Annotated in this window: 52 protein-coding genes and 4 pseudogenes (1 of these 56 only partly in view); 39 read left to right on the top strand and 17 right to left on the bottom strand. The window is 52.6% G+C overall.

The window, feature by feature from the left end:
• Together ACJY2L_RS13655 and ACJY2L_RS13650 are read right to left on the bottom strand one after the other, a co-directional pair.
• Positions 1 to 1,071 carry the 5' portion of an efflux RND transporter permease subunit gene (locus ACJY2L_RS13655; protein ID WP_439214206.1) on the bottom strand. Its footprint begins 1,983 nt before the window's first position, so only the first 1,071 of its 3,054 coding nucleotides appear in the window; it begins with the start codon at positions 1,069 to 1,071; its stop codon lies off the left edge, out of view.
• On the bottom strand, positions 1,072 to 2,190 hold the full coding sequence (locus ACJY2L_RS13650; protein ID WP_439214205.1) for an efflux RND transporter periplasmic adaptor subunit: 1,119 nt from the start codon (positions 2,188 to 2,190) through the stop codon (positions 1,072 to 1,074).
• A 251-nt stretch (positions 2,191 to 2,441) separates the two neighbouring features.
• Between ACJY2L_RS13650 and ACJY2L_RS13645 the strand changes: the two genes are divergently transcribed.
• Both ACJY2L_RS13645 and ACJY2L_RS13640 read left to right on the top strand, forming a co-directional pair.
• A complete protein-coding gene (locus tag ACJY2L_RS13645; RefSeq protein WP_439214204.1) occupies positions 2,442 to 3,854 on the top strand; it encodes an efflux transporter outer membrane subunit in 1,413 nt (470 codons plus the stop codon).
• Between the two features lie 54 nt (positions 3,855 to 3,908).
• On the top strand, positions 3,909 to 4,799 hold the full coding sequence (locus tag ACJY2L_RS13640) for a hypothetical protein (RefSeq protein ID WP_439214203.1): 891 nt from the start codon (positions 3,909 to 3,911) through the stop codon (positions 4,797 to 4,799).
• 241 nt (positions 4,800 to 5,040) lie between these two features.
• On the opposite strand, the gene ACJY2L_RS13635 is transcribed toward ACJY2L_RS13640, so the two are convergent.
• Both ACJY2L_RS13635 and ACJY2L_RS13630 read right to left on the bottom strand, forming a co-directional pair.
• Positions 5,041 to 6,252, bottom strand: a complete 1,212-nt coding sequence (locus ACJY2L_RS13635) for a sensor histidine kinase (protein ID WP_439214202.1) — start codon at positions 6,250 to 6,252, stop codon at positions 5,041 to 5,043.
• Positions 6,249 to 6,932 (bottom strand): response regulator, encoded by a 684-nt coding sequence (locus ACJY2L_RS13630; RefSeq protein ID WP_439214201.1) that lies wholly within the window; start codon positions 6,930 to 6,932, stop codon positions 6,249 to 6,251. The genes ACJY2L_RS13635 and ACJY2L_RS13630 overlap by 4 nt, the downstream gene beginning before the upstream one ends.
• Before the next feature lie 99 nt (positions 6,933 to 7,031).
• Here ACJY2L_RS13630 and ACJY2L_RS13625 point away from each other — a divergent pair, with 99 nt between their 5' ends.
• Positions 7,032 to 7,817, top strand: a complete 786-nt coding sequence (locus ACJY2L_RS13625; protein ID WP_439214200.1) for a MipA/OmpV family protein — start codon at positions 7,032 to 7,034, stop codon at positions 7,815 to 7,817.
• A gap of 172 nt (positions 7,818 to 7,989) precedes the next feature.
• Here ACJY2L_RS13625 and ACJY2L_RS13620 read toward each other — a convergent pair whose 3' ends face one another.
• Together ACJY2L_RS13620 and ACJY2L_RS13615 are read right to left on the bottom strand one after the other, a co-directional pair.
• Positions 7,990 to 10,494: a S8 family peptidase gene (locus ACJY2L_RS13620; protein WP_439214199.1), complete on the bottom strand. Its 2,505-nt coding sequence runs from the start codon at positions 10,492 to 10,494 to the stop codon at positions 7,990 to 7,992.
• Positions 10,475 to 11,512, bottom strand: a complete 1,038-nt coding sequence (locus tag ACJY2L_RS13615) for an AAA family ATPase (protein ID WP_439214198.1) — start codon at positions 11,510 to 11,512, stop codon at positions 10,475 to 10,477. The genes ACJY2L_RS13620 and ACJY2L_RS13615 overlap by 20 nt, the downstream gene beginning before the upstream one ends.
• A 521-nt stretch (positions 11,513 to 12,033) precedes the next feature.
• Here ACJY2L_RS13615 and ACJY2L_RS13610 point away from each other — a divergent pair.
• The 10 genes from ACJY2L_RS13610 to ACJY2L_RS13565 are packed head-to-tail and all read left to right on the top strand — an operon-like array spanning position 12,034 to position 20,179.
• A complete protein-coding gene (locus ACJY2L_RS13610) occupies positions 12,034 to 12,369 on the top strand; it encodes an RAQPRD family integrative conjugative element protein (RefSeq protein ID WP_439214197.1) in 336 nt (111 codons plus the stop codon).
• Entirely contained in the window at positions 12,369 to 12,611 is a 243-nt protein-coding gene (locus ACJY2L_RS13605) for a TIGR03758 family integrating conjugative element protein (RefSeq protein ID WP_067437306.1), read from the top strand. The genes ACJY2L_RS13610 and ACJY2L_RS13605 overlap by 1 nt, the downstream gene beginning before the upstream one ends.
• 29 nt (positions 12,612 to 12,640) lie before the next feature.
• Positions 12,641 to 13,030: a TIGR03745 family integrating conjugative element membrane protein gene (locus ACJY2L_RS13600; RefSeq protein ID WP_439214196.1), complete on the top strand. Its 390-nt coding sequence runs from the start codon at positions 12,641 to 12,643 to the stop codon at positions 13,028 to 13,030.
• Between the two features lie 13 nt (positions 13,031 to 13,043).
• Positions 13,044 to 13,409 carry a TIGR03750 family conjugal transfer protein gene (locus ACJY2L_RS13595; RefSeq protein ID WP_439214195.1) on the top strand — a complete coding sequence of 122 codons (366 nt, stop codon included), beginning with the start codon at positions 13,044 to 13,046 and terminating at the stop codon, positions 13,407 to 13,409.
• The gene (locus ACJY2L_RS13590; protein WP_110412169.1) at positions 13,406 to 14,062 is read left to right on the top strand and encodes a PFL_4703 family integrating conjugative element protein; all 657 of its coding nucleotides are present in this window, start codon (positions 13,406 to 13,408) and stop codon (positions 14,060 to 14,062) included. The genes ACJY2L_RS13595 and ACJY2L_RS13590 overlap by 4 nt, the downstream gene beginning before the upstream one ends.
• A complete protein-coding gene (locus tag ACJY2L_RS13585; protein ID WP_439214194.1) occupies positions 14,062 to 14,979 on the top strand; it encodes a TIGR03749 family integrating conjugative element protein in 918 nt (305 codons plus the stop codon). Before ACJY2L_RS13590 ends, ACJY2L_RS13585 begins: the two co-directional genes overlap by 1 nt.
• Positions 14,969 to 16,510: a TIGR03752 family integrating conjugative element protein gene (locus tag ACJY2L_RS13580; protein ID WP_439214193.1), complete on the top strand. Its 1,542-nt coding sequence runs from the start codon at positions 14,969 to 14,971 to the stop codon at positions 16,508 to 16,510. The genes ACJY2L_RS13585 and ACJY2L_RS13580 overlap by 11 nt, the downstream gene beginning before the upstream one ends.
• Before the next feature lie 11 nt (positions 16,511 to 16,521).
• Positions 16,522 to 16,938: a TIGR03751 family conjugal transfer lipoprotein gene (locus tag ACJY2L_RS13575; protein WP_067437293.1), complete on the top strand. Its 417-nt coding sequence runs from the start codon at positions 16,522 to 16,524 to the stop codon at positions 16,936 to 16,938.
• Entirely contained in the window at positions 16,938 to 19,787 is a 2,850-nt protein-coding gene (locus ACJY2L_RS13570; protein ID WP_439214292.1) for a conjugative transfer ATPase, read from the top strand. Before ACJY2L_RS13575 ends, ACJY2L_RS13570 begins: the two co-directional genes overlap by 1 nt.
• A complete protein-coding gene (locus tag ACJY2L_RS13565; protein WP_439214192.1) occupies positions 19,784 to 20,179 on the top strand; it encodes a hypothetical protein in 396 nt (131 codons plus the stop codon). The genes ACJY2L_RS13570 and ACJY2L_RS13565 overlap by 4 nt, the downstream gene beginning before the upstream one ends.
• Before the next feature lie 240 nt (positions 20,180 to 20,419).
• On the opposite strand, the gene ACJY2L_RS13560 is transcribed toward ACJY2L_RS13565, so the two are convergent.
• Positions 20,420 to 21,805, bottom strand: a complete 1,386-nt coding sequence (locus ACJY2L_RS13560) for a hypothetical protein (RefSeq protein ID WP_439214191.1) — start codon at positions 21,803 to 21,805, stop codon at positions 20,420 to 20,422.
• Here ACJY2L_RS13560 and ACJY2L_RS13555 point away from each other — a divergent pair.
• The 6 genes from ACJY2L_RS13555 (at position 21,792) to ACJY2L_RS13530 (ending at position 26,874) form a co-directional block, all read left to right on the top strand.
• Positions 21,792 to 22,007 carry a DUF2180 family protein gene (locus ACJY2L_RS13555; RefSeq protein WP_439214291.1) on the top strand — a complete coding sequence of 72 codons (216 nt, stop codon included), beginning with the start codon at positions 21,792 to 21,794 and terminating at the stop codon, positions 22,005 to 22,007. The genes ACJY2L_RS13560 and ACJY2L_RS13555 overlap by 14 nt on opposite strands.
• Before the next feature lie 145 nt (positions 22,008 to 22,152).
• A complete protein-coding gene (locus tag ACJY2L_RS13550) occupies positions 22,153 to 22,548 on the top strand; it encodes a TIGR03757 family integrating conjugative element protein (protein ID WP_439214190.1) in 396 nt (131 codons plus the stop codon).
• Positions 22,548 to 23,522: a TIGR03756 family integrating conjugative element protein gene (locus tag ACJY2L_RS13545; protein WP_439214189.1), complete on the top strand. Its 975-nt coding sequence runs from the start codon at positions 22,548 to 22,550 to the stop codon at positions 23,520 to 23,522. The genes ACJY2L_RS13550 and ACJY2L_RS13545 overlap by 1 nt, the downstream gene beginning before the upstream one ends.
• Positions 23,523 to 23,531: 9 nt before the next feature.
• On the top strand, positions 23,532 to 24,986 hold the full coding sequence (locus ACJY2L_RS13540; protein WP_439214188.1) for an integrating conjugative element protein: 1,455 nt from the start codon (positions 23,532 to 23,534) through the stop codon (positions 24,984 to 24,986).
• A gap of 14 nt (positions 24,987 to 25,000) precedes the next feature.
• Positions 25,001 to 25,366 carry a hypothetical protein gene (locus tag ACJY2L_RS13535; RefSeq protein WP_187493926.1) on the top strand — a complete coding sequence of 122 codons (366 nt, stop codon included), beginning with the start codon at positions 25,001 to 25,003 and terminating at the stop codon, positions 25,364 to 25,366.
• Positions 25,366 to 26,874, top strand: coding sequence for a conjugal transfer protein TraG N-terminal domain-containing protein (locus ACJY2L_RS13530; protein WP_187493925.1), 1,509 nt, complete (start codon positions 25,366 to 25,368; stop codon positions 26,872 to 26,874). The genes ACJY2L_RS13535 and ACJY2L_RS13530 overlap by 1 nt, the downstream gene beginning before the upstream one ends.
• A 27-nt stretch (positions 26,875 to 26,901) precedes the next feature.
• Here ACJY2L_RS13530 and ACJY2L_RS13525 read toward each other — a convergent pair whose 3' ends face one another.
• Positions 26,902 to 27,315, bottom strand: a complete 414-nt coding sequence (locus tag ACJY2L_RS13525) for a hypothetical protein (protein ID WP_187493924.1) — start codon at positions 27,313 to 27,315, stop codon at positions 26,902 to 26,904.
• Positions 27,293 to 27,961: a recombinase family protein gene (locus tag ACJY2L_RS13520; RefSeq protein ID WP_187493923.1), complete on the bottom strand. Its 669-nt coding sequence runs from the start codon at positions 27,959 to 27,961 to the stop codon at positions 27,293 to 27,295. The genes ACJY2L_RS13525 and ACJY2L_RS13520 overlap by 23 nt, the downstream gene beginning before the upstream one ends.
• Before the next feature lie 335 nt (positions 27,962 to 28,296).
• Here ACJY2L_RS13520 and ACJY2L_RS13515 point away from each other — a divergent pair.
• Positions 28,297 to 28,607, top strand: a pseudogene (locus tag ACJY2L_RS13515) (hypothetical protein).
• Between the two features lie 118 nt (positions 28,608 to 28,725).
• Here ACJY2L_RS13515 and ACJY2L_RS13510 read toward each other — a convergent pair.
• Positions 28,726 to 29,130, bottom strand: coding sequence for a DUF2251 domain-containing protein (locus ACJY2L_RS13510; RefSeq protein ID WP_439214187.1), 405 nt, complete (start codon positions 29,128 to 29,130; stop codon positions 28,726 to 28,728).
• A gap of 183 nt (positions 29,131 to 29,313) precedes the next feature.
• Here ACJY2L_RS13510 and ACJY2L_RS13505 point away from each other — a divergent pair, with 183 nt between their 5' ends.
• From ACJY2L_RS13505 to ACJY2L_RS13490, 4 genes are all read left to right on the top strand, one after another.
• Complete coding sequence (locus ACJY2L_RS13505; RefSeq protein WP_439214186.1) at positions 29,314 to 29,475, top strand: hypothetical protein; 162 nt, start codon at positions 29,314 to 29,316, stop codon at positions 29,473 to 29,475.
• 1,097 nt (positions 29,476 to 30,572) lie between these two features.
• On the top strand, positions 30,573 to 31,574 hold the full coding sequence (locus ACJY2L_RS13500; RefSeq protein WP_439214290.1) for an ABC transporter substrate-binding protein: 1,002 nt from the start codon (positions 30,573 to 30,575) through the stop codon (positions 31,572 to 31,574).
• Positions 31,574 to 32,611 (top strand): FecCD family ABC transporter permease, encoded by a 1,038-nt coding sequence (locus ACJY2L_RS13495; RefSeq protein ID WP_439214185.1) that lies wholly within the window; start codon positions 31,574 to 31,576, stop codon positions 32,609 to 32,611. Before ACJY2L_RS13500 ends, ACJY2L_RS13495 begins: the two co-directional genes overlap by 1 nt.
• Positions 32,608 to 33,366 carry an ABC transporter ATP-binding protein gene (locus ACJY2L_RS13490; protein WP_439214184.1) on the top strand — a complete coding sequence of 253 codons (759 nt, stop codon included), beginning with the start codon at positions 32,608 to 32,610 and terminating at the stop codon, positions 33,364 to 33,366. Before ACJY2L_RS13495 ends, ACJY2L_RS13490 begins: the two co-directional genes overlap by 4 nt.
• Positions 33,367 to 33,450: 84 nt before the next feature.
• On the opposite strand, the gene ACJY2L_RS13485 is transcribed toward ACJY2L_RS13490, so the two are convergent.
• Positions 33,451 to 34,980 (bottom strand): recombinase family protein, encoded by a 1,530-nt coding sequence (locus tag ACJY2L_RS13485; protein ID WP_439351298.1) that lies wholly within the window; start codon positions 34,978 to 34,980, stop codon positions 33,451 to 33,453.
• Between the two features lie 343 nt (positions 34,981 to 35,323).
• On the opposite strand from ACJY2L_RS13485, the gene ACJY2L_RS13480 reads away from it, so the two are divergent.
• Both ACJY2L_RS13480 and ACJY2L_RS13475 read left to right on the top strand, forming a co-directional pair.
• Positions 35,324 to 35,881 (top strand): histidine phosphatase family protein, encoded by a 558-nt coding sequence (locus tag ACJY2L_RS13480; protein WP_439214611.1) that lies wholly within the window; start codon positions 35,324 to 35,326, stop codon positions 35,879 to 35,881.
• A 240-nt stretch (positions 35,882 to 36,121) separates the two neighbouring features.
• Entirely contained in the window at positions 36,122 to 37,357 is a 1,236-nt protein-coding gene (locus ACJY2L_RS13475; RefSeq protein ID WP_439214613.1) for a sugar efflux transporter, read from the top strand.
• 359 nt (positions 37,358 to 37,716) lie between these two features.
• Here the strand turns inward: ACJY2L_RS13475 and ACJY2L_RS13470 are convergent, their stop codons facing one another.
• Positions 37,717 to 38,496, bottom strand: coding sequence for a helix-turn-helix transcriptional regulator (locus ACJY2L_RS13470; protein ID WP_439214615.1), 780 nt, complete (start codon positions 38,494 to 38,496; stop codon positions 37,717 to 37,719).
• A 119-nt stretch (positions 38,497 to 38,615) separates the two neighbouring features.
• On the opposite strand from ACJY2L_RS13470, the gene ACJY2L_RS13465 reads away from it, so the two are divergent.
• The 4 genes from ACJY2L_RS13465 (at position 38,616) to ACJY2L_RS13450 (ending at position 42,043) form a co-directional block, all read left to right on the top strand.
• Complete coding sequence (locus tag ACJY2L_RS13465) at positions 38,616 to 39,806, top strand: YbfB/YjiJ family MFS transporter (protein ID WP_439214617.1); 1,191 nt, start codon at positions 38,616 to 38,618, stop codon at positions 39,804 to 39,806.
• A 291-nt stretch (positions 39,807 to 40,097) separates the two neighbouring features.
• A complete protein-coding gene (locus tag ACJY2L_RS13460; protein WP_439214619.1) occupies positions 40,098 to 40,340 on the top strand; it encodes a hypothetical protein in 243 nt (80 codons plus the stop codon).
• 292 nt (positions 40,341 to 40,632) lie between these two features.
• Entirely contained in the window at positions 40,633 to 40,929 is a 297-nt protein-coding gene (locus tag ACJY2L_RS13455; RefSeq protein ID WP_439214620.1) for a chorismate mutase, read from the top strand.
• Between the two features lie 202 nt (positions 40,930 to 41,131).
• Positions 41,132 to 42,043 carry an alpha/beta fold hydrolase gene (locus tag ACJY2L_RS13450; RefSeq protein ID WP_439214622.1) on the top strand — a complete coding sequence of 304 codons (912 nt, stop codon included), beginning with the start codon at positions 41,132 to 41,134 and terminating at the stop codon, positions 42,041 to 42,043.
• A gap of 111 nt (positions 42,044 to 42,154) precedes the next feature.
• Here ACJY2L_RS13450 and ACJY2L_RS13445 read toward each other — a convergent pair whose 3' ends face one another.
• Positions 42,155 to 42,772, bottom strand: a complete 618-nt coding sequence (locus ACJY2L_RS13445) for a LysE family translocator (protein ID WP_439214624.1) — start codon at positions 42,770 to 42,772, stop codon at positions 42,155 to 42,157.
• Between the two features lie 134 nt (positions 42,773 to 42,906).
• The gene (locus ACJY2L_RS13440; protein ID WP_439214626.1) at positions 42,907 to 43,806 is read right to left on the bottom strand and encodes a LysR substrate-binding domain-containing protein; all 900 of its coding nucleotides are present in this window, start codon (positions 43,804 to 43,806) and stop codon (positions 42,907 to 42,909) included.
• 163 nt (positions 43,807 to 43,969) lie between these two features.
• Between ACJY2L_RS13440 and ACJY2L_RS13435 the strand changes: the two are divergent.
• Both ACJY2L_RS13435 and ACJY2L_RS13430 read left to right on the top strand, forming a co-directional pair.
• A pseudogene (locus ACJY2L_RS13435) lies at positions 43,970 to 44,479 on the top strand (sugar ABC transporter); the annotation flags it as partial.
• Positions 44,480 to 44,503: 24 nt separating this feature from the next.
• Positions 44,504 to 45,373 (top strand): MBL fold metallo-hydrolase, encoded by an 870-nt coding sequence (locus ACJY2L_RS13430; RefSeq protein ID WP_439214644.1) that lies wholly within the window; start codon positions 44,504 to 44,506, stop codon positions 45,371 to 45,373.
• A 142-nt stretch (positions 45,374 to 45,515) separates the two neighbouring features.
• Here the strand turns inward: ACJY2L_RS13430 and ACJY2L_RS13425 are convergent, their stop codons facing one another.
• A complete protein-coding gene (locus ACJY2L_RS13425) occupies positions 45,516 to 46,286 on the bottom strand; it encodes an arylamine N-acetyltransferase family protein (RefSeq protein ID WP_439214628.1) in 771 nt (256 codons plus the stop codon).
• A gap of 96 nt (positions 46,287 to 46,382) precedes the next feature.
• On the opposite strand from ACJY2L_RS13425, the pseudogene ACJY2L_RS13420 reads away from it, so the two are divergent.
• Together ACJY2L_RS13420 and ACJY2L_RS13415 are read left to right on the top strand one after the other, a co-directional pair.
• Positions 46,383 to 47,820 (top strand): annotated as a pseudogene (locus ACJY2L_RS13420) (PLP-dependent aminotransferase family protein).
• Between the two features lie 441 nt (positions 47,821 to 48,261).
• Positions 48,262 to 48,996, top strand: coding sequence for a metallophosphoesterase family protein (locus tag ACJY2L_RS13415; protein WP_439214630.1), 735 nt, complete (start codon positions 48,262 to 48,264; stop codon positions 48,994 to 48,996).
• Positions 48,997 to 49,092: 96 nt separating this feature from the next.
• Here ACJY2L_RS13415 and ACJY2L_RS13410 read toward each other — a convergent pair whose 3' ends face one another.
• A complete protein-coding gene (locus tag ACJY2L_RS13410; protein ID WP_439214631.1) occupies positions 49,093 to 49,689 on the bottom strand; it encodes a recombinase family protein in 597 nt (198 codons plus the stop codon).
• Between the two features lie 531 nt (positions 49,690 to 50,220).
• On the opposite strand from ACJY2L_RS13410, the gene ACJY2L_RS13405 reads away from it, so the two are divergent.
• Together ACJY2L_RS13405 and ACJY2L_RS13400 are read left to right on the top strand one after the other, a co-directional pair.
• Positions 50,221 to 50,427, top strand: a complete 207-nt coding sequence (locus ACJY2L_RS13405) for a hypothetical protein (protein ID WP_439214632.1) — start codon at positions 50,221 to 50,223, stop codon at positions 50,425 to 50,427.
• Between the two features lie 98 nt (positions 50,428 to 50,525).
• Positions 50,526 to 50,819, top strand: coding sequence for a hypothetical protein (locus ACJY2L_RS13400; protein ID WP_439214634.1), 294 nt, complete (start codon positions 50,526 to 50,528; stop codon positions 50,817 to 50,819).
• 799 nt (positions 50,820 to 51,618) lie between these two features.
• Here the strand turns inward: ACJY2L_RS13400 and ACJY2L_RS13395 are convergent.
• On the bottom strand, positions 51,619 to 52,149 hold the full coding sequence (locus tag ACJY2L_RS13395; RefSeq protein WP_439214635.1) for a hypothetical protein: 531 nt from the start codon (positions 52,147 to 52,149) through the stop codon (positions 51,619 to 51,621).
• Positions 52,150 to 52,916: 767 nt separating this feature from the next.
• Between ACJY2L_RS13395 and ACJY2L_RS13390 the strand changes: the two genes are divergently transcribed.
• The 3 genes and pseudogenes from ACJY2L_RS13390 to ACJY2L_RS13380 form a co-directional block, all read left to right on the top strand.
• Entirely contained in the window at positions 52,917 to 54,050 is a 1,134-nt protein-coding gene (locus tag ACJY2L_RS13390; protein ID WP_439214637.1) for an EpsG family protein, read from the top strand.
• A gap of 245 nt (positions 54,051 to 54,295) precedes the next feature.
• Positions 54,296 to 55,336, top strand: a complete 1,041-nt coding sequence (locus ACJY2L_RS13385) for an acyltransferase family protein (RefSeq protein WP_439214639.1) — start codon at positions 54,296 to 54,298, stop codon at positions 55,334 to 55,336.
• Positions 55,337 to 55,518: 182 nt separating this feature from the next.
• A pseudogene (locus tag ACJY2L_RS13380) lies at positions 55,519 to 56,641 on the top strand (IS3 family transposase); the annotation flags it as partial.
• Positions 56,642 to 56,937 lie beyond the last annotated feature (296 nt).

Genomic DNA, 56,937 nt, shown 5'->3' with positions numbered 1-56,937 from the left:
AGAAATGAATGAAACTGCCAGCACGATAACGATAGCTTCGGCCAGCACATGGATAAAGCCAGAAACGGCGTCCTCTACCACTACAGATTGATCGGCAACACTGCTTATCGTAACGCCAAGGGGCAACCGGCTGCGAACCTGCTCAATCTTTTCATCCAGCGCCCTGCCGAACTCAAGCATGTTACCGCCAGCGGCCATTGCAATGCCGATCCCAACAGCAGGCTTTCCGTTGACGTGAAAGACAGGCCGGGGCTGATGCGAGGGTTCAACATCAATATCTGCCACGGATGTCAGGGGAAACGTATTTCCTCCGATCGTCAGGACTTCACCGCGAAGACTTTCAGCGGACGTCAGCGCACCGTCGAGCGCAATATCGATGATGTCTTTATCTGTACGCAGAACGCCTGCCTCGGCTACTGCGTTCTGCGCGCGCAGCGCTTCGATCAATGATTCAGGCGTAATACCCATCTGAGCGAGACGACGCGGGGAGTAGCGAAGAACAATCTGGTCATCCTGAGTACCCAGTAACTGAGTCAGTCCAATTCCGGGCACGCTTAGCAGCGCTTTCTGAATCTCCTCTGCCTTGTTTGTGAGCTGCCTGTTGCTGTATCCCTCAGCGACAATGCCGAGTACGGTGCCATAGGTCGCGTCATATTCATCGTTGACCATTGGCTCACCGACCCCATCGGGCAACTGAACGGACAGATCGTGCATCTTTTTACGCAGGAGCGCCCAGGTTGGCTTTACCTGATCAGGTGGCGTTTCGTCCCTGAGGTTTACAGTAATTTCTGCGCTTCCACGCCGCGTCTGGCTTTCAATGCTGTCGATGTAAGGCAGCTCCTGAACCGTCTTTTCAATTTTATCCGTGACGTGACTGACCATGTCATCAGGTGACGCACCAGACCACCCGGCGCTGATGATTGCCGTTTTGATAGTAAATGCCGGATCCTCTTCTCTCGGTACGGCCTGATAACAGATGTAGCCAATTGACATAATAAGGAGCAGCAGGAAGCTGACGATTTGCTGATGTTCTATCGCCCAGGTGGAAAGGTTAAATTTTCCCGATTTCATTTACTGGACTCCATCCTGCACGGTAATTTTCATGCCCGGAGTCAGCCTGCTCACGCCAGCTGTTACGATCTGCTCACCTTCAGTAAGTCCGGCGGAAACCGCAGCGGTGTCGCCGCTGTAATATCTGACCGAAACCGGGCGAAGCTCGAGAGTTTTCGCCTCAGGTGAAACCACATAGACAGCCGGTCGATCGCTTTTACGTGTCAGTGAAGCCGCAGGGATAACGTAGACGCGGTCGCTATCCTGAATGACCTCTCCGGTAAGCACTGAGCCGAGCGGGACGGTAACGTCTTTTTCATCAAGCTTCGCTTTCACCGCTATCAACAGCGTCTGAGGATCGCTCTGTGGGCTCACCGTCAGCACGGTCGCACGGGCGGTGCCGCCATTTTCAAATTTGACGCGCAGCTTATCTCCCGGATGAAGAGACTCACTGAATGCCGGAGGAAAATTCATAATAAGTTGTTTATCTTCATCGCTGGCGAACTGCATAATTTGCTGATCCTGTGACAGGATTTGCCCTGGCGCAGCGGAAACAGCGGTGATAACACCACTGAAAGGCGCTCTGAGAAGGTTAAAGTCTGAATCATTCGTTGCCTCAGCCAGTTGCGCAGCAGCCCGCGTACGCTGCGCCTTAGCGGCAGCCAGCGTGGACGCCGACTCCTGAAGCCTGGCGCGTGGTGCGGTACCTATCTCAACCAGCTTCAGCATTCTCGCCGAGTCCTGCTGTGCCTTGCTCAGCTGAGCATCGGCTTCGCTGAGTGCGGCACGTGCAGAAAGAACCTGCTCTCTGCTTTGCGTGGAATCCAGCCTGGCAAGTACAGCTCCACGACTCACGCGCGTGCCGACGTCAACGCGTCGCTCGGCGAGGCGGCCACCGGTACGAAAACTCAACGAGACCTCTCTGGCCGGTAGAAGCTTTCCTGACCAGTTCACCTGTTTTGCGGGCACAGATGCGGCCACGGTGTTTGCTCTGACAAGGGGGGGCGCGGGTGAATCCGCACGTCGGGGTTCATCACAGCCACTCATCAGCAGAGTCATGAATAACCCGGCAATCACTAAATGAGTTCGGCGTGATACAAAATCACGGGGGAGAAACGTTAGTCCGGTTTTTATTTTCATCTGAATTATCTGAAGAGGGATCCGCAATAGGAAAATTAACGGGCTCAGTTTAATTCCGGCAGTTCAAGGAACGCTGAAGGCAGAGTCAAGAATTGGTCAAGAATGAACACTCAACTGAATAAATAATGCCATTGTTTAATTCTTGATATTTCCTTGGTCGCCCGTTGATAAAGAAGTTGCACAATACCCGGACTTAACGTCAAACCAGACATTTTATTCTGACATTATTCAACCGGAAAACGATTCGTACAATGACAACCAGCGCGTTTAACCGTCACGCCGCTTTACTTATGGCATGCAGCTTTCTGGCAGGCTGCCAGCTACAGCCTGACTATAAAAAACCAGACGTGAGACTGCCCGAACAGTGGAATCAGCAGTACAGCGCGCAGAGGTATATTGATACGGGAAAAAGGGGTGATTTTTACAGGGATGCAAACCTTCAGGTGATAATCAGTCTCGCGCTCAGAAATAATATGGATTTAAAAGGAGCCGCCCTTAACCTCAGAAAAGCGCAGGAGTTATACGGAATTGAGCGTCTGTCGCTTTTGCCCTCGATAAACGCATCTTTTTCACAGACATCGGCACATGAGCCTGCTGGTCTGCTGGATACCGTTGATACGGGGGCACTGACTTATCACCAGTTTGACGCAAAGCTGGTTTCCGCCTCATGGGAGCTGGATTTCTGGGGCCGTCTGCGCAGTATGAAGGACGCCGCACTTAACGACTTTCTGGCTACAGATGCCACCGCGCGCGCGCTGAGGCTCTCCATTGCCGCTCAGGCTGCGTCGTCATACCTGACATTTCTTGCTGACAAAGAGAGCCTGAAACTGGCTGAAGAAAAAGCGGCCAATCTTCATCAGATGCAGAGCATGCAGTCGTCCGCCTGGAAGCTGGGTGACATCAGTCAGGAGACGCTGGTCAGCCATGATACTGCGCTTCGCCGCCAGCGGCAGGAGGTTGCGAAGCTGCAGGCTTCGATTCAGAAAGAATACAACACCCTGCAACTGCTACTGGGCAGTAATCTTCCGGGCAGTCAGGTGAATAATGTTGCTTTTGCGGATATTGGTGATTTCCCACTCCCGCAGCCGGCTTTGCCATCTGCTGTTCTTCAGAAGCGACCTGACGTTGTTGCAGCCGAGTTCAGGATGAAACAGGCAAATGCAGATATTGGCGCGGCCCGGGCTGCCTTCTTCCCTTCAATATCGCTCACCGCCTCAGGTGGCAGCTCCTCTGCTGAGCTGAGCGATTTGTTCTCGGCCGGTACCGCCGCATGGAGCTTTTCCCCGAATATTAATCTTCCCATATTCAATAACGGAAGGAACATGGCAAACCTTCGTGCGGCCGAAGTTTCCCAGCAGGCTGCCGCAGTTGACTATGAAAAAGTTATTAAACAGTCGTTCCGGGACGTATCCGACGCCATAGCAGGGCGTCAGGCGGGACGATCGCGGTATGAAGAATCTGTGAGCCTTGCTGAAAATAGCGCGGAGTTGCTGAAAATGACAAAACTGAGCGCCCAGGCAGGTGATCGCTCCCGATTTGAATGCCTGGAAGCTGAAAACAGCCTTCTGGATGCAAAGCGGGAAATTAATGAAGAGCGCCTTCAACTTTTTCTGCAGGAAATACAGCTTTACCAGGCGCTTGGCGGTAACGTCAGTTCAGGCTGAATGGCTCAGCGTCTGTTCAGTCAATCATAAAGTAATCAGTTTTGAGTGAAAAAAATGAGTCAGTTTAAAAGAACGTTGTACGGCTGGAAAACGTCTGACGCCAGTATTTATGAATACTGTTACAAGCGCTATGGTGGAAGCGTTAACATGCATCCGGATGTTATTCGATTTTTCTCAACACATAACCGTCAGCCCGTTGCGTATTACCATAAAGAGAAAAATGGCGAATATATTGCTGCCTATGCTCTGCTGACACCAAAGAAAATTGGTGTGGAACAATGGAAAGAATTTCCGCTTTCTTATGACGAAATCATGATACCAGTAGCGAAAGGAGAAACACTTCTTTTTCCTGAGAAAGCCAACAAAATATCTCATTTCAATAAGGATAATTTCAGAAACGTTAATTTTTCTGTGGCAAGGAAAACGAAAGTCTGTTTTGCGAAGAACAGCTATTCGTCCAAAACAGAAAAAAACCGCCGCAACGAGTACAACCGGTTTCTTCGGGCAGGTGGGCGTTGTTGCGATATGAATCAGTACAGTGCGGAGGAGCTGGCGGACTTTTACATTTTCCTTTTTAAGTCGCGATTTACCGACAAACTGGAGTGCTATTCCCGGGAAAACCTCATCACCATTATGCGCAGTATGGTGCGGATGATTTTTGGCCATATACTTTTCATCGATAATGAGCCCTGCGCCATGGATCTTATCTTCATGGCTGAAAGTGATAGCATAATCTATTTCGATGTACCTAATGGTGGCGTTAATATGAAATACACCGATCTGAGTCCGGGAAGCTTGCTGATGTGGAAAAATATAAGTTCGGCGAAGGAATACTGTGCACTTAATAGAAAAGAGATGAGATTTTCAATGGGTTCAGTCGGTAAAGACTGGGCGTATAAACTGCGATGGTCCGAGGCACTGACTACAGGAAAGGTAATATTTTAGGGCAACGATAACAAAAATTTAATGACTGATTAATACTGACATCAAAAACATAACTATAAAAATCACTCCCGACAAAAGGAGGAGGAGAGGATTTTTGTCTATCAGATAACCCATTAATCGCAGTAGAGAAATAAAATCATCGTAATGCATGCATGCCCCCGGAGCTGCATGCATTACAGACTATTTAAATCCAGATATGGTCAAGATTCTTTCAAGATTTACTTTAAAAGCACAAATTGCTTTAAGATTCATGCATAGGGATTTTTACTATAAAAGTCATTCCTCCATGCTGGTTACGGTGTGCGTCCAGCACGCCTCCGTGCGCCTGACATATGGTCGCTGCGATAGAGAGTCCAAGACCGGAACCACCGGAATGACGGGCGCGAGAGGCATCTGCACGTGAAAAGCGTACAAAGATATTCTTCATAAACTCATCGCTCACGCCCGGTCCGTGATCGCTGCAGGAAATGTAGAGGTGTTCTTTTTTCAGCCCGTATTCAACTTCGATCACTTTTCCGTCAGCTGCGTATCTTATTGCGTTATCCAGCAGCACTAACAACACCTGACCCAGCCTGAAAGCATCTGCATGGCATTGTACTTCTGGCTGATTGAGCAACGAAACGCTGATATCATTTTCCATAAGGCGTGGCCTGACCCATGCTATTTTTTCCCGGATCAGCTCACCGACGTTGCATGCTGTCCTGTTCAGATGCAGCTGACCCGCATCAGCGAGCGATAACAGGTGCAGGTCATCAACCAGGTGATTCAGAACCTGCAGCTGGCGCATCACCATATTCAGCTGATCCTGAGAAGGTTCAAATACACCGTCCAGCATACCCTGCAGCCGGCCAATTGATGCCGTCAGCGGCGAGCGGAGTTCGTGAGCCAGCGCGACATTCGACGCCTTTAGCTCTCTTTCATAGCGGGAAAGCTGACCGGACATGACATTGATATCCTCTGACAGCCGTTTTAACTCATCCGGGAGCTCTTCCGGCACAGCCGTGCTGACCCCAAAATTACCTCGGGTGATCGCACGCGCTACGGAAGCCAGACGGCTGATATGAACCGAGATAGGTCGAACTGAGCGTAACATGATAAAAAATAAAATCGGGGCCGCGATCATCACAAGCGCGAGCAGTAAAATCCAGTCTGATGTTGCAATAGAGGGGTCGGAGTAACTGATGCCGAACCATTTATCCGTAATTTCATGATACCGGCCAGGATTGCTTTCAGGATTTTTTTGTAATAACGAAAGTTCCGCCCGGACTTCGGGAGGCATTTCGTAAGCCACCCAGGTATTCGTTATGAAATAGCGGAACCACATGCAGAACGCAATGATAACGATGCAGCCTATTACCAGTGAAAACAAGCGTCTGTAAATCCAGTTCTTTAGAGAATTAATTTTTCCGGGCCCGGACTCTTTTTTAGCCTGGTTTGCGCCGATGGGGTTCATATTGCAGCCATCCGATAGCCAATTCCGCGAACATTAATCAGCACATTGGATTGTCCTGCGGCTTCCAGCTTCTTTCTCAGGTTATAAATATGCGTATCAACCACGCGCTCCAGTGCGTTGCTGTCGGGGAGGCAAGCCTCAAGCAGGGCTTGCCGGGTAAAAGCTTTTTGAGGAGACGCCATAAAAGTTATCAGTACCGAAAGTTCAGTTGCCGTCAAATCCAGCGCAATCCTTCCTTCCGGTCCCTCAATACTGGCCTGCATCGCTTCCAGGTCAGCAAAAATCTTATCATGACGCAGAGATTTGGCCGCAGGGGTTGCACCGGAGCGGCGCAGTACAGCCTGCACCCTGGCCACCACTTCTCCCGGATTATAGGGTTTAACGACGTAATCATCAGCACCATAACGAAGCGCGCTGATTTTATCGGGCCCGTCACCGATAGCGGTCACCATGATAACGGGAACATCGGAACGCCGGCGAAGAGTAAGGAGTATGTCCGTTCCGCTCATACCCGGCAGCATAACGTCCAGCAGGATAAGATCAGGCTTTTCACTTGTAGCCAGTTCCAGCCCCTTGTGCCCGTCATGCGCCATCACGATCTGAAAGTGGTCTCTTCTCAGATACGCTTCCAGCACGTTTGCCGCATCCAGGTCGTCTTCTATGATCAGTATTTTTTTCATTTCGTGCCTTGATAGAATCTTGATTATTACTGGACTGCTAATTGATTAATGAAGGGCATAATTGCCATTCATTTAAGGATATTACAGATAATATTAACCATGAAGAAATATAATAAGTTCATTCCAGCCGTAATTATCTTCCCGTCCGCATTGATGTCTTTTAGCGTGCTTGCAGATGCTGACCCTGCCACTGACATTACTGTCGGAGTTGGCGTTCAGGAAATGGCAAAGTACAGCGGTTCGGATGAAGATACCTATAGTGTACTCCCTTATCTGAAAATTCAGCATGGCAACTTCTTCCTGGATTCAGACAAAGGCCTGGGCTATCAGTATGCATGGGATAATGGCCTCTATGCGGGAGAGACGCTGGGCTACTCTGCTGGCAGAAAAGACAGCGACGCCGACTGGCGCGACGGTTCAGACAAGCTTAAAGGGATGGGGAAGATAAAGGCGGCGATTAATTCTACATCAACGCTTGGGTGGCAGATTAATCCTTACCTGGCGCTTGAAGGAAACGTAATTGCCCCTCTGACTGACAGTCAGGGCATGCAATATAATGCAGGACTGAAATTTAAACTGCTGGAGACATCGTCGGACACGCTTGAAATATCTTCAAAAGCCAATTTTGGCGATGCAAGATTTATGAATACCTTTTACGGTGTGAATGCTGAACAGAGTGCTAACTCTGGTTACAGTGCATATAAAACGGGCAGCGGATTGTACAGTTATGATGCTGGTTTATCCTGGACTCACGCGTTCAACGATAACTGGTGGAGCTATGCTGATGTGACATATACGCAGCTGACATCTAAAGCCAAGGACAGTCCTATCGTGAAGCGCGCTGACAACACAAGCGTAACCGTTGGACTATTTTACTCTTTCTGATACTGATACCTGTGGCTGGAGATGTTCACCAGCCACTCAGTGAAGTTATTCAGCCTGCGCTCCTGACAACGACCTGCCTAAATGGCGTCAGTAACCCGATTTAAATCGAAGATGCCCGGTATGTTAAAGCCCCATCACTTCCCCATTACTGAGCGGGGAGTCGCAGGTATTATCAGGTCACTATATGGACGGCATTTTGAATGAGCGTCTCTACTTTCACTTCAACAGGTGTCAGCAGATCGACGTTAACACCCGGTACATGAATGGAAACAATTAGACTGTATCGTGCGTCTGAATTGTATCGCTCCAGGGCCTGACGCGTTCGCCACCATCCCTGTGCAGGAAAAACGGCAAGCTTGCCACAGTTCGCCAACTCAGCTGCTGAGCCCCGCCAGATATCCTGATGTAGCGAGCCGCGGTGACGCTGATTAGCGCCCAGAAGCCAATTGTTATCACTTCCTGTTCGGCGATCCCCCTCTTCTTCCGCAGCAGCATTCACGCGCACAATGAAGTCTTCATCCCTTTCATGAGGGCGCTTCATCACGAAACGCAGGCGGTGTGAAGGATAATGGAAGCGTGATTTATGCCCACGGGCGGACGGGTTAGGTTCAATGAAATAAGAAAGCGTTACGCGCATCTCAACCTCAGCGCCCTGCAGAGCCAGAAGTTCATCTACAGGCCAGGGCAGAGCATGCAGGTTCATGTCCCGGGTTTTTACACCTTTGCGTGTTTTAATATAAGGCTTGAGGCTACTCTCCTCCACCAACGTCAGGCTGTTACTGACGCTCCAACAGGCCAGCTCCATATCGGGAACTCCCCATCCGCAGTGGCGTACCAGGCTGACATAACCCGTCTGACTGTTCGATGGGAACATACGCAGCATTTCCGCTGTCCAGCGCGCAGAATGGGTAATGAGTGCGCGGATGGTCTCAGGGCGATAGCCAGGATAAAGGTCCATCAGACTGGCAGCCATTCGGGCACATAATGCAGAGGCCGCGCTGGTAGCGTTGGTTGTCCAGTAAAGACGACGATGTGGATTGTATGCAGTAGTTAAAAGTTCCAGCTCAGGGAAGTTGTCGACATCGTTACCGTTGGATGCTGCATTACCGCCCTCAAACACTACGTCTGGCTTAAGCGGCCATTCACTGCTCCAGGCTGAAGAAGTTGAGGAAAATGGGCTAATGCCGCCCTCAGCTGCGACAGGCCTGAATTCAGCGTAGTCCAGCGTGGTTTTCTCCGTAAAGGCCCCAACAGTCAGCGCATTCCACGCCTGCCCTGGATCGTGTATCTGATTGACCGACAGGCTGTCCGGATAGGTATTCCAGTGATTGCGGTCAAAAATATTGCCCGCTGAGAGCACAAACAAACGCGGGATAGGAGCCTCCGCGTCAGCATCGGCGGCCAAGCTGTCTACCATCGCCGACCAGGCAGATGGGCGGCCAAGATCACGGTAGAACGTTGACGTTACAGCAGAGCTGAAAACGCGGCGCCTGCTGCCGTTAAAGACCTCTGGCCGATTTACCGCCTCGCTGAACAGACGGGCGTGCTGTTTTGCTTCACCCACGTTTGCGCCCTGCGCAGGCGTAAGTTTCACCGACTCAAGGCGGTGCCTGATGACAAGGGATTTTCCTGAGGAGAGCGCATCATAAAGGTCACCGAATGCAGCTAAACCCGCCATGCCAGTACCATGGTCGGCACGATCGTCAGTCCCCCAATCTGGATTGACGGTATGCATATCATTTTCGCTCAGAAGTGGTTCAAGGAGAGGGTGTCCCCGGTTAACGCCCGAGTCAAGAAGGCACACAAAGGGAACATCTTCATCTTCCGCGGGAGCTTCAAGGCGAAGTAGCGTTTCCTGAGCCCACAGGCGCTGATCATCCTGTCTTAGCCCGGTGAAAAATTCTGCCGTGTCTTTAGCCCGCCGCAATTCAGCAATAGAGTTAAGTAGTATCGCGCCCTGAGCGAGCTGATGCTGAGACCCAAACATCCAGGTTACGGTGCGCTCAGGAAATGTCACAATATGCTCACTTAACTCACAGTGCGTTGCTTGTACCAGCACCCTGAAGTCGTGAAGAACGGCTGCGCGATCGCCTTTCACGGGGAGCCAGACTTCCCACCAGAATGCAAGCGCTTCGTCCGCAGGGAGCAGATCCGGAACATCAGTCCAAAGAGAGCGGAGGGTAGCAAGACGAATGTCCGCCAGGGTGTTAATCAGTGGCTTATTATCAGCGGCGACACCATCCGCGCGTGTTTTCCGGTTTACATAATCAATCAAATACTTTTCAAAGTGCTCGATTTTCCCTTGGGGAATAAACACATTTGCTGAGATAACATCCCCATCCTTCCGCACACTCAACAGCTCGATTCTTTGTGTCGGGTCACGTGGCGTTTCGTATTTCAGGCTTTCAAAAGCCAGTGGCACATCAGCACGGCCCACAAATTCCACCTGTACACCCGCACCACTGCGCAGTTCAGCCTGGTCCTGCGCTTCATGATTCTGAGCTGCAATAATACGTATATTCTCGAGTCGACTCAGGAGGAATCCAGCATGCTGTTCCCGGTTGAGTTCGGGCAGTGCAGGACGGCTACCACGCGAGGTATGAGCAGTATATCTGAGCGCTGTTGATGTTCCTGGGAGAGTCAGGTGTAGTCTTCGTTTATTTGTGGATTCCGTCATTTTTCGCTGGACTCAGTCCTTTATTCGTTAGCCTTCTACCGATAACATGCCGCTCTTCAAGCGCTTTTTTAAGTAGGCTCAGCTCCGCGCGACTGCTGTCATTCATGATGGCATCTTTGATTGATTCATCTGCCGCGCGGCAGATTTCCGCATAGCTCAGTCCTTCCAGAAGTGCGGCCACACTGGCTCTGCGGAACGGTTTAGGAGTAAAGTCACCCAAACGCGACTGCAGCAGAGCCTGCGCCTGCTTCACCGAGGGCAGATGATACTCAATTACGTCATCAAACCGGCGGAACAGTGCGTAATCGAGAACTTCAGGATGGTTAGTTGCAGCAATGATGACGCTGTTTGAATTATCCTGTTCAATCATCTGCAGAAAGCTGTTCAGTACTCGACGAATTTCACCCACATCGTTGGTGAGAGTACGCTGCGAACCAATAGCATCAAACTCATCAAAGAAATAGACGCCACGGATCTCAGCGATGGCATCAAACACCTGACGCAGCTTTGCGGCAGTTTCACCCATAAACTTAGTAATCAGTGCGTCCAGACGAACCTGAAAAAGCGGGATTCCAAGCTCGCCAGCCAGCGCAGAGGCGGTCATAGTCTTTCCGGTTCCTGGCGGTCCAACCAGCAACACTTTGCGGCGAGGTGACAGCCCGTGTTCACGAATACGATTCATCATCCGCTGCTCGCGAATAATTCGCTGAAGCTGAGATTCGGCTGATGCTTCCAGCACAACATCAGACAAACGGTAGTCTGGCTCGCTGATACTAAGCAGGTTGCCAAGATCGGTACGAGACTTTGCAGCACCGGCGAGTGGTACAAGTTTGCCGTCTTTACCGCTGGTAAGCTTTGCTTTGCCTTTATCAAGCATACCTACCAGCTCTTCAGCAAGCCGACCATGTCCCTGCCGTGCTTCGTGCGCAGCAACTTGCATGGCCACTGAGTAAAAGTGTCCATCATCGCGACTGATATGCGATTTAATAAGTGCTTTAATTTGCTCTGCGCTTGCCACGTTGTTAACCCTGCTATTCTGAGCCTGTAGAGGCATTCATTCCTTTAAGAGTGTAGCAATGAAGCAGATCCCGAGTAAATGTTATCCACCCTCTACACCACAATTAAGCCCCTATAGAAATCACGGTGTGTTGCGCTGAAAAATTACTAGCATTCAATTTCAGAATGGCCTTTAACCTTGCTGCTTTTTCAGGTTCTGAATACTACAACGACATTTAGTGATAACGATTGAATGTCCGTTGATCGCTCATAGCTGACTTTAATGCCCTAACTGCTTACCCACTGTTTTCACCAGGCTGGCCGACGTTACCTGAACTCGTTTCGGGTAATGTCGTCAGCAGGCAAGCCGCGCAGCGGTGCGACAGTAAGAATTAATAGTTACAACACTCTAAAATATTTTAACCAATTCGCCTCACCTCAACCTCTCCCAATTAATTTTCATTTTCGGGTAATGAATTAACGGCTGACCCGTTCGCCCGGATTCCGCATCCTTACCGCACCAAACAACCACTGGAGGTGCATATGAAATCTTTTCGCCCGGTAGCCCGACTTTTTCTGTGTGGCGGCGTGCTGGGCCTTTCATCTCTCACGGCGCTGTCAGCTCAGGCATCTGAAAAGGATGAGCTGACGTCCGCCCAGCGCATGATCGTTCAGGTGCAGGCGTCGCTGGAGCGTGCCCGGGTGGCCGCCGCCCAGGAGGATAACACGGAGCGTGGCCGCTACTTCTTTGACTACCAGCGCGCCAGCGCCGACCTGCGCACCATCAGCGCCGGCATCGATCGTTACCTTGAGCCGTCCCGGGCACAGCCACGCGATCTGTCGGGCGTGGCCGGTAACTACCGCCGGGAACGCCCCTGATGGCGATGACCGCCGCGCAGGAAGCGGCCTTTAAAGCCGCCTCAGGAAATCTGGAACCCGGCGGGATGCACCTGCTGTGTCTTGGCCTGCTGATTGGCTTCCTTTTTTTCTGGGCCGCCTGGGCCATCGTCGACGTCTGGTCGGGCTGGTCCGGGGATCGCGTTAAGTCAGCCGCCATGGGCAGGGCCGTGGTCCGCACGGTTTTATTGTTAGTCGTAAGTATCTGGATGTTTTGCAGTTAACCCTTAATCAACCCAATACAGGTGAAATCATGTCTACATTTTCTTCCGTTCTGTCCCGCGTTTCAGTTAAAGCCAAATCAGCCTGGGCACGCCTCTTCACCGCGGGCCTGCTGAGCGCGTTTGCCGCCGCCCCTGCCCTGGCCGATCTGCCTCAGGTTGAGGGGCCAACCTCAGGCGGCGCCGGCAACGGCCTGATGGGCACCCTGAGCGGCCACGTACAGGACGGCCTTGTGCTGGGCGGCCTGGTGCTCTGCGGCTTTGCCTTCTTCAAGGTGGCCGAGGCGAGCCTGGTGACGTTCGGCGAGGTGCGCAACGACCGCGCCTCATGGACCAAATTCGGCTCCATCGTGGTGGTGGGTATCGTTCTGCTGGTTGCCGTTATCTGGCTGCTGGGCAAATCTGCCGAAGTTATCAGCTAAGGAGCACATCCGGATGGCGACCATTCGCTTTCTGCCGGATCGCCTGAACTCTGAGCCTGTTGTTTTTCGGGGGTTTACCACCCCCGAGTTGGGAATGGCGGCGCTGGCGGGGGTGGGCATCGGTTTTGTGCTCTCCCTGCCCTTCGCCTTCATTTTTGGCTGGCTGGCGGTCCCGACGGTGGCCCTGCTGCTCCCGCTCGTGCTGATCGCCTTCGGCGGCAGATGGCTCGCCGCCAGAAAGCGCGGCAAGCCTGAGAACTACCTGTGGCAGCAGGTCGCGCTGAAAATGCGCCGCACGGGCTTCGGCGATCCTTCACTCATCATCGACTCGCGGGGCTGGTCCCTGCGTCGCAGCAAGAGCATCAGGAGTACCAAATGAGTCGTTTTCGCCACGCGGTTAAGGGCCGCGATCAGCATATTTTTACCCTGCGGGCGGCCTGCGTCGTGTTGCTGTTACTGCTGATGACTGCCCTGGGCGGCTGGATGCGCGCCCCGGAAAAGCTGACCATTCATAACCCGCCGGACCTGCGCAAGGGCAGCACCCGCCCCTGGTGGGAAATCCCGCCGCCGACGGTATACGGCTTTACCTATTACATATTTCAGCAGCTCAACGCCTGGCCCAAAAACGGCAAGGTGGACTATCCCGCCCGCATTCAGTCGCTGTCCTCCTATCTCACGCCGCAGTGTAAGGCGTTTCTTGAGGAAGACGCGAAGCAGCGCGGAGAGAAAAACGAGCTTACCGACCGCGTCCGCGTGGTTTATGAAATTCCCGGTCGCGGCTACGACACCAACAGTGTGAAGGTGGTTGACCGCGATAACTGGGTCGTGAAGCTGGACCTGGTCGCGGATGAATACTACCTCACCGAGCCGGTCAAGCGCGTGACCGTGCGCTACCCGATCAGGGTCGTCCGCTGGGACGGCGACTCCGAGACTAACCCGTTCGGCATGGCCCTGGACTGCTACGACGGCATTCCGCAGCGCCTGTCCGCAGCGCCGGAGCTGCCTAAACACACCAACAAGGGGATGTTCTGATGATGTGCTCAACGTTAACGTTCAGCTCCCGCGCCTGCCTGGTGGCGCTGTCGCTTGCGCTGATCCCGGCAGCCATACTGGGCGCGGCGCCGGCGCGGGCCGACGAGCTGATGAAGTGGGAGCGCGTTCCCCTGCAGATCCCCCTGAAAACCGGCGCCGAGCGCGTTATTTTTGCCGATAAAAACGTGCGCGTCGGCTTTCCGCCCGCGCTGAACGGCAAGCTGCGCGTGCAGAGCACCGGCGGCGCAGTCTACCTGAAGGCCGACAGCGACTTCCCCGCAACCCGCCTGCAGCTGCAGGACATGGAGTCGGGCGAGGTGATCCTGCTGGACGTCCGCGCCGCCGGCACGGGCCCGACCGAGCCGGTTAAAATCATTTACAGCGGCGACGTTAGCACGGCCGGCAGCGCCGCCGCCGACGCTGCCCCGACGTCCGGCGAGGACGCCGGCAGGGCGCCGGCCCGGCGCAAAAAGGTCAGCTACAAGGCGCCCATTCCGGTACTGCTGACGCGCTACGCCGCGCAGAACCTGTACGCCCCGGTGCGCACGGTCGAAGGCGTGCCCGGAATTCATCCGGTTAATCCGCACCTGCCGTCCCGCATCACCACGCTTTACCCCTCGGCGCCCGTGACCGTGTCACCCGTGGCCGGCTGGGGCGCGGCCGGGCGAACCGTGGTGGCGCTGCGGGTGCGCAACACCTCTTCCCAAAAGATCGTGCTCGATCCGCGGGAGCTGCAGGGCCAGTTCATCACCGCCGCCTTCCAGCACCGCTGGCTGGGCGCCGCCGGCACGCCGGAGGACACCACCACGCTGTACCTGGTCACCGCCGGCCGCGCCGGTGAGGCGTTCGTGCGCGAGCCGTCCACCGCCCGCAAGGCAGTCCGTTCCGCCCAGAAGGTGATCCGCTATGAAGATTAAGTCAAACGGCCTGGTTAAGGTCCTGGTGCCGGCGGTTCTCGTCGCCGGCGGTTTTATCGCGGTCAAGAGCCACAACAGCAAGGCGCCCGAGCCCGCCGCGCAGACGTCTGCGCAGGCCGACCCGGCGCTGGCGAACCTCTCCCCGCAGGAGCTGAAGGCGCTCGGCGTCGAGGGCGACACGCCGCAGGACACGCTGAAAACCATCGTGGGATCCCTGAACGCCGTGCGGCAGCAGCAGGCCACGCTGAACAAACAGAACGCCGACCTGCTGGACGAGAATAAAAAGCTGCGCGAGCGGAATCAGAACGTGTCCGGGCAGGTTAACGAGGCCGTTCAGGGCGTTCAGAAGGGCTTCAGCGACCGCGAAAAGCAGCTGCGCCAGCAGCAGAACGCGCTGACGTCAAAAATCAACGACCTGACCTCCCAGCTGCAGAAAACCGGCAAGGGGCTGGCCGACAAGGCCGGCGGCCAGGACGGCGACATTCCGCTGGGCCTCGGGCTGGACGGCATGGGCGCGGGCAGCGGCGCCACGGCGGCGGCGGGCGGCGACGGCCTGATATGGGTAACGCCGCAGGACGGCAAAAGCACCCAGTCCGGGCAGGGCGGCAGCGGCAACGCCTCAGCCAGCGCCGGCGGCACAACGGCCTTTCCGACCTCCTTCATGAGCGAAAATGCCGTTACCCGACAGAAGGCAAACTATGAACAGCAGGTTAAGGGTTCAACCAGCGAAAAAGGTGAGGAAGACGAGGCCGAGCCGGTCTACACCCTGCCGGAAAACTCCACGCTCATCGGCAGCCGCGCCATGACCGCCCTGCTGGGCCGCGTGCCGGTCAACGGCACCGTGACCGATCCGTATCCCTTCAAGGTGCTTATCGGTAAGGACAACCTGACCGCCAACGGCATCGAGCTCCCGGACGTGGAGGGCGCCATCGTGTCCGGCACGGCCTCGGGCGACTGGACCCTGTCCTGCGTCAGGGGCCAGGTCAGCAGCATTACCTTTGTGTTCACCGACGGCACGGTGCGGACGCTGCCGAAGCCCGACCGCAGCGGCAAGTCCGGCAACGGTCAGAACGCACAGAACGGCAGTAAAGACACCGGCACAAACGGCGGCATCGGCTGGATTTCCGACGAGAACGGCATTCCGTGCATTTCCGGCACGCGTAAATCCAACGCGTCCACGTACCTGCCGACGCTGGGCCTGCTGGGCGCCGCCGGCGCGGCCGGCGATGCGGTGGGCCAGAACCAGCAGACCAGCCAGACCAACGCCTACGGCGGCGTCACCTCCACGCTGACCGGCGACGCCGGACAGGCCGTGCTCGGCAAGGCGATTTCCGGCAGCTCCGACGAGATCACCGAGTGGGTGAAGCAGCGCTACGGCCAGACCTTTGACGCCATTTACGTTCAGCCGGGCGCGCACCTCGCCGTGCACATCACCCGCGAGCTGGCAATTGACTATGAAGACAAGGGCCGCAGGGTGCGCTACGACTTCACCCTGCCCGGTGAAGACGGCAGCACCGGCGGGCTCGACTGAGGAGAAGTGACATGCAGATTTCAGTAACACTCGGCGTTTTTGTCCTGGTCGCGGCCGCCACCCTGACGGGCTGCTCCACGTCAAAGGATGAGATGCTGCCGGCGGGCGACAGCAACATGCTGGAGCTCTGGAAGGGCACGGACGGCGAAAGCGGCCCGTCGCGCGGCGTGGAGGGGCGCGCCGCCCTGCGCCGCGCCCTGACCGATAACGAACAACAGGCGACGGCCGGCGACGATCGCAGCTACAGCCGCACCCAGGAGTCGGAGATCAGCCAGCAGTTTCCGCGCCTGCCGAATCCCGACATGGTGATGTACGTTTTCCCGCACCTGGCGCAGGGCAACACGCCCGTGCCGGGCTACAGCACCGTTTTCCCCTTCTATGACCAGACGCAGTACGCGATGCCTGGCGAACGCACGGAGGCGCTGTGATGTTCGGACTCTTTAAGAAAAACCGGCCGGCCGGACAGGCCGCGCCGGAGCAGGACGGCCCGGAGCCGCTGGCGCGCCCGGGAAAAATGACGCGGGGCGACGAAAGGCAGGTGTACTCGCACAATCCGTCGATCGTGGACTACCTGCCGTGGGCGGAGTTTCTGGACGAGGATCAGTGCCTGCTGCTGGACGACGGCGTCTCGGTCGGAGCCGTGTACGACATCACCCCGGTTGCCACCGAGGGGCGTCCCGACGCGCGCCTGGAGCAGATCCGGGACGTGGTTGAGGACGCGCTGCAGGACAGCTTTGACGACATCGAGGCCAACCCCTGGATCGTGCAGTTTTTCTGCCAGGATGAAAACGACGTGGACGCCTACCTGGACAGGCTGCGCGGGTACGTTAAGCCGCACGCGCAGCACACGGATTTTACCGGGGCGTGGCTGAAGGAAACCGAAAGCCACCTGCGCGGCATCTCCCGCCCGCAGGGGCTGTTCGTGGACAAGCTTATCACCGGCCAGCCGTGGCGCGGCCAGCAGCGGCGTACCCGCATGGTGGTGTACCGCTGGGTGGAGAAAAACAGCCGCGACGTGATGCCGCCGGTCGGCATGCTGAACCAGGCGTGCGAAAGGCTGTGCGGCGCGCTCTCCAGCGTCAACATCGGCTGCACGCGGCAGAACGGCCTGCAGGTGCACGCCTGGCTCCTGCGCCTGTTTAACCCGGCGCCGGAGGGCATGGACCGGGAGCAATTTTACCGCGCGGCGGCCTACGAGGACACCCGCAACACGCCCGACGGCATGATCCCCGTGGAAAACGACTTCTCCGAGACGCTGCTGTTCACGCCGCCGCGTTCGGACGTGGAAAACGGCGTGTGGTGGCTCGATAACCTAGCCCACTCGGCCCTGACGGTTGAGCGGCTGCGCAAGCCGCCCGAGCCCGGCACGCTGACCGGGGAGAAAAGCCGGGGCGAGAAAAAGGTCAACGCCCTGATGGACATGTTTCCCGAGGGCACCATGCTGTGCATGACCATCATCGCGGAGCCGCAGGACACGCTGGAGGAGAAGTTTAACCGGCTGGCAAAGAACGCCATCGGGGAAAACACCGAGTCGGGGCGCGTGCGCCAGGACGTGGCCGCAGTGAAGGAGCTGCTGGGCAACCGGCACAAGCTGTACCGCGCGGGCATCACGTTTTTCCTGCAGGCCAGGGACATGAAGGAGATGAACCGCAAGCGCATCGAGCTTTCCACGGTGCTGCTCAACGAGGGGCTGCAGCCCGTTCGCGCCGAGCACGAGGTCGGCCCGCTGAACGCCTGGCTGCGCGCGCTGCCGATGTGCTTTAACCCGCAGCACGACAAAAAGAACTGGTACACCCGCCTGACGTGGGTCCAGCACCTGGCCGGCCTGCTGCCCGTCAGCGGGCGGGAAACCGGCACCGGCAACCCGGGCTTCAGCTTTTTTAACCGGGGCGGCGACGTGCTGAACTTCGATCCCCTGAACAAACACGACCGCTCGCAAAACGCGCACATGCTGCTGTTCGGGCCAACCGGGGCGGGCAAGTCGGCCACCCTGTGCTCGATGCTCTGCCAGCTGATGGCCGTCCAGCGCCCGCGCCTGTTCATCGCCGAGGCCGGCAACAGCTTCGGCCTGACGGCGGACTACTTTGAAAGCCTCGGCCTCACGGTGAACAAGGTCAGCGTCAAGCCGGGCAGCGGCGTGACCCTGCCGCCGTTCGCCGACGCGCACAAGCTGTTTGAAAGCGACGCCCCGCCGCTGGCGGTGGATGAAAGCGACCTGCCGGAGATCGATGAGGACGACGAGGGGGAGGATAATGAAAAGCGCGACATCCTGGGCGAAATGGAAATCTCCGCCCGCATGATGATCACCGGCGGCGACCCGAAGGAAGACGCCGCGCTCAGGCGCGCCGACCGGGCCATGATCCGCGAAGCCCTGCTGATGGCCGCCCGTCAGACCCTGGATGAAAACCGCCAGATGCTGCCCAGCGACCTGCAGAACGCCCTGAACCGCATATCCACGGACGAGGCCGTCGACGGCGGCCAGGTGCGTAACGAGTCGCGCCGGGCCAAAGCGGCGGAGATGGCGGAGTCGCTGGGCATGTTCACCCAGCCCGGCAGCTTTGAGGCCGAGCTGTTTAACAGGGAGGGTTCGCTGTGGCCGGAGGCGGACGTCACGCTCATCGACCTCGGCCACCTGGCCCGCGAGGGGTATGAGGCCCAGATGGCGCTGACCATGGTGTCCCTGACCAACACCGTCAACAACATCGCGGAACGCGACCAGTACCTTGAGCGCGACATCGTGTTTACGGTGGATGAGGCGCACATCGTGACCGTTAACGCCCTTCTGGCGCCCTACATGACCAAGGTGGTCAAGATGTGGCGTAAGCTCGGCGCCTGGCTCTGGCTTGCCACCCAGAACCTTGAGGATTACCCGGCGGCGGCAGGCAAAATGCTGAACATGGCCGAGTGGTGGATCTGCCTGACCATGCCGAAGAAAGAGGTGGAGGACATCGCCCGCTTCCGCACGCTTTCCGAGGAGGAAAAGGCCGTGTTGCTGTCCGCCAGCAAGCTTTCCGGGTGCTACACCGAGGGCGTGGTGCTGTCGAAAAAAATGCAGGCGCTGTTCCGGGCCGTGCCGCCCAGCCTGTTTCTGGCGCTGGGCATGACGGAGAAGGAGGAGAAGGCCGAGCGCAAGGCGTTGATGCGTAAACATAACTGTTCGGAGCTGGATGCTGCTATTCTCGTAGCAAGAAAACTGGATCGTCTGCGTGGACTGATGACGGCTGAGTCGGCAGGGATGCCGGAATACAACGATAAAAGAGAGAAGCTGACCGCATGATTAAGCTTAAATACGCGCGCCCCGTAACGCAAAACCCGGCGGCCAACGAGACGCCAACGCCAACGCTTTTCGGCCTGTATCCGCAGGGCGAACCTGTCGCCACGCAGAGCACGCAGGAGCGGCTTGAGGCGATGAAAGGCGCGCTGAAGGATCGTCTGCAGCCTCCGGTCGCCATTACCTGCAATCCGCACCGGATCGGGAAAAACAGCTGCGTCGCCATCCATCTGGAGGATGGCCGGGGAAAGCGGGCGGATATTCTTGTGACTCAGGAGGGCCGCTCCAGCCTGCCGCTGGACGACGAATTTGACTCGCCCCGCTGGTACGTCAACGTGCCCGATGCGGCGGATATGGTGTATATGACGCTCTGGGTTAACAGCGTGTTCGAGGATTAATGTCTGTTGTCATCTCTGATAAAATTACCGGCCTGTAAGGCCGGTTTTTTTTCAAATTTTGCCAGATATAACCTCCCTGTCTTACAGTAGAGTTTACAGGAGAACAGTCCGCTATGAGCGAGGAGCGGACGTAGGAAATTGTTTTTTCCACCCAACGATAACGTATTTTAATCAGCGGGGAGCAGGTCATGAAACGCGGTGAAGCGTTATGTTTCCAGTATTGCCCTACTCCAGCCACGTTCAACGCGTGATTTTTGCAACCTTATCTTGCTCCCAATGTGTTACACCTTCGACCGCACGCGTCGAGTCAGATGTAAGCATCAGTGACTGTCTAGGGAAGAGCCCCATCAAATGCGGCATGCGGCCAAAGTTTTGCACGGTCTCAGCCCAATCATAGTTTTCCTCTAACGGGTAATAATTCACGGCATGCAGGAAAGCACCCAACACGGTTGTTTTAGAGGCATCGTAGGCTAAGATATTCTCCATGTTTTTATCCCTACGTAGTTCTTCGATCTCTATGCCTTCGCAAGTCTCATACCAAATGTGCACCACGCCAGTACGATCAGGGGGAATCTGCATGACTCCATCATTGAGCAAGCTCTTGAAATGTTTGGATCTGCGGCCAAGAGAAATCTCATGATCGCAGCGCCACTGAGCTCCAACGCACTTTGCAACATCCTCTACAAAAATATTGAGAATGTCGTTATTGGTGCCAGGACGAATAACTCGCTGAGCGATAGTCGAAATACTTCGTTTCTCATTGCTATCTAGGTCCCCAAATACCAGCAATTCATGCTGTGGGCTATTGGCTCTGACTGAAAATTTTCGGTAGTGACGTTTGAGCCTTAATTTGTCGATGGCTCGTATTCCCACACTGAATGAACCCTCATTAGCTTTTCCCGTCCCCCCTTCAATGGCTAGATTCACCGCTTTAATAATGTCCGCCGGAGTCACACTGCCGACCTGCTCATGGAAAATTATATCCACAATGTTCCACGGTGCGACTTTGAGCATATGTTGGCTCAATTCATGCCATATGTTGGCCCAAGCTTGCTCTTCGGTCTTTGAGTACTTGGTTTGCTTATCCGACCTTTTGCACTCAACGTAGAACTCCAGATCACCTAACTTGACGAGCATATCCGGTGATTTTTTGGTCTTTCCATCGGCCCAGACAAGGCTGTTTTCCGGGATGAAGGCAACCTCATAGCCGTTCTTTAGGTAGAACGATGCCGTCAGCAGCTCAAAAATTTGAGTTTCTGGTTTGTTGTTATTTGCTAGCATTTTGTCCAGAACATCATCGACGTATGGGACTTTGCGAAGCTGGTCTGCAACAGCACCTATGGCCATAGCATAGGGGTAGATCCGCGTGCTGCTGTAAGTAGCATCACTATATGGAAAATCATGAGACAGATACGAAACCAGAATGTACCAGTCGATGTCATCTTCTGCTGGTAAGAAGAGCTGGGGCTCTATCGGCAGATTGATGTTGAATTTAGACTCCTTCTCTCGTATGCGCTTCAAATATGCAGCTTTGCGAGTAGCCCAGGCCTCAGTTCCAAGCCTGTCCACAAGCAACTGATAAAAAGCTTTTGTTCTTAAAAGCTCAACCCGACTGACAATATCCATTGCGGTCTCTCCTGGTACTGGTAGTTGTATAGAGTCATTATCGAGATATGTCATTTCAACTTATTGGGGGGATTATCCCTCAGAAATCTCAGTTTGCTACCACAAAGAGATAGAAACTCTGTATCGCATCCTGTGTAAGTATCCTATCCAAGCGGACCATACTTTTTTTAGATATCTGACGCCCCGTAACGTCCGCTCTTAGCACAAAGCAGACATTCGCTGTTCCATTTTTCAAAATGCTTCCGCCAATGCCGACAAATTTTCAAAATCCGAAATAGAGTTTACTGCTGAATCCCCGAGCACGGGCTGTCACGCTGGCACCCTGATACCCGTGACGGAGATTTGCAATGCGCATCAGGCCACTCCTGTTTTTTTCTCTGCTGATACCCATCCAGGTAATGGCAGGCACCGTCGTTTTCACCGACGCTCAGCACCCTCCCCTGAACCTTACCGCCGATACTGAAGTTGTCTGGCTGGACGGGCCCGATCGTCTGCAGCAGGCCATATTCGGCGATCTGTCGTCAGACCCTGAGCAGGCCGCCCTGCAGGCTCAGCAGGTCATTCAGTCACCCGACTGGCCTAGGAAACAGGCGCAGATTGCGGGCGCCTATCGTCAGGTGGTCCATGCCTGGGAAATCGGCCTGCACAAGTACCCCGCCGTCGTATTTGATGATCGGGATGTGGTATACGGCACGGCTGACGTGGCACAGGCAAACCTGCACCGCATGCAGGGGGCAGACTGATGCCCGGATCAGTCAGAAAACACCTCTGCGCCGCCGGCACGGCCTCGGTTCTTGCCGTGGCCGCAGCGCCCGCCACGCTCGCAGCCATCAATACCGCCGGGATTATCGCCAGTGCGGTGACGCAGGACTGCATCAGCTGGCGCGTGAGCGGCGTCTGCTACTGGCTGATGTGTACGCCCTTTGGTTGCTCGGTCAAAACCTCGGTTAAGGTGACGCACTACATCCCTGAAGTGGTGGTATCGACCTACACAGGCCCGGGCGGCAATCCCTGGCATGAAATGGCTTTTATGAGCGGAGCTGCCGGAGTCGTTGACGGCGGGCTGACCAGCGGCGCCGCCGCCGGAGGAGGGAATGCCGCCGACATCAAGGACGCGGGACGTCGTCAGTCAAACATCAAGTTCAAATACGCGGACGCCATCGGGCATCCGGCAACCTCCCTGATTGGCGGCAGCATTGCCGGCTACTCCTGCGACACGGCGGCCCGCGCGCTCAATCCTTACTTCCTCAGTACGCTGGACTCCCTTATGTGGCGTTCGGGCCTGCCGGAATCGCTTTATCCGGAGGCGCTTATTCCCGGACAGCGCGAGCTGGGCAGCCAGGCCAGCGCCAACATGTGGGGCAACCTCTATCCCCGCTCGGGCTTCGTCAGCCAGACGGACGATGACAAGGCTTCCGCCGTCGTCGCCCAGCGCGTGGCCGACATCATCACCCGATCCGGGCAGATCCACGTTTATCAGCAGCTGAAGGGCACCCGCAAGCCGGGCTACTGGCCGCCGGGCGAGGTGAAGGAAAACACCGGCACGGCTAATCATAAATGGCAGCGACTGTCCCCCACGCTCTCGGCCACCTGCGCCGTATTCCCCGACGGCGCCTGGCCCACGGCGCAGGACGGCAACGAGGCGTACGCCCTGTGGCAGCCCTACAGCTGCTGCAAGCGCCGCGGCCAGACCTTTCTGTATTCAACCAATTTTTAAGAGGCAAGTATGTCATCACGCAAAATTAAAACAGCCGTGCTGGCCGTCGCGCTCGCCGGAACACTCGGCTCAGCTCAGGCTGACGATGATAACCGTTCGTCGGCGTTTGGCATTTCGCTCCCCTCGGTCAACAACAGCGCGATCGGCTATGGCAAAGACGTCAGCGGCGCGGTGTCCGACAAGCTGTATTACACCCTCGGCGGCGGCTCCGTTATTTCCCAGCCGGCCACGCGCAACAGCATGCGCAAGCTGGGGATGAATATCGGCTGGAGCAGCGATCTGATGTGCGGCAACTTCGATCTGAAAACCACCGTGGGCAACCAGCTGAACGGCGTAACCAGCGGCTACAAAAATCTCATGGGCGAAGTAATCCAGGGCGCCACCGGCGCGGTGGCGAGCCTGCCGGCCATGGTCATACAGCGCGCCAATCCGGGCCTGTACGACATGCTCACCAACGGCGTGCTGCAGGCAAATGTGGCGTTTGATAAGGCGCAGCTTAACTGCCGCAATATGTCGAAGCGGATGATGAACTTTTCCGACGGCAATAAGTGGACTCAGGGCGCCATGATGGAGGAATACAAATCGCTGGTTAACAGTGGAGATGCTGATGCGGTGCGCGTGGATAACGAATCGGAACAGCTGGGCGGCAAAGCGGGCAGAAGCTGGATAGGCGGAGAGATGAGTGGAGGCCAGGGCCAGAAGGCGATTCGCCCTACTCATGATCTTGCCGCCGCCGGTTATAACATGATGAACAGCCTGCCCGTTCTCAGCACGGACTCAGTACACAGCGACAGCTGTGAAGGCGGAGCCTGCAAAAAGTTTGAAAGTGCGGAAAAAGCCGCCGACGCAATCGTCCAGGTTCTTGGCGATCGCTCACTTCGTACCTGCTCCAATGCGTCTGAATGTACCAGCGGAGGTGAAGAGCAAAAGCCCAACACCACCATTGCCGGCACGGGATTTGCGCCCATTCTTGAAGAGACCACAAAGACCAATACTGAGCAGCTTGTGAAGCTCGTCAACGGCAGCGAGCCGCCAAACGCCGCCAACCTGGCGAAGCTGAAAACCGGCAGCCTGCCGATTACCGCCGGCGTCATCAGGGCGCTGCAGCGTGATCCGGACAATGCCGCCCTTACCGCGAGGCTAGCCGGCGAACTGGCGATGGCTGATACGGTTGAAACCGCCCTGCTCATGCGCCGCATGCTCGTCACCGGTATGTCAGAGCCGAACGCGGCATCTCAGCCACTGGCGATATCGGAAGGCGATCGCCGCGTCGAAGCGATCGATCGTGAAATCACCGCGCTGCGTAACGAAATGGAGCTCAAGCGCGAGCTGTCCCGCAACTCCGTGCTGACCATCATCGATCGCGAAAATGGCCGCGTAAACAGCAACCCGCAGACCCAGAGCGATGACAACACGGACAGCCGCATGAACCGCCTGGCGGTGCCCGAGACTGAAAGCAAATGAGAGAGGCCCGCACCATGAAACCTGTAAAGGAGGCGCGCCGCGCCTCATTTTTCCGTCGTCATCCCGTTCTGCAGCGCACGCTGATCATTACCGGCACGCTGCTGGCTCTGCTGCTGGCCGCGCTGGTTATTGCGGACAACGCGATCAAAAACCCTGACCAGGCGGCCGCCTTCAGCAAGTGGATGGAGCAGGCAAAATACGGCTGGCTGATGTGGCGGCTGGCGATATACGGCGGCCTGACGTGGGGATTTGTGAAAATCCTGCGCGCGCCGGGGTTCAGTTCGCAGTACCGGCAGCCGCTTATGCGGATCGCCGCGGTCAGCGTGATTTTCGCCGTGGTGTGTGAACTGGTGCTGCTCAGCGGCACGGGAGCGTCATAATGCTGACAAACAGTTACCTGGAGTATTTCCTGACCCTGCTCGGCTGGGTCGTCAATAACGGCCTGTGGAATATCCTGCTCAGTACCGGCCTTTTTGCCGCTCCGGTGGCCTTTCGCCTTATCGGCATCTGGCTGAAGGTCCGGGAGGAAGGTGAGGATGAGGGAAACAAGGGTGCGCTGTCCATTCCCCGGATGGAGCACGCCATTTACACCTCCTTTCTGGTCATGATTGCCTGCTGCATGCCGCTGATGAACGTGGACATGAGCACCATCAAATATGATGCCTCCCGCGCGCAGACGTGCGGCACCTGGACGCCAAAGGCGCCGGATGACACCGGCTATTCGCCCGTGATTTCCAGCCTTAACGACCAGACAGCCGCCGCACCGATATGGTGGTATCTGATGCACAAGCTGGCAAAAGGCATCACCCAGGCGTCCGTCGCCACCATCCCCTGCCGTCCTGACATGCGCCAGATCCGCTTTGAGGTGCAGCACACGCGCATCAATAACAAGGGGCTCGCCGAGGAGCTGCAGGACTTCACCAACGACTGCTATTCGCTGGCGCTGTACATGTGGAAGCGCGAGGATCAGGGCCAGACGAAGGATAAAGCTACCCTGCGCGACATTGAATGGATTGGCAGCAAGACGTTTCTGGGCAGCTATTACGGCAGCCTGCAGTCAAAAACGCCCCGCGCCGCGTTTCCGTGGAGCGAAAGCCGGGACAGCGGGCGCCCGGACACTGGCCGGGGCGGCTATCCGACCTGCAGCGAATGGTGGAGCAAGGCCGAAACCGGCCTGCAGGCCCGCGTCGTGGACCAGGCTGATCCGGGATTATGGACCCGTCTTTCCGCAGCCATGTCCATGATCGGCGGCAATGCGACCGACTACCGGGAGGCCGTAATACGTCGTTTGGTAAGCCCTGAAAGCCTGACGGTTTCACAGGGCGGCCACGTTTATGCCGGCTACGGCGGCAATGCGGATTTCACCCTTGATAACTCGGTGTCGCGCGTCGCGGCGATCGGCGGAACCGCGCTGGGAAGCGTTGCGGCGTTTCCGGCATTCGATGCCATGCGCCAGGCACTGCCCATGGTGCAGGCCGTACTGCTGATGGCCGTGGTAGTGGTCCTGCCGCTTATTCTGGCTTTTTCAGCGTATGAGATTAAGACGGTTATCACGCTGACGTTTGTGGTATTCGCCCTTAACTTCCTGACATTCTGGTGGGAACTGGCGCGCTGGCTGGACAGCTGGCTGCTGACGGCGCTCTACAGCTCGGACACGCACAGCAGTTTCAACATGGCCGGCTTTCAGAACAGCTCGGATGATCTGATCATGAACTTCGTTATGGCATCGATGTTTCTGGTACTGCCGGCGTTCTGGATGGGTGCGCTTTCTTGGGCTGGAGTTAGGATCGGTGGCAGTTTGGAAGCAGCATTCAAGACCGGAACCAACGATGTTCAAAAAGCCGGAGGAGAAGCAGTTAATACAGCTAAGAGTGCGGTGAAGCTTTAGCATCATATTAGAGGGAGGCAACTCCCTCTAATATTCATCATCTTCATCATCATAGTTGTCAACACGGCAGGACGTAGAGCCTGCTCTCGATGAGCCTGTGTATAATCCTGACCCCTCATAGCCATCACGCCATTCAGTTCCATAAGAGGAAGATGGATCACTTCTATCGTCGTTTTGACCACTGAAAGTTATGTTGCAAAGCATATAAATAAACATAGCTGCCACAACGATTATGCTACCTATTACTACCCCGCAAAGCAGAGCTGTAATCAGCAAACAGAAAATTGCTATTGGGACGGGTAATCGTCCCAAAATTTTTGGTAGCCCGTTTTTCTGGGTCCAGCTTATGCAGGCATCATTTGATAGCCTCATTGTTTTTGTTAATTTCTTATACAGACCCGCTGCCTGAGTTCCGCGCTCATATGCTGTGTGCTTCATCATCTACCCCTTGCCCTTCAGGATCACTGTCACTGAGATGGCGCTGCGTAATCCTAATCACCTGACGCTCTGAGATACCGCAAATTGAGGCTGTCTCCCTGATACTCATCCCGTTTTGCAAACGCAGCTTAATGACATTCTGATGCATCTGCAGATTCGGCTGACGACCTTTGAATTTTCCGCTCTCTACTGCCTTAACTATGCCTTCGCTCTGCCGGCGACGTCTGTCCTGATAGTCTTTACGTGCAATGGCTGCAAGCATATCCAGCATCATTGCATTTATAGCGCGTAGCATGGCGGCCGTGAATTCGTCTCCGCGATGGTTCTCGAGCGCGACATAACTTGTGGGCAGATCCAGGCTGATGATCGACAGGCTTTTACTGCTTATAAGCTCTTTAAGTGTTTTCCAGCCATCATCATCAAGACGGGATAAGCGATCAACCTGTTCAATCAGTATCGCATCACCCGGAGCTGCGTTCTCAAGCAGTCGCATCAGCTCAGGTCGCCTCAGTGACGCGCCAGATACATTCTCAACGTACCAGCTGGCAATCCGGTGTCCACGTTCGGCGACAAACTGCTGAAGACGATTTCTGGCGCGTTCAGCGTCCTGTTCTCGCGTGGAAGCACGTAGATAAGCAAAGATGTACATTTTTTACCCACAAATGACTTTTAGGTTATGACTAAGGATAGTATGACTTTTATATCATGACTTAAAGGTAAAAACGCATGATTTCAGGGGGTGACATTTGGGTATACCCAGCCAATTTTTTATGCTTTGTATTAACATGTCGGATTTTCTACAGAATTCACGTAGCGCGATCAATTATAAAGAATACTAAACGCCCACTTTGAACAAATAACAGACGTTTCGCGCATAATGATTGATTATTACCATCATATTCAACATAACAACGCGTTCAAGAATCACTCTTCCTTACATGCCATGTTATGGTTAAAACCCTTCCACAACATGCGGATAAATCCATGATTGTCAGAACATGGCATGGGTGTGTACCGTTCAGACATGTAGAGAGCTTTGCAAAACATCTGCAAAAGACTGGCGTAAACATTCAGAGGAGACACCAGGGAAACTGGGAGCATATATACGCCGGGAGACGCAGGGTGGATGGGAACATTTCTTCCTGGCAAATTACTGGAAAAATATCGAGGCAGTGAAAGCATTCGCAGGCGAAGAGTACCCGATTGCAGTTACCTATTTGGACGACGAGCAATTTGAGTTGCTATCCGATCCTTGTGCCTTCCAGCACAATATCCAGGCCGTGTTCCCTTTGTAGTAATGCGCTGGCCATAGCCATGAGGCGGCCACTTCCTCTTCTGTAAGTGCCAGTCACTCATATTTACCATGACATCCAATGTTCGAACCATGACGGCAGGCGCTAAGCTTGCCGGGCTTCAACGGAAAAATTCATCCACCGAATCGCTCCACTCATGGCCTGACTTTGACCACACCTCGTTTATTGGTGGAGGAAACCCACTCCTGCAGTACCCGTTCTTTCCCATGAAATCGAACGCTCCATGCGGGTATCCGTTAATCAGAAGTACACACTTCTGACTGTCTTCAGACCAGCCAATTTTAACGTCAGAAGGAATATGGCTGTCCGAAATATCTTCAGCGTCGTAGATATGCACCGCGTCCTGAATCGGATTGCCGTCGACGGACTCATCGAGAGCGTAGAAATATCCGGTCTCACCATCGTCCTCAAAAACGGCGGCCAGCATCCCCTTAGGAGCCAGGCTCTTTATCACCTGCGCTTCACCAACTACAAGCTCGGCCTGCATTGTCACTAAAACTGTCATCCGATTTACTCTCCTTTCCCTGGCATTACGTTAGATAGCTTTCAAATTTATAACGACTTTACCATAACATCTGAATCACGCACCACGCCCTGCAGCTGTGCATGTCAGAAGTTCAGCAAGGCTGTTGCTGACAGTTACTTTTTATTCTTCATCTGCCTGAGCGCCTTCAGCGTGAGGCTAAACATGAAAGCGATGGTTACGATGGCGCCTATGGCGGTTAAAATAACAACAACTGGTTTGTATTCAGGCGAAGTGAAAAATGTGGTCAACAAATCCGGCATATTCTTCCTCACAGCAGCAGCGGATAGGACTGGCATGGCTTTTAAAATTTCCCTAACAACATAATCTCTTAGCACAATGAGATGACGCCCGATACAAAAGCTGATCTTTAATGGGTGCTTAGTCCTGTTCTCGCTGTTGTTCAGCCGGTCAGGCGGGCTTGTGTTCGTAAAGTGTCACTTTCTGCTGTCTTTCACCCGGTGATATAATGAGCCTGCGAAAGACCCTGGTCGCGAATTTCACTGGCGCATATGCCTCCCGATACGCCCAGCGGGTGTCGGGTTTTTTTATCGGGCTGTTTTACGATAAAAAAAACCGCCGTGAGGCGGTTCAAGAGGAGTTCTTTACCTGTTCGTTGTTGTTATAAGGACTCGGCGGAGCCGCCACCGAGTCCTTATAATAAAAGCAATCCGCAGGACAACAAGCGCAGGCCGTAAAGAAACCGCCATATTTCCGCCTGAATCAGCCCCGGCTCCGAATTTAACATAACAGTGGTTCGCCGCACCGCGCAGGCGCCCTCAGCGCGTTTCTGCGCGTTTCACGCTAGAACCCGGTCCTTTCCCTGCCCGAAACAGCGAAATTCATCCTGATAATTTTTACGCATTTGCATAGACATGTACGGAAGTGAATGGCGAGTTGTTAGAGTGCATATCAGAGCCAGCCTGCTGTTTTAAGCATAGATTCACCAAGAATTGATTAACGGGACAATTGTCTCTCGGATTTTTTCATGTGCTTAAGACAGGCGCGTTCACGGTGAAAGACGGACAAGCGTCGCTCTACGGGCGATATGCCTGGTTTTCCGTACGCAACGTCTTATTGAGCAAAAAACCGGAATCAGGGCTGGAAAAAAGCGTTCAGGAGTGCAGGCTAAGTCATCCTGTCATTTGACAGAAATACTGCACTTACCTCAGCTCATATCCCCCTTCACTTATACAGTACCTGCCTGGCCATTACCGTCAGTGAACTATCACCCTGATTGACAAGCCTCCAGGGGGTACGTATAAAACTGACCGATAATAATGATTTTCATTTACACCGGGGTTCTTTTCCCGCCCTGCTGCTGTTATCCGGAGCGTTCCGGACAGGACCACACAGGCCGCCATCTGAAAATCTTCCACCGCCAGCCGGCTCATCCGGAGCTGAAAACAGGTCATATTATGAAAATGCTGAAAACCGCTGTAACCCTCTGTGCGCTTGCCCTGGGATGTGCCGCTTCCGCTTTTGCCAACACGTATCCACTGACGATAGAAAACTGCGCTCAGAAAATGACCTTCACGCATGCACCTGAGCGGGCGGTCGCGCTGGGACAGAATACCGCGGAAATCATGCTGCTTCTGGGGCTGGAGGATAAGCTCGCCGCCACCGCCTTCTGGCCCACAAAAGTGATGCCGGAGCTCGAAAAACAGAATGCGCAGGTAAAATTACTGACCGTTGAAATCCCCACGCTGGAATCCATTCTGGCCGTCAACCCGGATTTTATGGCGGCCCAGCTTCCCCTGCTGCTCGGCCCGGACAGCAAGGTGGCAAAACGTGAGGACTTTTCGTCGCTCCGAATAAACAGCTACCTGTCTCCGGGAGTGTGCGCCACCAGGAAAAACACCGGTGACATCTACGGCAGCCGCGACGCGCTCTGGAACATGGACCTGCTGTACAAGGAAATCGCCGATATGGCGGCCATCTTCAACGTTCAGGACCGCGGAGAAAAACTTATCGCCGACTATAAAAATCGGGAGGCGGCCCTGCGCAAAAAGTTTGCGGGCCGTGCCGGCAACCCCTCCTTCGTATTCTGGTTCTCCAGCGCGTCACCGTCTTCTGACGCCTACGTGGGGGGTAAAAACAGCGCCTCCGGTTTTATCGCCGGCGTACTCGGCGGCCATAACGCCATTACCTCCGCCACAGAATGGCCGACGGTAAGCTGGGAAAGCATCATTGCGGCCAATCCAGATGTCATCGTGGTGTCCAGCCTGGACCGCAACCGGTGGGCGCTGGATAAGGCCGAAGAGAAAATTAAATTTCTCAAAAGCGACCCCGCGGTAAGCCAGCTTGAAGCCGTCAGAAAAGGACACGTCTTTGTTATGGATGGTCAGGCGATGAATCCCACCGTCCGGACCCTTCCCGGCGCGGAGCAGGTGGCAGAACAGATGGAAAAATCAGGGATTAAGTGATGTTGGCAGGAAGATTAACGTCAAAACTCATCAGGCGTACCGTGCTGACGCTGGCTTCGCTGTTGTTGCTGTTACTGATGGCCGGCTTTGCGGTGGGCGTGGGCGAGCTTTCCATTCCGCTGCAGACCACGTTTTACGCCTTCGGTAACAAGCTGGGCCTGACGTCGGTTCCGCTGAACCGCATTCATGAAACGGTTATCTGGGATTTCCGGCTGAGCCGCGCGCTGGTTGCCGCGTGCAGCGGCGCTGGCCTGGCCGTCTGCGGCGTGGTGCTGCAGTGCCTGCTGAAGAACGCGCTTGCTGAGCCGTACGTGCTTGGCGTTTCCGCGGGCGCCTCGACCGGTGCGGTGTCCGTGGTTGTGCTTGGGCTGGGGACGGGCGCAGTCTCGCTGTCGGCCGGCGCTTTTACGGGCGCCTTCGCTGCGTTTGCCTTTGTCGCCCTCCTCACCAACGGCGCCAGGGGCGGCAGCGAGCGCACCATCCTGGCCGGCGTGGCCGCCTCGCAGCTGTTTAACGCCATTACCGCTTACATCATTAGCACCTCCGCCAATGCCCAGCAGGCCCGGGACGTCATGTTCTGGCTTCTGGGCAGCTTCAGCGGCGTGCGCTGGCCTGAGTTCACGCTGGTAATGACCGTGGTGATGCTGGGCCTTGCCGTCTGTCTCTGGTACGCCAAGGCGCTGGACGCCTTCACCTTTGGCGAGGACGCGGCGGCCTCGCTGGGTATTCCGGTGGGCTTTATCCGGCTTGTCCTGTTCTCCGTGACCGCCCTCATGGCGGCGACCATCGTCAGCATGGCCGGCTCAATCGGCTTTGTGGGGCTCGTGGTGCCGCACGTGGTGCGCTACTTTTCAGGGCCGCTGCATCGTCCGCTGCTGCTTGCCAGCGCAGTGGTGGGGGCGCTGTTTATGATGCTGGCCGACATCGTCTCACGGACGGCCATAGCACCTCAGACGCTGCCGGTTGGCGTGGTGACGTCGCTGGTCGGTGTGCCGTTTTTCGCCGCCATTCTTTACCGCGCCCGGAGGAAACTGTGAGCATCAGCGCCAGAAATATTTCCTGGCGAATCGGCAAAAAGCTCATTGTCGATGACGTCTCCCTGAGCGTATCGCAGGGCCAGACGCTTGGCCTGCTGGGTCCGAACGGCTCGGGTAAATCATCGCTTCTGCGCATTCTTGCCGGCCTGCGCCGGCCCGACAGCGGCAGCGTGCTGCTCGACGACGCGGACATTGCCCGCATGGGCAAAAAGCAGGTAGCCAGGCGCGTGGCCTTTGTGGAGCAGCACGGCGCCACCGATGCCAATATCCGGGTGGAGGACGTGGTAAAGCTTGGCCGCACGCCGCACCATTCCCCGTTTTCATCCTGGACCGTCGCAGACGACCGCATCGTTACCGAAGCCCTGGAGCGCGTGGAGATGGCTGACCGGCGTTCGCAGGGCTGGCAGAGTCTTTCCGGCGGTGAACGTCAGAGGGTACACATTGCCCGGGCGCTGGCCCAGTCGCCCGTGGAGATACTGCTCGACGAACCGACCAACCATCTGGACATTCATCATCAGATACAGCTGATGCGCCTTATCAGCACGCTGCCGGTAACCAGCATCGTGGCGCTGCACGACCTGAACCATGCGGCTATGTTCTGTGATTCACTGATTATCATGCAGCACGGGCGCATCGTGGCCAGCGGCACGCCGGAAGAGGTGCTGACCGAATCGCTGCTGATGGACGTATTTCAGGTGGAGGCGCGCGTGGGCGTTTCGCCCTTCCACGGTAAAAAGCATATTCACTTCCTCTGAAAAAGCGGGCGCATGTATAAGGTGCGCCCGCTCTTCAGAGCCGGCTTTTACGCCCTCTGATATGGCATGTCTTCGCCACCCGGCTTAAAGCACAAGCGTTTCATCATCCGTATAGGCCAGCGCGCTGACCAGCTGACCCGGGTCGGTACTTTTCAGCAGGGGGAAGTTCAGCAGCCGGAAGCCGTTGCTGAAAAGGATGTCGCAGGTTTTGCTGGCCGTATCCAGCCTGATGTCCCGAAAGTTACGCATGACAAAGCGACGGCATTTTTCGCGATCGGTTTTAAGAGCCAGGTTCAGCAGCGAAATATCATTAACGGTGGCCAGCCGTTCCCGGCTCTTCAGGGCGTGCATCGTAACCTCGTTACTTTTGAACTCCCTGTGCAGCGCCTTTATCCTTTCGGCCAGCGCGGTCACCTCCGGCGCCACCTGCAGGGCCTCCACGAGCTGGTCAATGCTTTTCAGAATCACGATGTTTCTGTCCTGCAGTACCCTGACGGGCACTTTCACGGTCTGCCCGGGCTGAAATTTATCCACAACGGCCAGCACCGTTCGTATCAGGTTGGCATCGGCAATATCCCGCCTCAGCGCGGGCGCGTCGCAGCGATGAAGGCGCCGCATGGGGCAGACGTAATATCCCATTCCCCGCGCGTCGATGGCGTTCAGCATAATGCTGTGGCCGCACGCCTTGCAGGTCATCACCGAGCGAAAAAGATTAATCAGCCAGGGATTATTTGTCTCTTTATCCTTTCCGTAAGGCCGGCTCCGAAACCCGCGCACGGCACTGAACGTTTTATCGGAAATAACGCGGGGAAAATAGTCCGGGATTTCCTGAATGCCGTTTGCGATTGTCCGGTACGACGGTACGAACACGCCGGTAAGCGCCTTATTTGAGAGAAGTTTCTCTACGGTGGAAGGATTCCAACGCCCTGCCTCGCCGGTCAGCGTAACCACGTTTCTGTCGTTGAGCATTTTGGTAATGCCGTTGATGGAGTTGCCCTCCAGGCGCAGGCGAAATATCTCCTGAAGGGTGGCGGCATGTTCCGCTATAAGCTCAAAGCTTTTTCCGTCATGGCTCACCCTCAGCCACCGCGGGCAGCTGCGGGTAATGATGCGGCCCGATGCCTCCGCGTCCTCCCGTTTTTTCTGCCAGGCGGACTTCATACGGCGCGACTTGATTTCGCTTTCCTCATTGGCCCGCTGGGCGATGAGAATAGCTTTTATCAGCGAGTAAGGGTCATCAAGAGAGTCTTTTGTGTAATGCGTGTGATCGGTCAGGGTAACCACATCTATGCCGGCGCTGAGAATACTGCGAAGCCGCTCCGTGGCCTCGCCAATCTTTTCGCGTGAAAGGCGGTCAAGACTTTCCACAAGCAGTACCGTCCCATACGGAATGTAACCGCCCTGTACGGCCTCCATAAACTCAGAAAAAGCACCGTGAACGGCATGGGAGCCGTTAAAGGCGCTGAGACCGAGGTCTTTGTAAGTAAGATTGTCCAGCAAATAATCCGGATGCGATTCCAGCCACTCTGCCACAAGTTTATTCTGCCGGCGAAGTGAGTCTCCGTACTGCTGCGAGGAAGTGGAAAAGCGAAGGTATGCGATGGCTTTTTTCATTGCTGATGCTCCGAAAGAACATGAGCGATGATGCTGGCATAAAACAGACGGTTATTAAGAGAAGCCACGCCAGCTTTACTGCAAGCTTTCAGCTATCAGAAGATGCATATGCCATGACTGCAAAGCGGGCAGACATCACACTCATGTCCGCTAAGAGCGAGAAACGGACATCATGACTGTGTGAAGTGTGAAGTGTGAATTGATGTATTTACTTTTCATACAGTGCTCCTCGCCTGACGCATCATATCAGCAATCAGTGCCAACCCTGGATATTGTAGTGGTACATCATGTCTTTATCGCGTTAGTCTGACCGCCTGGAAGGACCACAAACAAGAAGCGTTGTATGGAAATTATTTTAATGCGTCATGGAAAGCCCGCTTTTACAGGCTCTGCGAAAGTAACGAGCCGTGAAATGTCTAACTGGATTGTAGAATATGATAGTTCTGATACAGGAGAAGATATACCGCCTGAGTCCAGTAAATCATTAGCGTTCAGCGCATCGCGAATCCTGAGTAGCCCTCTTCCCAGAGCACTTTCTTCCCTAAAAGCATTAGACCTTGAACCGGATGTCATTGATGAGGTTTTCAGGGAAGCAGGTCTGCCGGTAATTCATATGCCCGGTTTCAGGTTATCCCCGACCATATGGGCTGCTTTTTTCCGCGTCATGTGGTTATGCGGCATATCCCGTAATATAGAGCGCGTGGGAATAGCAAAGAAACGTGCTATTCAGGCTGCGGGTATTCTTATAGCGTTTGCAAAAGAATCTGACGGCCCTGTACTTCTTATGGGACATGGGGTTATGAATCGGCTAATTGCAAGGGAACTGAGATCGTTGGATTTTAAAGAATATTGTTGTCAGGGCAATGGTTACTGGAATGCAAGTATCTACAGGCTCCAGTAAAAAATATGTTGAGCGCACGTCCGACGTATCCGGACGTTGAAAGTTAGTCGTGTCGCTTCCGTTACACAACGAACTGATACGATGGCTAATGTTCGCTATGAGCGAAAAGCGCACGTTCCGTGCCAGAATAACCGCGGCAATTTTAAGGAGCCGGGTGCCGCTTTGCAGACAGAATCCTTATAGCCAAATAACCAGTACAATTCATTCACGTGAAATATTGCACTGCCTTGAGATGTCTCCGTGTTAAAAAAGAGCATTAACTTACATGGAGATGTTGTTATTTATGGCTTTTTTTCCGGGATTACCGGGCGGCTGTTTCTGATAAACGTAATGACCGCCATTTCTTATGCCTTCATTTTGCCTGTAATGAGTTTGTTTTTAATAAACGGGTTACATGCGAGCCCAATTTTTATCACTTTTTACAGCCTGGGATTTGCCCTGTCGGGATTATTTTTCAGCCAGCTGATGGGTTCGCTTGCAGACAGGGGATATCCGGTCAGGCAACTTTTTATGATTTCTGTTACGGCGCTCTTTCTGGCGGGTTTAGCCTTCAGTTTCTGTCGTCAACCTATTGAGGCTCTGGCCATCGGCATTTTGCTGATGGAGCCAGGCAATGCGTCTATCCCGTTACTCCTGTCGATGATCCGAAAGCATTCACTGACGGCAGGGCTTAACGCTACGCGGTTGAATAGTCAAATGCGCTCGGGGGTGTCAATTGTATGGATTACCGGACCTGCCCTGGCATTTGTTTTTGCCGACAGATTTGGATTCAGCTTCAATTTTCTGGCTTCAGCCCTGCTTTCAGCCATGACGTTACTTGCCAGCCAGTTGCTGCTTCCGAAGAATAAAAAAACCGTTGATATAAGCACAACAAAAGCAACTCAATCCGGTAAAGCCTCTGTCTCAGGTAGGATTTGGATGCTGGGCGCAGTAATGATGCTGGCAAATTTATCCAATAATATGTACCTGACCGTTATGCCGCTGTATCTGGTACGCGAGCTTAACTTACCCGCCTCGTTTCCGGGCTTCCTGCTGGGGACAACCGCAATAATGGAAATTCCCGTCATGCTTGCCGCTGCGTATTTGGCAGAGAAAACAGGGAAAGAACCACTAATTATGGTCGGGTTTCTCTTTGCTGCGATCTATTACAGCCTGCTTCAGCTGGCCACTAACATGACTGAACTGATTGTGTTGCAACTTTTTAACGGATTATTCTTTGGTATTTTTGTCGGCCTGGGCATTTCTGTTATTCAGGACGCGTTGCCGGAACACAGCGGTTTCGCATCAGCATTTCACTCCAATGCCATGCGCACAGGCTTGATGGCGGGTAACGGGATTGCCGGTCTGATGGCGCAACTGGCCGGCTTTAAAATGACTTTGATTGTTCCATTGTTATCAGTTTGTTGTGCTGCTTTACTGATGCTTTGCGTAATCAGACGTCATTCAACAAAGAAGCGTTCAGTAACGGCTGACTAAGCACATATAAATGCGATCAGATCACGATGAGCCAGCGCTGTTGCGCCATTTTTGTTTACACACTTGCGACTGCATTTCTGCAATTTAATGCGACAGGGCCCGGTGAGGGCTGGCCGAACTGCGATGCCCTGAAAGCATTTTAGGTGCCTCGCACCTTTCTGTAAGGGTGATGAAGATTAATTGAATGTCCGCTTCTGGCACAAAGCGGACGCTGTGCAGGCCAATGTCCGCTATGAGCGATAAGCGGACATTCGCTGTTATTCTGCAACAGATAAACACCTTTTAACGTAGGTGCTTATTAATCAGGAGGCAGTAGGTCAATAGGGTGATCCAAATCTGTTTCAGTAAAGTCAGTCATTTTATTGTGATGGTATTGCGCATGCCCTGTAGAAAATCAGGTACATGCCGGGGGAGCTTTCTACCTCCAGTGAAGTATAAGTATACGTATCGCTCTGCCCGTTGATATTTATAATTGTCTTGTTTCCCGCTCCGACTTTACTGACGTCGTGACCATTCCACATACTACTGAAATCAGAACTTCGTGCTGACAGGTCATCAATGACTTCTTCAAACTCCCGCGCCCGGTTACTGACCGCGTAATAGGATCGGAATGCGGAAATGGTATGCCGGGCGGCCTTATCCCACTCCCCTATGCGTTTGCGGTAGTCCTCACACAGAAACATCAGTTTGAGAGAGTTTCGGTCTTTTTCAGGCATTGCCGCCCAGTCAAAAAAAAGCGTGCTGGCAGCCTCGTTCCAGTAAAGTATATCCATATTTGCCCTCCGGACGAACGCAGGGTGCGGGTTTAGCGCGTCGACCATCACCATTATTTCGGGTGGGAGCGCTTCATGCGCCTGGTAATTTTGATTTTTACCAAAAATCAGCGCTTCAAGGTACTCCTGCTCGGCCAGCGTGAGCAGGAGTACCTTTCCGATACGCTGTACGGCTGCCGGTGAGATGCTGATCTCTCGACCCTGCTCAAGCCAGGTGTACCAGCTGACGCTTACGGCGGCCAGCTGCGCCACTTCCTCACGTCGCAACCCCCGGACACGCCGGTTCTGCATGCTGAAGCCATAGCGCTGCGGGTCCAGTTGCGCCCTATGGCCGGTAAGAAAATTTTTAACGTCGTCTCTACGCAAACTGTCCGCTCCCGGATATGACACCCAGTCATAGGATAAATCGCCCCATTTTTTACAGACCGACCCTTGTTTATTATCGCCGGCCACATTACGACATCCAACCGGAGTAAAGCAAAAGTATGTCTGTGCAATCCTTTTCTGACGAGCCAGAAAACGCCCGTGGCATGAAAGAAACCATCACTACCATGCTCACGGGGATGGTCACCTTGATAGTTGTTATGGGCATGGGCCGCTTCTCACTGACGCCTCAGATACCGCTCATGATAGCTGGCGGTCACCTTACTCTTTCCAGTGCGGGTATTATGGCAGCGACGAACTATATCGGCTATCTGGGGGGGGCTATTCATATCAGCCGGTTGAAAGCGCATCACGCGGAATATTTGAAAGCAGGCCTGCTGGCAACGGCGCTTGTAACTCTGCTGTCTGGATTTACTGACAACTTCTTTCTGCAGTGCCTGTATCGCTTTATGGCTGGTATGGGCGGCGCGTGGGCACTGATTATCGTCACATCCTGGACCCAGATGAAGCTTGGTGCGCAGGGCGCGCCACGCATGTCGGCGGCCGTGTTTAGCGGACCGGGCATCGGGATTACGCTTACCGGTCTGATGGCATGGGCTATGGCAGGGCATAATATCGATGCAGAACAAGCCTGGCGGGTTTACGGAGGCGCAGCCATCGTCGGTGCGGTGCTGGTATGGAAAAAACTTCCGCAGGCGCTGCCGGCAAGGCAGGCATTAACCCAGCCTGTCGGCATCAATCGCGACCTTAAAGTTCTGCTGGTCGCTTACACACTGGCAGGCTTTGGCTACATTTTGCCCGCAACCTTTCTGTCGCAGATGGCGCGAGAAATTTTTACCGAAGGCGGGCTGGCAGCTTTTTTCTGGCCGCTATTTGGTCTTTCTGCTGTGGCAGGGGTATTGCTGGTTATTGCCTTCGCTTCACGTTTCAATACGCGCAACAGCCTTGCATTGGCGATGGCGCTTCAGGGTGCCGGAGTAGCAATGCCAGTCCTGATGCCAGGAGCAACAGGATTATGTATCGCCACGGTCATGACCGGGCTGGGTTTTCTTTCAATCATGCAACTGACAATGAAGCTCGCCCGACAGGTAGCAACCGGCCCGATAACTGCAACAGTAGCTCTGTTGACCTCAGGTTATGCCACCGGCCAGCTCACTGGTCCTCTGGTATCCTCAGCCAGTGTAAGCCTGACAGGTTCTCTCCATGCCGCCTTGATGATGGCGGCCACAGGGCTGATAGTCGGGGGCATTATGGTTGCTTACGGCAGAGTTACAAAAGACAAAGACAGCTGATTAGAAACAATAGCCCAATAATTCCGGTATAGGTCCCATGAAGAATTCTCCGGCCTTATATCGGAATTTATCGTGTAAGACGCTAATTTTTTGCAGTTAGCATGTCCGCTTTTGGCACAAAGCGGACTGCCATGCGAGCCAATGTCCGTTATGAGCGAGGAGCGGACATTTACTGACGACAAATAAACATAAATTCCCAGCACCGAGCCGTGTCAGAAAGGCTCCACTGTACAAAATTAGGCTGGTTCAGATATTTTACTCCCTAGTGCAACCCTATTCACGGAGTACACCATGCCGGAGTTCTATTTTTTTAAAAAGGGCAAGCATATCGCCGCCTTGGAAAGAACTGACGCGGAAAAATCCGCTCAACTGGCCAATGACGGCTGGGAAAAGCAGTTTGAAGAGGTTCGCGCTGCCGATGCTGAAAGTGCGCTCACCAGGCTAGCGGACATGCGGAAAGAGGAAGTCACGACGGAGCGAGCTTTCGTAACGGGTTCTGTATTCAGCAGTCTCCTAACGGCCATTCTCAAGTAACGACCAGCTGGCAGCGTTATATGGCTCTGCCAGTCCCTTGCTTTTAACATAAGAGTTATTATGCCTCTTCTGTTTCTGGTACAGAACGGACTGTCTACCTCGGCTAAAGGTCCGCTTTGAGCGAGAAGCGGACATTCGTCTTATCTCTTTTATCGCACTCTCAATAACCGCATATTCTTGATTGAATTCTTTGGTTTATCTTTCTTTCAGTCAGACTTTAAAAATTTAAAACTGTTTTAAATCGAAGATTTATGTAACCTATCACACTCATGTACTAGTCAGGTGGATTGTAATGAATTTTTCGTCAATTGAGGATGTTAGGAACCGTATCGATCAGATTGACAGTGAACTGGTTAAAATGATCGCGCAACGTAGCCAATGTGTTAAAGCTGCAGCAGCTTTCAAAAGTGACCAATCAGCCGTGCGTGCTCCAGACCGCGTCCAGCAGGTAATCGATAAGGTAAGTAAGCAGGCGACTGAAGCAGGACTTCCCACAGTGATTATCGAAAAGGTCTATCGGGCTATGATCGGTGCGTTTATCGATTATGAACTCGAGCAACACAATCAACTGAGACAAGAAAACCGCTGAAATCGTGCGTCAAGTTACTATATAAGAGCTGTTGAATGTGTGCTTCTGGCACACAACGGACGTGTCAGCATCACAAGGTCTGATTTGAGTGAAAAGTGGACCTTACTGTCGGTGACTGGCCGTTATGCCAATGCATTTGCAACTCGCAGCCGGGCGCGGTGCCTGATACTCTCATACCGCTTAGCGTAAACAGGGAGGTCTTATGCATACCAAAAATATCTGTGTCACGATCGCATCATCGCTTTTACAGGCGGCACTCTGCGTCCCAGCGTCCACAGCGCAGCCGCCATCTGTCGCTTCAGAACACCTAAACCCGCAGCGCATTTCGGTACAGACGCAAGGCTCAGGCTCGGATGTGATATTGATTCCAGGGCTGGCCTCGTCTCGCGACGTCTGGGCCGGTTTAGCAGCAGATTTACGTCAGCGACACCGAGTTCATCTGGTCGAACTGGCGGGCTTTGCCAGCACACCTGCCATTTCCAGCCCGAATGGAAAGGTTCTTGCTCCAGCAGTTGATGCCATTGCTGAATACATCCGCACTCAGCATATCAACGCACCGGCGATTATTGGCCACTCTCTCGGCGGGGAAATTGCCCTGATGCTGGCTGCCCGCCATCCCGACCAGGCTGGTCGCCTGATGATTGTTGATGCCTTGCCGTTTTATTCGTTGATGATTGACCCTGCGGTGACCAGCGAAACCGCTGTGATCCAAGCCACCGCTACGCGAGACTGGCTATTGGCGCAGTCGCCAGAGCAAAGGATAGCGTCTCAGGAGGTATCCGTAGCCCGCTTAGTCAAAACCGAAGCGGTGAGGCCTGCTCTGATCGCTGCCGGGAGCAATTCCGATCCCAAAACCGTTGCCGATGCGGTGTATGAATTGATGATTACCGACTTGCGTCCGGAGCTTTTGCGCATAAAAGCACCGATTGAGGTCGTCTACGCCTATGACGCCCTGTTCGGGGTGCCTGCCGCCGGTGTAGATGCGATGTACCGCCGGGCCTATGCCTCTGCACCAGATATTCACTTCACGCGTATTGATGACAGTTTTCACTTTATCATGCTTGATCAGCCAGAACGATTTTCCAGTGCGGTTGAGGCATTTCTCAATAAATGACACTCCGGGAGGATATTTTTCATTAAGCAGGGGATTTGCAGATTTGTCCCCTGTGAGCCAGAAGCGGACGGGCATACTTATCGGCAGTAGACTAAATCGTGCCCGACTGATTTACTTCAACAGCAGTCGTATGCCCAGAAGAGCCATGACGCCTCCGCTGAGTTTATCTATAAATCTGCGGTACTTGATGTAAGCCTGACGTGGTCCGTCAGTTGATAATAAGCATGCAACGACTGCATACCAGAGCACATCAATAACGAATGCCATTGTGGGCAGGATGACATACATAACAGGCTGAATATTTTTGCTAAGCGCTGCGGAAAAAATACTGGCAAAGACCAGTGCAGTATGGGGATTGCTGATTTGCGTAAATACGCCAGTCATAAAAGCTCGTGGGGCGCTTATTTCCTCGGTGCCGGAAGAATCATGAAAACGATTTGAAGGACGACGGAACATTTTCAACGCCAGCCATAAAAGATAGCATCCACCTGCAACCTTCAGTCCCGTGTAAAGTGACGGGACCAGAGTTAACAGAGTATGAAGGCCTGCTAACGCTATGGCAGCAAAAACAAACGCACCAAAACCCATTCCTGCAGCGACAGATAATGCCGCCCGTCTTGAACCGGACATGGCCGTTCGTGCAACGAGCAGAAAGCTCACACCCGGACTCATTGCGCCAAACAGAATAGCTACGCCAATAGCGGAAAGCGCGATTACATCACTTGTCATTCATCTTCTCCATCACTAATCAGTGTCAGACAGCCCCGCATTGGACGGAACCGCATATCCCATAAACTGCTCGCGGTTAACAACATAACACGATCCCTGAAACGTCCGCTTTTGGCACAAAGCGGACGTTACTCTCATGTAGTGAGATTCCTGCTGGTGGCTTCAGCCAGCATCCAGCTTTCAAAAGCCTGCAGTGCCGCTTCATTCAGTCCTGTTTCCACCGGTTTAACCAGACAGAAACGTTTGCTCAGGCTGTTCGATTCGGGCCATGGTGCTACAAGTACTCTGCTGTGTAGTTCTTTTTCTACATACATGTGCGGAACTAATGCTACGCCTTGCCCTGCCAGTGCTGCGGCTATTGCCATTTCATGAAGGTCATATCGGGAACCCTGCGCCGGATTATCCAGCTTTATGTCGTGTTCATTAGCATAGTGATGCCAGGCATCCGGATTTTGCCGACGGTGGATTCGCGGCACTTCGTTCAGCTGAACGTTAATATCTTTACCCGTCAGCAGCCCGGGATGGCATACCGGCACCAGCTTTTCCTGTAATAGGAAGCGTGTCCGCATACCGGTCCATGATGAATGCTCAAAATGAACGACGGCGTCGAAGCCGCTTTCTGTAAGAATGAAAGGGTCTGTTTTGGCTGCGATATTCAACGTTATTCCCGGATGCATTGCGTTAAAGCGACTCAGACGGGGAATGAGCCAGCGTGTGGAAAATGTAGGTAATACGGCAATGTCCAGACTGGTACTGCCTGCAGGCATTCCCATTATGTACTGAGTGTCTCGTTCAATCCTTTCCAGCGTTTCGCGGACATGGTGTGCATAACGCGCTCCGGCAGGGTTGAGCTTTACACGACTTCCCGTTCTGTCGAACAGCCTGCAGTTCAGCTGCGATTCAAGACGTGCGATCTGGCGACTGATAGCCCCTTCCGTTAGCGACAGTTCTTCCGCCGCACGCGCAAAATTGTTATGCCGGGCCGCAGCTTCGAATGCCTGTAGAGAAGTGCTACTCGGGATTTTTCTGCGCATAAATTTATTCCCTCCCCTTTTAGCTAAAATTCATTCAGTGACTGAATGTAAACGCATGGTGAGAAAGTATCGATATAAAGAGTAATAAAACGCCTTTAGCATGATGAAAATTCATTAAGCAGGTCATGCAAGTCCTGCTGTTTGTTGATGCCGAGGATAGCCCGTGTTGTATACCGTAGAATGCTCATATGCCGACCCCGCCAGCGAGAAGGACTGGAATACGTTTTACAGTCTGGAAAAATTGCCAGCGCTCATCTCTGTAACCGGATTCATCACTTCTCAGCGCTTTCGCGCACTCGGTACTGGCTGTCCTGCTTACCTCGCCATTCATACCATTGCAGATGCCCAGGTACTTAATGGCGAAGAATACCGTCTGAAAGGCGGCGGTAATTTTTCTCACTGGCAGGCCTCTGTCACTGACTGGCAGCGCAGCCTGTATGAATGTGAAGGACTGGCTCCGGCAGTATCAGACGGGCAGGTTTTGCTGCTGAGCACGCAGTCAGTCGACTTCATCGGGAAGGAAACGGGATGCCCGGCAACGGTGATGAATGCGACGGGACAGGCCGACGTTCAGCAACGGCGCTTTGCCTGTGTGCTTGATCGCGACGCTGCGGTACGGCTGTCTCAATCTGTTCCTGATGCTCGCCTTTATGAACCTGTGACGCCGCAACTCCATAAGGCCGTTGCGGAGGGCGAGATGAGGAAGCAGCTGACACTTAAGTCGCGTCAGATCGGTGATTTTCTGGTGACGGCTCTCAGTGATGGAGTGATGTCAGCCAGCCTGGCGCTGTTGTCAGACATCAAAACGGCGGATGCCGAAAATATTCAGCTCAATACAGGTATCACTGAACCTGGCGATATTCACATTAATTGTTACCTCATTCGCGGTAGGGGAAAAACCATCCTTGTCGATGCCGGTACAGGAGGCAGCAATAATGCGGGTGGCATGCTTAAATCAAGCCTCAGGGCCGCCGCAGTCAGCCCTGACGATATCGATACCATTTTATTGACGCACGCTCATCCTGATCACATTGGCGGCCTGCTGGATGATAAAGGATCACCCGTTTACAAAAATGCTGAGCTTCATCTGCATCCTTTTGAAGCAGGTTACTGGTGGAACGAAGAAGAAAAAGAAAGAGCCAGTGAACGCGTTCAGCGGAATTTTATACTGGCTCGCCGGACGTTAGAGTCTTATGCGCATAATCTGCACTTCCTGAGCCATGAAGAAATTGTGGAAGGCATTTCGCCTGTGTGGCTGCCAGGCCATACGCCCGGGCATACCGGTTTTCGTATTGATTCCGGTGACAGCAGTTTAATAATCTGGGGCGATATCGTTCACTTTCCCCATATTCAATCCGCACATCCGGATGTTTCCATTACCTTTGACACAAATCCTGTGCAAGCCAGGGAAACGCGGAAAGCATTACTGGGACACGTCTTCAGAGAAAAAACGCTGGTAGCTGGCATGCACTTAGGCCCGGACGGCTTCGCACGTATTGGCAGGAGTGGTAATGGATACCATATCGCCATTGCAGAAAACGAAACTGACGCTGTTGCCTCCCTTTAAACATTTCGAACTTTTGGGGGATTAAGCGAGACTGCGGTCTGTTCTGAGCAGGGAGTCGGCCAGAGGGCTGCGTATCCACGCAGCCTTTGTGTTTTCAAACTACGGGAGCAGGAAGTGTGATGAAAATAAGATGGCCTCTGATTTATTCCGGCATTTGCAAAGCAAAGCGGTTTTTCAGCACAGAAAAGATCTCGCTTTGCTTCAGCTGCTGCTTTTCTACTCCACCCGTTGAAACCCATTTCAGCATGTCGCCCAGCAAAATCAGGCGTCCTTCAGGCCGGTGCTGTATAACCAGCAGCTTCTGCACAAAGATGGCGTCAGGGTGAGTAGAGTTGAGGTAGTTCGCCGGAACAAAATCTATCCACTCACAGGGTGAGAGGTCAAAGCTGTACTGGTTGCACCATTCACCCTCTGTCTTCGCCTGCAGCAGATAGTTATCATGCTCGTCACGAGTAAGTCGAAAGGTATCGAAATCTTGTTTGATTTCAGTATCGAGAATGTCCAGGGCAACGGGTGCGCGGATGCCATAACTGCCAAAACCGAGGTCGCAAAGCCACTGTCGACCATCAACTTCAGCAATTAACGCCATATGAGTTTTGGGGCGCCTGGCCGGATAGAACATGGGTCGCGCTGCAACGAAACGATAGGGGATGCCTGATGCTTCCAGCGCCATGGCAAACAATCCATTGACTTCATAGCAGTAGCCGCCCCGGCCTTGTTGCAGCAACTTGTCAGCTATATCTTCAGGTAACAGCGAGACGATTTTACCTGCCTGCACATCCAGATTCTCAAAGGGTATTGAGAAGAGCTGATGGCGCATCATAGCATGCAGAGTGGCAGTATCAGCGGTCGCTGCTCCGGTATAGTTAATACGACGGAAATAGGTAGAAAGATCAAAGTTCTTGCTAAGCATAGTGCCTCCTTGTCTGAATCATATTCGACACTATAGATGCGGTGCTTCATCGTCTGTATAGTCAGATTTATCAAAAAACCGACTATACAGATTGCAATGTCTGCTCCGCTCACGTCGCTACCTCATTATCGCCGCATTGCTGAGATGCTACGGCTCACCCTTGCGTCAGGAGTCCTGCGGCCCGGCGACAGGATGATTTCCACACGTAAGCTGGCTGAACGCGAGCAGGTCAGCCTTCCGACAGCACTGGAGGCACTCCGTTGTCTTTAGGCAGAGGGTCTGATTACAGCGCGACCGCGCTCGGGCTACTTTGTGCGTCAGATAAAGGACTCCCGGGACATACAGCTTCTTCATACCTTGCGTGGTCCTGTGCCCGTCACCATGTCAGCCATAGCGCGTTCACTGTTCAGCAACGCAGAGACTCGTCTGGTGCCACTTGGCGCAGCGCTGCCTGATGCAGACTGGCTGCCTGCTGTTACTCTGCAGCGGGCGCTGCAGGCTGCAGGTCGCCGTCTCAAAGCAGGCGGGCAGAGCTACAGCCTGCCGCCCGGGAGAGCAGAACTACGCAGTAAGATTGCTACACGCGCAGCGCTGTGGGGCGCCCGTTTTAATGCAGATGATCTCATCATTACTGCAGGCGCAACCCAGGCTCTGCGCCTGGCTCTGAGGGCAGTATGCCAGCCAGGTGATGCGGTGGCGATTGAGCAGCCTGCTTACTTTGGAACGCTTCTGCTTCTGGAGGATTTAGGTCTGAAAGCATTGCAAATTCCTACCGATCCTGTTGAGGGCTTAATGCTGGCACCGCTTGCCGAAGCTATCTGCATTCACCGGCCTGCTGCTGTGCTGGCTTCACCTACGGTGCAGAACCCGCTTGGGGCCAGCATGTCTGTCACACGCAAGCGCAAGCTTGTTGCTTTGCTTGAACAAGCGGGCATACCTCTCATCGAAGACGATGTGTATGGTGACCTGGCCGGTGAGGAGCAACGTCCTCCGGCATGTAAGGGATTCGATCAGAGCGGGAATGTTATTTACTGCAGTTCCCTGTCCAAAACGCTGGCTCCGGGCTGGCGATCGGATGGGTTGCGGCTGGCCGCTATCATAATCAGGTTTTGCAGGCTCGCATGGCTGGCGACTGGGCGGGCGCGCCACAGCTTGAAGCAGCAGCGGGTGAGATTCTGGCAAGTGGTCACTACGAGCGTCACCTGCGACATCTGAAGTTACGGATTGAAAAGGGGATGCGGGCTGTCCTGGAACAAGTCAGGTCGAGTTTTCCGCCGGGAACGCATGCTGCCATGCCAGCAGCGGGTTTTCTGCTATGGGTAGAACTCCCGTATCCGATAGATACCCTGGAGGTGCATCGCCGCGCGCTGGCGCTGGGCATTGGCGTAAGTCCTGGCGCTTTTTTTTCTCCTGGTGGGAGCGACTTACATAATTTTCTTCGACTGAATTGCGCAAATGAACCCACACCTGAACTTCTGAAGGCTGTGCAGCAGATCGCGCGCTTTGCATCGAACTGGCCAGTAAGTCCTGGTGAATCATACCGGGTAGAGATAAGGGTTACCCTCACGCCTGTTCCCCGTAATGAATATAATGCGGGGGATCTCTTGTCAGCTTACAGAATGCCCGAATGATAAGTCGGGTGAGTAAAGACAAAACAGTGGGAAGCAGCATGAAACATTATGGATTTTTCAACGTCTGTTTCTGGCTCAGAGCTGCTGTGGCAGCCCTGACAAGGTAGACTTGGGCTTACACCGGACATGAGAAATGCACGCGTGATAAGCGCTTCATATACTGTAATATATTCTGCAAAGCCGTCATGCAACCTTTCAGCTGACTGCCCAGATTTCTGAACTGTGCATCAGGACAGACGCCGCGTTATTCTTCGGACAGGTTAATCGCAGACAGTGGCTTTACCCACTTTACAGGCCGCTCAGGTGAGCGAATCTGTGAGATTAAACATAACAGGGAAAGCAGTATGAAACTGGCAGTAATATCAGATATTCACGGGAATCTTCCGGCGCTGGATGCTGTGCTGGCGGACATTCAGTCTCAGGGAGTCGATCAGATTGTGAACCTAGGCGATATTGTTTCGGGAGGGCTGTTCCCTGTGGAAACCGCTGACAGGCTGATGCCTCTAGACATTCCAACTGTAAGAGGTAATCACGAACGACAACTCCTCGAACAGGATTTTTCAGATATGAGCTTGTCTGACAGGCATGCGTTCAAAAGCCTTCAGGCTGCGCACTGGAGATGGCTTAAAAACCTGCCGGCAGAGTTAACTTTTAGTGAGGACATACTGATGGTGCACGGCGTCCCGGGTGACGACCTTGTTTATCTTCTCGAAGAAGTCACTGCTTCAGGTGTGCGGCCGTCGTCTGAAGCGCGCGTTTTAGCGCTTATTGCAAGCAGAAGCGAATCGCTCATCCTGTGCGGCCATACGCACATCCCCCGAAAAATGCGGCTGGCTGACGGCCGACTGATTGTCAACCCTGGCAGCGTAGGGTTGCAGGCCTATGATGATGACACCCCCTGTGCGCATGTCATGGAAAGTGGTTCCCCCCATGCCCGCTATGCAATAGTGGAGCAACATAACGGGTTATGGAAAGCAGAGTTCAGAGCGGTTGAGTATGACTGGGAGTCAGCAGCTTTAGTTGCGTTCAGCAATAACCGTCCCGACTGGTTAAATGCGCTCAGAACAGGACGTATGTAAGCTTTGTCCTGCTTTATCGCCTGTCATTCAATGAACCGTTATGGATTTTGCAACGTCCGCTTCTGGCACAAAGCGGACATGCGCTAAAAGACAAGCTCACGAGCGAGTATCAGCGTCTTCCATTGCCGCTTTTACTCTGAGTATGGTCTGCCGTGTGGTATCGAATTCGCGGGCGATAGCGCTAATGCTCCTCCCTTCATTAAGACGCAGGAACACAGCTTTCTTTTGTTCGTCATCCAGAGCAGGCGGGCGACCAAAACGCTTTCCCGATGCCTTAGCCCGCGCAATACCAGCATGTGTACGTTCAAGTAATAGATCCCGCTCAAATTCAGCAACCGCAGAGATTACCTGCATTGTCATCTTTCCGGCCGGACTGGTGAGATCTACCCCCCCCAGCGCCAGGCAGTGAACCCGTATTTCTGACGCAGAAAGCATCTCAATGGTTTTCCTGATATCCATGGCATTGCGTCCGAGACGGTCCAGCTTCGTTACGATTAAAACGTCACCGTTTTCCATTCTATCAAGCAGACGCATAAATCCAGGACGCTCAGCCGCCGCGACTGAGCCACTGATGTACTCTTCAATCAGTCGCTGGGGTCTGATGGTAAACCCGGCCGCTTCGATTTCCCGACGCTGGTTCTCAGTATTCTGTTCGAGAGTAGATACCCTGCAGTAGGCAAAAACACGTGACATATAGTTACTTTGTGTACGGAATAGGTGTACGAATTATAGAGAGTGTACGAAAATAAAAACACTAACTTTCGTACAGTAGTTATTTGGTATGTACGAAACCGGTCGGTTTAGTACATGACATTGGGGCATACCTAAATGTCGTAATATCTTTTTATTTTCATTTAATGATTTTTGCAGAAGTCAAGAAGAAAAAATCTGCTGGCTCAAATTCGTATTCGGTTAAACCTCCTCTGAGAGAAGTTTTACCGAATGGCCGGGGCGGGGGAAACGGCGCATTCCGCCCTGGTGTTGGCTGGCCGCGCCCCCGCTGGCACTACATATAGTCTCGGCAGTAGCTGGGAAAACTACAATATATTGTATCAGCGGCAATTTCAGCAGCGCCGCGTGCGCCATTCGGTCTTATTGGGGTTTTACCGCATGATAAAAACGTATAAGCCACGCTGGATTTTCACCGGCTCAGCGATTAAGATGATTCCTAATAAGAAGAAAAATAAGTAGTACAACGGTTTTCATATCGTAAGGAAAGTAAATATGTCTGTTCATCGCGACGTCAGCCCCGGAGAGAAGGCCGGCACAACCATTTTATGGGTGATTTCCGCTATACCCCTGGCACTTGTAGGTGTGTTCTTTTTCGTTACTGCACACGGTATTGAAATGTGGTGTGGTGGGGGATTGTGTTTTGCATTCGCATTTGGCATCACCCAAAAGTGGTGGGCAAAAATTAACAACAGATTTTAACTTTTTCGAAGAGAAGCGGGGTAATAACCCCGTTTTTTTGTGGATTTTCCTTAAATCCAACTATTAGGGAAAACTACTTATTATAAAAGGATTATTTAATGAAAAAATTATTTATGGCAGCCGTCCTCGGTATTGCATTCCTACTGGCTGGCTGCGGCAATGACGGTATTTACGGAGATTACAAAAATGAGCAGTACGGACTCATTCTGAAAATTTCCGAGAAAACTATTGAATTCAAAGGTTCGGAATATCCGGTCGAAAGCTGGAATAATAATGAAAAAGAAAATACGTACACGGCTCATATCAACGCCTCCGGTCATAAGATGAACATGCGCTTTGTGAAAAAAGATAATGATGTGTTTTATCTGGGCGCACTGTTCAAGGCTGATTAAGCCGGCGCTGACGGCAGCATACAAACTGATTTAAGCGGTCTGACGGGGCAGAGTTAATACTCTGCCCTTTTTCATTTCTACGTGGCAATTCGGCAGAATAGGTGTTTTACCGAATGCCGGGAAGAAAGGGAAAAGGCCGTATTTTGTCGGCAAAAATATTAGGGGAATAAATGGAATGCGCTTAGGATCTGACTTGTGCCGGAAACGGCATCTTTGAGGCGAAAAAAAACCCGGTCTGATAAACCGAGTTAATTTTCTGTACCAAGCGCGGCTGGTAACCGCTGCCGGTACGGTGCTGCTTGTACCTGCTAACTGTGTTCAATGTTAACGCTGATTGACGATCCCGTCAACGTTGCGGCCTGTGCCGCACGGCCTTATACTCGTGGCAGTTGGCAGCGCTACGCCGTTGCAGCCTCTCAGAAGTGGGTTAAAGCTCAGTCGCGCAGAGATTTACCCCGACCGGAAACAGGTGGTGCTGTCCGATCTGCTTCCACCCAAAAGAGTGCTGCTTGTACCTGCTAACTACCGGTACGCGGCGCAGAGGCTAACCCAAAAGCACCTGCGACGTGTGGCGCTCTCCTGAAAAGGAGAAGCCGGAAGTGATAACTTTAGGAACCATCCTCTTGGTGATGCAGATCCTGCTAACCGGAGTCCAAATTATCGTTGCCATCCAGCAACTGACCCGACGCCCATAAGCTGACGGAACTTGAATAAAGGCGGGGGCTAACCACCCCGCCTTTTTTCGTTTCTGCACGACTGTTCCGTAAATTACTAATATGCTTCACTCGGAGATTCGTCATTAAATCTGCCTGCCTACCGTGAGTGGTAAGGGAACCAAAACCTCCCATTGAGTACGCCACCCCTTAAGAAGATGATTTGGCATTGTCTTTCCTTGCCAGTACAGTTCGGCACGGTAAGTATGTATAAGTGCTAAGTCTGGATTATCCAATAAGATCATATCGGCGATATGACAATTACGCTGATCTGTATCGATTTCATAAATTGGGTCACCAGGACTGCCATTAGAGCTTCTAAAAGATAAAGCTTCATCCAAGTGTTGCCAAGCGTATAGGCATTGCCAACTAGATGGTTTGTCTGGATGTCTAGCGCGCCGATAAAACTCAAATGACCAATCTATATTGATCGTAGGATTAACATAAGGTGAATTTGAAAGGAAATAGTAGTTACCCTGGTCAGAGACACTATCAGGAAACAAAGCCATTGCTAAATGACTAAGCTCGATCGGTGTTATGTCTTTGGAGGTTTTAAGAGATACTATGTGGTTTTCTCGATAGCGGTTATATCTATCAACAACATATAGTTTCACCATTTTTCATTCCGAATAAGAAGTAGCACGGATAGCAAATCGCCGGCTGTTAAGGTGCACTTTGAGAACGTCGGATGAACCCCAGTGACGAACGCTGCTAGGTAAGGAGCTTAACAACCAGCGTAGCTGGTTACGATAGATACTTACAGTTTCGTATCCAACGCTAAATTAAGCTTTCCTGAGCATCTTCAATTAACTCATATTGTAAGTCTTGTACGAAAAGAAAAACACTAACTTCCGTACACATCTAATTCTCTATGTACGGAACCGGGGTTTAGGACACGTCTTCCTATTTCATAACATGGCAGCTTGGTGGTACAGAAATTATAAGCTGTTTAATATTTAACCTAAGAAACAATTGACCTGGTCCGACATCGCGAATAGTATTAAAAAGGATTTTCCTTATTGCATTCGATTTCATATTCAATTAAGCAATTCAATTGGCCAAATCCCTATCTCCCTTGTTAACTTTTAATGCACCATATCTCACGATAAATCATTATCAATAAGTTGGCAGCATTAGCGACGCGCAGGTGGGTGAAACGATCGCGACGGTAAAAGCGTAAAGGCTGGGCTATGCCGCATGACGGCCGGACCGCATAACACGTGTGCCGGTGGGGGCCGTCCTGCCGGCAAACGCTGACATATCCAAAAAAGACGTTAAATCCTATATATTAGTTAAGCTAAACCTTGACAATAGGCCTCTTTCTCGTGTTTACAGAAATAGAGCCGCATGATATAACGGCGCTTTAAACTTTAAGAAAAGAATTATGGGAATTTACTGGATTATAAGCCTGATTTTAACCACATTGTCCATTTTAGATCTGCTACTCAGCAATAATAGAAAATCATCGTGGGTCAGAATATATTTTTACATTTGTGCCACTGCCCTTATCTTTACATTTGGCGGTATGCGCCAATTGGGTACAGGCCTTGATGATGGGCAGTACCGCCAATTTTATGACGCTTTCATAAATAAACTCAATATAGAGGGTTTCTGGAATACCGCAGAAGATTTTAGGTATGAACCGGCGATATACGCCATCGCCCTATTCAGTCGACTATTTACTAAGGATTCTGATTTTTTCATTTACCTTTTCTGTATGATTTCAGTCTGCGTAAACTCGTTTTACTTCAGAAAATTGACGCCTTTGCCTATGATTTCGCTGGCAGTGTACTCGGCTCACCTATTTATCAATAAGGATATGAATCAGATAAGATTTGGTCTATGTTCAGCCTTTCTTCTTGGTTTTGTTTATCACACAATTAAAAAGAACAAGCTCGGTATGTTACGGCTTTTTTTGCTGTCATTTTTTAGTCATGCCACCGGCATAGTAGCCATTTTTATCCCCATAATATTGTTCTTTAAAAAGAATAAATACCTTCCTATTCTAATTGTTGTAGGTAGTCTTCCGCTGGCTTTTATGGGAAGTTCTGCATTACTTGCCGGAGTGTCAAGTCATATTGGCTCTTTAGGTGATAGGGCTATGGCTTATTCAGGGCAGGACTCCACTCAGGAACAAGGTGTGTTTACCTTATCCAATTTGAAAAACATAGGCTTTGTCGTGCTGTTTAGTTTTATGCTACTCAGTGACAAGATGAAAAGGGAGATGCCCGAAAGGTTCTCCTTTTACTATGTGATTGCGGTTACTTTTGCCCTCGGATGTGGTTTGAGGCTAGCGCTTCAGGATTATGCATCTGGTGGTCGTTTGGCGAACTATTTGCTACAGGTAGAGCCTGTACTGATATCGCTATGCGTGTATGAAGCAAGGAATTTTAAAAAGGCTCTCGCTGTAATGGTGATGGTACTGATGGTTGTTTACTATCTCTATTACAATACAGTAGCGAGTAAACAATCGATTACCGGATATGGTGTAGCACAGTCATTTAAAATCATTCGATAATCTTATGAATAGCGTAACACCATTTTTTAAAACCATTCGATAATTTTATGAATAGCCGGCTCGCCCCGGCTATTATTAATTTTTTTGAAAATCCTCTTTATTAAGGATTATCTGAATATCATTCAAATGATTTTTCTTAGTTGATTTTTCCAACCTAAACTACTTAATATTGTCTTTCATATTAAAAAGAAAGTTTTGATATTTTTTGAAAACTCTTCTGCTCATTATCTACTCAAGAAGAAATAATGGAAAACAAAAACAATTTTGACATAGTCAGGCTGGTTCTGGCGCTTATAGTTTTGCTGGTACATGCAGCTGAAGTTACAAGGAGTACCGATATAGCATGGTTGGCTAAGATTCTTGATAGCGACTTCGCGGTAAAAGGTTTTTTTTCTATTAGCGGTTATCTTATTTGTAAGAGTTATATACGCAGCAGCTCGCTTGGGTCTTATTTTAAAAAAAGATTCGCTAGGATATTACCTGCTTACATATTCGCTATTTTTTTCTGTATGATAATCGGGGTTTGTCTAACAACACTCCCGTTGATGAACTTTATCTTAAATAAAACCACTCTTAAGTATGTTGTGGCAAATCTGAGCTTCCTAAACTTTGTTCAGCCTACCTTGCCAGGCGTATTCACTGACAACCCCAATCAGCCGATGGATGGTTCCCTCTGGACCATTAAAGCAGAACTCATGTTATATCTGTTGCTACCGGCAATCGTTCCGTTTATCAAAAAGTATCCATTAAAAACGTACTTAGCTATTTTTGCCGTCTCTGTGGTATGGTTCTTTTACTTCACCAGCATTTATAGCGGTCCTAAAGCTGAAACGCTGGCTAAACAATTTATTTACCTTTCTTCTTACTTCTTTTTTGGTTCTTTATTGGCAACCAATATTTCATTTTTCAGCAAACTAAAAGAAATTTCCATTGCCTCATTGGTACTTTACGTTCTGATGAAGAACACGCACTTATCGTTTCTAATTGAGCCAATTGTCTATTCAGCAATGGTAATATTGTTCTGTACTAATATGTTCAAAGAAGTGAAAATCAGTCATTACGGTGATTTGTCCTATGGTCTTTACCTTTACCATTGGCCCGTCATACAGGTCATTACCCATTTCGGACTCTATGACTCCAGCCCTTACATGGCGCTTTTACTGACGATTATTATCACTTTGACTATGGCATTAATTTCATGGCACCTACTGGAAAAAAGATTCCTGCAGAGGAAAAGAACTTATTCGGTGGATGCAACCGATACTACCAACGCAATGCTTAAATAAACTTAAGGTAGCCCAAAAAACCAATAAAACAAGTAAAATTCTTTCTGGTGAACCACGTCTCGATGAAGTGGTTTACTGAATTTGGCCACCTGAACAGAGGTGATATTCTCACCTCAGAACAATACAGGTGCTCCAATGAAAGAAGAAATTTTAGTCCTGAATTCAAACGCGAATCCGCTTAGTTGGTTGTCGATCAAAACTACACCGTCCCTGACGCCGCTAAGGCTATGGATGTCGGTCTTTCCACGATGACAAAATGGGTCAAGCAACTGCGTGAAGAGCGCCAGGGCAAAACACCAAAAGCCTCTCCGATAACACCGGAACAAATCGAAATACGTGAGCTGAATAAAAATCTACAACGTATTGAAATGGAAGACGAAATATTAAAAAAACGCTACCGCGCTCTTGATGTCAGACTCCCTGAACAGTTCTCGATAATCGGGAAACTCAGGGCGCGTTATCCTGTGGCCACTCTCTGCCATGTGTTTGGGGTTCATCGCAGCAGCTATAAATACTGGAAAAATCGTCCTAAAAAAGCAGACGGCACACGGGCTGTGTTACGAAGTCAGGTATTTGAGCTGCATGGCATCAGCCACGGTTCGGCCGGAGCAAGAAGCATCGCCACAATGGCAACCAAGAGAGGCTACCAGATAGGGCGCTGGCTTGCTGGCCGGCTCATGAAAGAGCTAGGGCTGGTCAGTTGCCAGCAGCCAGCAGCCGACTCACCGATATAAGCGTGGCGGTCATGCACACGTTGCTATCCCGAATCACCTTGAGCGACAGTTCGCCGTAACAGAGCCAAACCAGGTGTGGTGCGGTGATGTGACCTATATCTGGACAGGCAAACGCTGGGTATACCTCGCTGTTGTTCTCGACCTGTTTGCAAGAAAGCCAGTGGGCTGGGCAATGTCGTTCTCGCCGGACAGTAGACTCACCATGAAAGCACTGGAAATGGCATGGAAAACTCGCGGTAAGCCCGCAGGAGTAATGTTCCACAGTGATCAGGGCAGTCATTATACGAGCAGGCAGTTCCGGCAGTTACTGTGGCAATACCAGATCAGGCAGAGTATGAGCCGGCGTGGAAACTACTGGGATAATAGCTCAATGGAACGCTTCTTCCGGATTTTGGAAAACGAATGAGTGCCAGTGACAGGTTACGTAAGCTTCAGCGGTGCGACTCACGCCATAACGGACTACATCGTTGGATATTACAGTGCGCTCAGGCCACACGAATATAATGGTGGGTTGCCACCAAACGAATCAGAAAATCGATACTGGAAAAACTCTAACGGGGTGGCCAGTTTTTGTGGATCACTACAATGCAGTAATGGTCAACTCATCAGGCCAGACCGTCAGGCAGTCGCGTTATGGGGGTACTCTATTGTATGCAGGCTAATGTTTGATTTTAAACTGTTGCTCAACCAAAGGGTGCCCTTTGTCGGAAGGATGACAATAAGCTGAGTCGGCCAGCCGCTAAAAGATGGTTTTATTCAACAAAGTCGGATTTAATCTAATTCTGGCTTTATTAGAATTGGCGTTTATATTTAATATTTAAGACTTACTTTATATGTTTTTTTTGAGTATTCTCTTTAGCACTGGCA

The organism is Duffyella sp. Ts4, assembly GCF_051851875.1.
Taxonomy (GTDB): Bacteria; Pseudomonadota; Gammaproteobacteria; order Enterobacterales; family Enterobacteriaceae; genus Duffyella; species Duffyella gerundensis.
This window is presented reverse-complemented; position numbering and strand designations above follow the sequence as displayed.

Coding starts and splice junctions, on each gene's coding strand:
- ACJY2L_RS13540 (WP_439214188.1), top strand. CDS start 23,532: ATGTCATCACGCAAAATTAAAACAGCCGTGCTGGCCGTCGCGCTCGCC.
- ACJY2L_RS13565 (WP_439214192.1), top strand. CDS start 19,784: ATGATTAAGCTTAAATACGCGCGCCCCGTAACGCAAAACCCGGCGGCC.
- ACJY2L_RS13395 (WP_439214635.1), bottom strand. CDS start 52,149: ATGGTGAAACTATATGTTGTTGATAGATATAACCGCTATCGAGAAAAC.
- ACJY2L_RS13385 (WP_439214639.1), top strand. CDS start 54,296: ATGGAAAACAAAAACAATTTTGACATAGTCAGGCTGGTTCTGGCGCTT.
- ACJY2L_RS13440 (WP_439214626.1), bottom strand. CDS start 43,806: ATGCGCAGAAAAATCCCGAGTAGCACTTCTCTACAGGCATTCGAAGCT.
- ACJY2L_RS13645 (WP_439214204.1), top strand. CDS start 2,442: ATGACAACCAGCGCGTTTAACCGTCACGCCGCTTTACTTATGGCATGC.
- ACJY2L_RS13545 (WP_439214189.1), top strand. CDS start 22,548: ATGCCCGGATCAGTCAGAAAACACCTCTGCGCCGCCGGCACGGCCTCG.
- ACJY2L_RS13510 (WP_439214187.1), bottom strand. CDS start 29,130: ATGACAGTTTTAGTGACAATGCAGGCCGAGCTTGTAGTTGGTGAAGCG.
- ACJY2L_RS13505 (WP_439214186.1), top strand. CDS start 29,314: ATGAAAGCGATGGTTACGATGGCGCCTATGGCGGTTAAAATAACAACA.
- ACJY2L_RS13595 (WP_439214195.1), top strand. CDS start 13,044: ATGGCGACCATTCGCTTTCTGCCGGATCGCCTGAACTCTGAGCCTGTT.
- ACJY2L_RS13410 (WP_439214631.1), bottom strand. CDS start 49,689: ATGTCACGTGTTTTTGCCTACTGCAGGGTATCTACTCTCGAACAGAAT.
- ACJY2L_RS13445 (WP_439214624.1), bottom strand. CDS start 42,772: ATGACAAGTGATGTAATCGCGCTTTCCGCTATTGGCGTAGCTATTCTG.
- ACJY2L_RS13580 (WP_439214193.1), top strand. CDS start 14,969: ATGAAGATTAAGTCAAACGGCCTGGTTAAGGTCCTGGTGCCGGCGGTT.
- ACJY2L_RS13605 (WP_067437306.1), top strand. CDS start 12,369: ATGGCGATGACCGCCGCGCAGGAAGCGGCCTTTAAAGCCGCCTCAGGA.
- ACJY2L_RS13465 (WP_439214617.1), top strand. CDS start 38,616: ATGTCTGTGCAATCCTTTTCTGACGAGCCAGAAAACGCCCGTGGCATG.
- ACJY2L_RS13520 (WP_187493923.1), bottom strand. CDS start 27,961: ATGTACATCTTTGCTTATCTACGTGCTTCCACGCGAGAACAGGACGCT.
- ACJY2L_RS13630 (WP_439214201.1), bottom strand. CDS start 6,932: ATGAAAAAAATACTGATCATAGAAGACGACCTGGATGCGGCAAACGTG.
- ACJY2L_RS13600 (WP_439214196.1), top strand. CDS start 12,641: ATGTCTACATTTTCTTCCGTTCTGTCCCGCGTTTCAGTTAAAGCCAAA.
- ACJY2L_RS13640 (WP_439214203.1), top strand. CDS start 3,909: ATGAGTCAGTTTAAAAGAACGTTGTACGGCTGGAAAACGTCTGACGCC.
- ACJY2L_RS13535 (WP_187493926.1), top strand. CDS start 25,001: ATGAAACCTGTAAAGGAGGCGCGCCGCGCCTCATTTTTCCGTCGTCAT.
- ACJY2L_RS13430 (WP_439214644.1), top strand. CDS start 44,504: ATGAGGAAGCAGCTGACACTTAAGTCGCGTCAGATCGGTGATTTTCTG.
- ACJY2L_RS13500 (WP_439214290.1), top strand. CDS start 30,573: ATGCTGAAAACCGCTGTAACCCTCTGTGCGCTTGCCCTGGGATGTGCC.
- ACJY2L_RS13390 (WP_439214637.1), top strand. CDS start 52,917: ATGGGAATTTACTGGATTATAAGCCTGATTTTAACCACATTGTCCATT.
- ACJY2L_RS13610 (WP_439214197.1), top strand. CDS start 12,034: ATGAAATCTTTTCGCCCGGTAGCCCGACTTTTTCTGTGTGGCGGCGTG.
- ACJY2L_RS13415 (WP_439214630.1), top strand. CDS start 48,262: ATGAAACTGGCAGTAATATCAGATATTCACGGGAATCTTCCGGCGCTG.
- ACJY2L_RS13550 (WP_439214190.1), top strand. CDS start 22,153: ATGCGCATCAGGCCACTCCTGTTTTTTTCTCTGCTGATACCCATCCAG.
- ACJY2L_RS13525 (WP_187493924.1), bottom strand. CDS start 27,315: ATGATGAAGCACACAGCATATGAGCGCGGAACTCAGGCAGCGGGTCTG.
- ACJY2L_RS13425 (WP_439214628.1), bottom strand. CDS start 46,286: ATGCTTAGCAAGAACTTTGATCTTTCTACCTATTTCCGTCGTATTAAC.
- ACJY2L_RS13590 (WP_110412169.1), top strand. CDS start 13,406: ATGAGTCGTTTTCGCCACGCGGTTAAGGGCCGCGATCAGCATATTTTT.
- ACJY2L_RS13570 (WP_439214292.1), top strand. CDS start 16,938: ATGTTCGGACTCTTTAAGAAAAACCGGCCGGCCGGACAGGCCGCGCCG.
- ACJY2L_RS13480 (WP_439214611.1), top strand. CDS start 35,324: ATGGAAATTATTTTAATGCGTCATGGAAAGCCCGCTTTTACAGGCTCT.
- ACJY2L_RS13650 (WP_439214205.1), bottom strand. CDS start 2,190: ATGAAAATAAAAACCGGACTAACGTTTCTCCCCCGTGATTTTGTATCA.
- ACJY2L_RS13585 (WP_439214194.1), top strand. CDS start 14,062: ATGATGTGCTCAACGTTAACGTTCAGCTCCCGCGCCTGCCTGGTGGCG.
- ACJY2L_RS13530 (WP_187493925.1), top strand. CDS start 25,366: ATGCTGACAAACAGTTACCTGGAGTATTTCCTGACCCTGCTCGGCTGG.
- ACJY2L_RS13575 (WP_067437293.1), top strand. CDS start 16,522: ATGCAGATTTCAGTAACACTCGGCGTTTTTGTCCTGGTCGCGGCCGCC.
- ACJY2L_RS13405 (WP_439214632.1), top strand. CDS start 50,221: ATGTCTGTTCATCGCGACGTCAGCCCCGGAGAGAAGGCCGGCACAACC.
- ACJY2L_RS13400 (WP_439214634.1), top strand. CDS start 50,526: ATGAAAAAATTATTTATGGCAGCCGTCCTCGGTATTGCATTCCTACTG.
- ACJY2L_RS13560 (WP_439214191.1), bottom strand. CDS start 21,805: ATGGATATTGTCAGTCGGGTTGAGCTTTTAAGAACAAAAGCTTTTTAT.
- ACJY2L_RS13485 (WP_439351298.1), bottom strand. CDS start 34,980: ATGAAAAAAGCCATCGCATACCTTCGCTTTTCCACTTCCTCGCAGCAG.
- ACJY2L_RS13635 (WP_439214202.1), bottom strand. CDS start 6,252: ATGAACCCCATCGGCGCAAACCAGGCTAAAAAAGAGTCCGGGCCCGGA.
- ACJY2L_RS13460 (WP_439214619.1), top strand. CDS start 40,098: ATGCCGGAGTTCTATTTTTTTAAAAAGGGCAAGCATATCGCCGCCTTG.
- ACJY2L_RS13620 (WP_439214199.1), bottom strand. CDS start 10,494: ATGACGGAATCCACAAATAAACGAAGACTACACCTGACTCTCCCAGGA.
- ACJY2L_RS13495 (WP_439214185.1), top strand. CDS start 31,574: ATGTTGGCAGGAAGATTAACGTCAAAACTCATCAGGCGTACCGTGCTG.
- ACJY2L_RS13625 (WP_439214200.1), top strand. CDS start 7,032: ATGAAGAAATATAATAAGTTCATTCCAGCCGTAATTATCTTCCCGTCC.
- ACJY2L_RS13455 (WP_439214620.1), top strand. CDS start 40,633: ATGAATTTTTCGTCAATTGAGGATGTTAGGAACCGTATCGATCAGATT.
- ACJY2L_RS13450 (WP_439214622.1), top strand. CDS start 41,132: ATGCATACCAAAAATATCTGTGTCACGATCGCATCATCGCTTTTACAG.